Below are 56493 nucleotides of genomic sequence, written 5' to 3'. Positions count from 1 at the left end.
CAAACTGCCAACTGTCCGATTGCGACTCATCCTGCTTTTGGTTCTGACAGGCTTGCCGTCGGCCTGGAGCTGGGCGGAGTCAGCGACGGTTGCTGCGGCCTCCTCCCTGCGCCCGACTCTCGACCGGATTGCTGAAGCCTATATGGAGGCCAATCCAGAAGATTCGATCACTATCATATATGGCGCCTCCGGGAGACTGACCGCGCAGATTTTGAATGGCGCCCCTTTTGATGCGTTTCTGTCAGCAGACACTGCATATCCAGCGGCACTTTTTGAACAGGCGCCCGGCACCTCCGAGCCGGTAATTTATGCGCTGGGCCGTCTGGTGCTGTGGAGTGCCAATCATGACGTTACGGGCCTGGCGCTGACTGATCTGACTCAGGACAGATTCCGGCGCATTGCCATTGCCCAGCCGGCCATTGCGCCCTATGGCCAGCGCGCCAGAGAGGCTCTGGAGGCACAAGGGGTATGGTCAAAGATTGAAAGCCGGATTGTGTACGGGGAGAATATCTCGCAAGTTGCGCAGATGTCTGCGACAGGAGCAGCAGACCTCGCAATCACTGCGCTGTCGCTGGCCATGCAGGATGGTCTGGCGGAACGACCCTATGCCTTGATCGATGATTTGCTGCATGAGCCACTTGCCCAGTCGGTGGTGGTAACTGCGCGTGGACAGGATAACAATGCGGCGCGCCGCTTCGTTGAGTTTATGCGTCATGCGGTGGCAGCAGACATTCTCGTGCGGGCGGGATTCCAGATGCCGGTCCCCGGCATGGCAGCAGGGAGCTGACGTCAGGTGTTGGGATTGAGCCCTGAAGACTGGCAGGCCATTGAGCTTACGTTGCGGCTGTGCCTGTATACCACCCTGATACTGCTGTTGCTGGCGACACCGTTAGCCTGGTGGCTGGCCAGCGGACGCTCATGGCTGCGCACGCTGGTACAGTCGGTGGTGGCTTTGCCACTGGTATTGCCACCAACTGTGCTTGGTTTCTATCTGTTGATCGTCCTGGGACCGCGAGGTCCGATTGGCGCAACGCTGGAACAGATGGGCCTCAACCATCTGGCCTTCAGTTTTGAGGGAATTCTGCTCGCCTCTGTCATCTACTCCATGCCGTTTGCAGTGCAGCCACTGCATGAGGCCTTCTCCACGCTGGGCCGCAGGCCAGCAGAAGTTGCATCATCACTGGGCGCAGGCCCGATCGACCGGTTTTTCAGCGTGATTCTGCCGCTCACCAGCGGGGGGTTTATTGTCGCAGCCACGCTGACCTTTGCTCACACCATCGGCGAGTTCGGTGTCATTCTTATGCTCGGTGGCAGCATACCGGGAGAGACGCGCGTGCTGTCCGTGTTAATCTATGATCACGCCGAATCCATGAACTACGCGGCAGCGCACAGATTGTCGGCCATGTTGCTGATATTTGCGTTTGTTGTGCTGTTTGTTGTTTATGCCTTCAATCGTCGATTCCGGACGGTCAGATTCTGATGAGTAACTTTTGGCTGCACTTGACGGATGGGTCAACCCTTGCCCTTACTCAAGGAGTATTGCCATGCAACTGAGTATCAAGGTCGATTGGCGGCGCGAACAGTTTCTCCTGAACGTTGCGGAGCAGTTTGAAATGACGGGAGTGACTGCGTTGTTTGGTCGCTCTGGCTGCGGCAAAACCAGCCTGCTGCGAGTTATCGCAGGGCTCGATCGCGTGCGGGGAGCGGAGGTCCTGCTGGGCGAGTCAGTATGGCAAAAGGGCAGCGCATTCAAACCCACCGAGCAGCGTCGCGTTGGTCTGGTGTTTCAGGAGCACAGTCTGCTGCCGCACCTGAATGTTACCGACAATCTGCTTTATGGCTACAAACGGACCAAACCAGAACATCGTCGCCAACACCCAGAGCAGGTTTTCAGTCGCCTGGAGCTGGAACCACTGCTGGGTCGGCGCATTGATCAGCTGTCCGGAGGGCAGCGACAACGGGTGTCACTGGGTCGCGCGCTGCTGACCAGCCCTGATCTTTTACTGCTGGATGAACCTCTGGCAGCGCTGGATACCCAGAGCAAGCGCGATATTCTGCCCTTTCTGCTGGATGTGACCCGCGACAGCGAAGTGCCAGTTATTCTCGTGACGCACTCACCCGATGAAGTGCAGCGCCTGGCGGACCGTGTAGTATTCATGGATCAGGGACGTGTTACCAGGACCCTGGCAATTGAACAGGCAATGGCAGACCCGGCGTCTCCACTGTTCGCTGATGAGGGCCCGGCGAGTATCCTGCGGGGAACTCTTGATGAAGCGGATGCATCCGGCCTGCGGACCTTCACGACCGATAATATCTCCCTTTTGGTCCGAGCAGGATCCGCTCGCTCCGGAGAGGCGAGGGTTCGGGTGCTGGCACGAGATGTCAGCGTGGCGCTGGACGACCCTGGCCGCATCAGTATTCGTAACCAGCTGAGAGCCACTATCGTGGCAAGCACGCCGATCGCCGATCAGCAGCAATTGCTGACGGCCCAACTGGCAGACGGTCAGGCTCTCCAGATAGAAGTCACCGCCTGGTCTGCAGAGCGACTGGGGCTCAATGTCGGTACCGAAATATGGGCACTCGTAAAGTCGGTGGCATTAATGGAATAAAAGACTGAACCGATTCGTCTTACTTACCGTAATCACTGACAAAGCCTTGCTGGCAGTTCGCAATAGTTTGGTATGAGACAGTCTTGGCTTTCAGCACGTAAAGGAAGGTGTAAAGGTACAGTTCTCTCCCTTGGCCCGGCAGACCCGCTCTGCCGGGCCTTTTATTTGTCACGCAATTGTCACTGCTTGTTTACGGTTCTGTTATGTCCGGTTGTTAAGCTGTGCTTCCATCAAGATGGCAACAGGAGTTGTTCTGATGGAAAAGCGCAAACATTACCGCACAGTTTTCCTGTCTGATATCCACCTCGGTGATCAGGACTGCAAGGCAGAATTTCTGCTGGATTTTCTTAAGCACACTCGTATTGATCGCCTGTATCTGATCGGCGATATCATCGACATGTGGGCCATGCAGCGCCAGTTCATGTGGCCTGACAGCCACAATCGTCTGCTTCATAAACTCATCAGCCTCTCCTCAGAGGGAACCCAGGTCATTTACCTGCCTGGCAATCACGATGAACCGGCGCAAAAATATGACGGCATGGCACTCGGTGATGTCGAGATCCACCGGGAGTACATTCACACGCTGGCAGATGGTCGCAAATTGCTGGTGCTGCATGGTGATCAGTTTGATCAGGAAGTCTGTTTCGGGCCCTGGCATGCCTGGCTGGGCGACAAAGCCTACCGTATGCTGATGTTCATCAACCGCTGGTACAACCGTTACCGCGTCTGGCGTGGCCGCGACTACTGGTCGCTGGCAGGCTACATAAAACAGCGCATCAGTGGCGCCGGCGAAGCCATTGTGCGCTATCGCCAGACAGGATGCGCGCATGTCCGCAGGCGCGGGCTTGATGGCATTGTCTGCGGCCATATTCATCACCCTGAAATTACTGAGCTGGATGGTGTTCTTTACTGCAACGATGGTGACTGGGTGGAAAACTGCTCGGCGCTGACCGAGGACATGCAGGGCAATCTCAGCCTGGTGTTCTGGGCACGTGAGAGCGCGGTGTCAGCGCTGCGCCCAAGAGCAGATATTGCCGTAAGCGGCAGCAAACAGAAGGCCGCCTGAGCAGTCCTCAACACTGGCGGCGGCGATTGACCGCTGCAGGCCCAGGCGTCATGATAACCACTGTTTCAACATGAACAGCGGGGATCATGTCATGACTACCAGGACACACTTCGATATCGTGATTGTGGGTGCCGGCGCCGGCGGAATTTCTGTGGCTGCCAGTCTGCTAAAGCGCAAATCCGGTCTGAGCATCGCGCTGGTTGATAAATCCGAGAAGCATTACTACCAACCCGGCTGGACCATGGTCGGTGGCGGTATTTTTGACGCAGCCCAGACTGAACGTACAACTCCCTCACTGATTCCCGATGGCGCCAACTGGATAAAAGCTGCGGTTACCGAGTTTGAGCCTGACAATAATACTGTGAGGCTTGATGACAACAGCCAGTTGACCTATGAGCGGCTGATTGTTGCCCCGGGTCTGAAGCTGAACTGGGAAGGAGTCGAAGGCCTGACCGATACACTTGGTCTGAATGGGGTAACCTCCAACTACAGGTATGACCTGGCGCCTTATACCTGGAAGCTGGTGCAGGGTCTGAAATCCGGCCGCGCCTTGTTTACCCAGCCACCCATGCCCATCAAGTGCGCCGGCGCTCCGCAGAAAGCCATGTATCTGTCTGCAGATTACTGGCTGCGCCAGGGTCTCCTTAAGAACATCGATATTGAGTTTTACAATGCCGGAGGTGCGCTTTTTGGCGTTTCCGACTACGTGCCTGCCCTGATGGAGTACGTCAAACGCTATGAGGCAGAATTAAAGTTCAGTCACAACCTGGTGAAGATAGACGGCGAAGCCCGTAAAGCCTGGTTCGTGAAAAGCGATAGTGACGGAAACAAGGAAACTGTCGAGACAGAATTTGATATGATTCACGTCTGCCCACCACAGCAGGCGCCGGATTTCATTCGCAGCAGCCCGCTGGCAGACAGTGCCGGATGGGTTGATGTGGATCAGCAAACCCTGCGTCACAAGCGCTACGATAATATCTGGTCGCTGGGTGATGTCATCAACGCGCCCAATGCCAAAACGGCAGCGGCCGCCCGCAAGCAGGCACCAATTGTGGCCTGCAATGTTCTGTCTGACATGGGCGTGCTGAAGGGTCATGCGCATTACAATGGGTATGGTTCATGTCCGCTCACGGTTGAACGGGGCAAAATCGTACTTGCAGAGTTTGGTTACGGTGGAAAGCTGTTGCCCAGTATGCCGACATGGCTGCTGGAGGGCAGGCAGCCGACACGCCTGGCGTGGATGCTGAAAAAGGACTTCCTGCCCTGGCTCTACTGGAACGGCATGCTGAAAGGCAGGGAGTGGCTTGTTAAGCCCGATGTGGTGTGACTGCCCAAGGGCGTAAATTTATGAAGAACATGGAGTAAAGTATATGAAGGCAAAACAGGTGACTGACGAATTCGCGGTCGCGGAGCAATTGACAGCAGATGATGTCGACATGATGGCCGCTGCCGGCTTCAAGACCATCATCTGCAATCGCCCCGACGGTGAAGCGGCCGGTCAGCCGTTGCGCGCCGAGATTCAGGCCGTTGCTGAGGATCATGGCATGCAGTTTCGCTATATCCCGGTTGTGTCCGGGGAGCTTAGCCTGGAAGATGTGGCGGCTTTTTCCGAAGCACTGGACAACGCACCACGTCCGGTACTGGCTTACTGTCGCAGTGGTACACGATCCATCCAACTGTGGGGATTGGCATCAGGCCTGAAAGGCATGGCTCCGGAAGCTGTTGTCACTCATGGTGCGGAAGCTGGCTATGACCTGAGAGGGGTCGCGGGCTGGCTGGCGCAACAAAGCCAGGGTTGAACCGTTACCTGCCCATTCTGAACTGGGGCCGGCAATACCGCGCGGCCCAGTTCACTGACGATTTGCTGGCGGCCGTCATCGTCACGGTCATGCTGGTTCCCCAATCACTTGCCTACGCACTGCTGGCTGGCTTGCCACCGGAGATGGGCCTGTACGCCAGTATTTTGCCGTTGATGGTATACGCGGTTTTCGGCACCAGCCGCTCACTGTCTGTGGGACCCGTCGCGGTGGTGTCACTGATGACAGCCGCTGCGGTAGCCAGACTGGAACTGGCTGATGCTGCCCAGGTGATAGCTGCGTCAACGTTGCTGGCGATGATGGCGGGCCTGTTTCTGGTATTGCTGGGTTTATTGAGGCTGGGTTTTCTGGCCAATTTTTTATCGCATCCAGTCATCGCGGGCTTCATAACGGCGTCAGGTGTCATTATTGCGTTGGGGCAATTGCCGGGTATTCTTGGCATACAGGCAGGTGGCCAGACACTGCTACTGCTGGTGCCATCGCTTGTGGCAGGGCTTCAGTCTGCGGCTGGCAGTCTAAACTGGCCAACGATTACAGTTGGTGTAGGGACGCTGGCGTATCTGCTGTGGGCAAAACGTTACCTGGCGGCACTACTGGTTCGGTTTGGTCTCAATCAGCGTCTTGCCGTCATACTGTCGAGACTCAGCCCGATTGTCGCAGTGATTGCAACAGCAGTTGCGGCGTGGTCGCTGGATCTTGGCAGCAGGGGGCTGGCACTGGTCGGTGATGTACCGGCGGGGTTGCCGGCACTGTCCTTGCCAGTAATGGATTCTGAGCTGTGGCTGGCGCTGGCGGGTTCTGCAGCCCTGATTGCCATTCTTGGGTTTGTGGAGTCAGTTTCCGTGGCTCAGGGACTGGCCGCCAGGCGTCGCGAAAGGATTGATCCGGATCAGGAACTCATAGGTCTGGGGGCGTCAAACATGGCGGCCTCGTTCGCCGGCGGGTTTCCGGTGGCGGGCGGTTTCGCACGCTCGGTAGTAAATTTTGATGCGGGCGCAGCGACCCCGGCTGCCGGTCTTCTCGCCGCTTTACTGATGGGACTGGCAACCTTTTTCCTGATGCCTTTGCTAGCGTGGTTGCCAAAAGCCACACTGTCGGCAACCATTATTTCCGCTGTGCTGTCTCTGGTTGATTTCAGTATTGTAAAAAAGGCATGGCAGTATTCACGCGCCGATTTTCTCGCTGTCTGCAGTACCATTCTGCTGACCTGGCTGGAAGGTGTTGAGGCCGGCGTGGCTGCCGGTATCATCGTCTCAATACTTGTTCACATGTACAAAAGTTCGCGCCCGCATGTTGCCATCGTGGGACAGGTGCCCGGTACAGAGCACTATCGCAATGTTGAACGACACGAGGTCATCACCTATGACACGATACTGTCGCTGCGCGTCGATGAGAGTCTTTATTTCGCCAACTCGCGTTACCTGGAAGACCTGATATACCGTGAAGTGGCGGAGCGACCCGCACTGCAGCATGTCGTCCTGATGTGCAGTGCGGTTAATGAGATTGACCTGAGCGCGCTGGAGTCGCTTGAGGCCATCAACAGCCGCCTGGCTGACAATGGCATCAGGCTTCATCTATCCGAGGTCAAGGGGCCGGTGATGGATGCACTTGAGACCACGCATTTTCTGCAGGCCTTGAGCGGTCAGGTCTATCTAAGTCAACACCAGGCCATTAGCGATCTTCAGCGTTCCACGGCGATAGCGACGCCCTGACCACCACCGATACACAGTGTCGCCAGCCCGCGCTGTACATCCCGACGCATCATCTCGTGTATCAGAGTGACCAGCACGCGACATCCCGACGCACCAATCGGATGGCCAAGCGCGATGGCGCCTCCATTCACGTTGACCTTCTCCATATCCCACTGCAGTTCTTTGCCAACGGCGAGTGACTGTGCGGCAAAGGCTTCATTGGCCTCGATCAGGTCCAGCTGGTCCAGTGACCAGCCGGCCTTTTCCAGGCAGCGACGTGTGGCAGAGACGGGTCCGATCCCCATGATGGCCGGATCGACACCTGCATTCGCCCAGGCCTTGATACGCACCAGGGGCTCGAGCCCGTGTTTTTCTGCGGTTTCGCGGCTGCAGACAATCACCGCGGCTGCGCCGTCATTTAATCCTGAGGCATTGCCGGCAGTCACGGTGCCATCCTTTTTGAAGGCAGGTGACAGCCGCGCCAGGCGTTCGATGGTGGTGTCGGCTCTGGGGCCCTGATCCTGATTCACGATGATGGGGCTGGCTTTACGCTGTGGTACTTCGATGGGCAGGATTTCCCGGTCAAAATAGCCATGCTGCATGGCAGCGGCGGCTTTCTGCTGTGAGGCCAGCGCAAACGCGTCCTGCTCCTCTCGGCTGATCTGATACTTGTCGACCAGGTTCTCGGCAGTGATGCCCATGTGGTAGTGGTTAAACGCGTCCCACAGGCCGTCGTGCAGCATGGTGTCGATGGCCTGCCAATGACCCATTTTCTGGCCTTGCCGTGAGCCAGGCATCACATGGGGCGACTGGCTCATGTTTTCCATGCCACCCGCCACAACCATACCGGCGTCTCCAAGTGCAATGGCCTGGGCCGCCAGGTGGACGGCTTTCAGGCCGGAGCCGCAGACTTTATTCACTGTCATGGCGGGGGTTTTCACGCCCAGTCCGGCATTGATGCTGGCCTGGCGGGCGGTGTTCTGACCACAGCCGGCGGTCAATACGTGGCCCATGATCACTTCATCTATCAGCTCTGGCTTAATGTTTGACTTGACCATCAGCTGCTTGATGACTTCGCTGCCAAGCTGGGCGGCGGGAATGTCCGCCAGGCTGCCCTGAAAATTCCCGATGGCGGTGCGTCCCGCCGCTACAATAACGATGTCCTGCATATGCTTACCTGTTGACTCGGTTTTCGATCAGATTGTCGACCACGGAGGGGTCGGCAAGTGTTGTGGTATCGCCCAGCTGTGAGGTCTCGTTGGCAGCGATCTTGCGCAAAATTCGGCGCATGATTTTGCCTGAGCGGGTTTTTGGCAGGCCCGGGGCGAACTGTATGATTTCCGGTTTTGCAAACGCACCAATTTCATCAGCGACAAACTGGATGAGCTCGCGTCGCAGTGCGTCGGATTCTTCGATACCTGACATCAGTGTGACATAGGCATACACTGCATTGCCCTTGATATCATGCGGATAACCGACCACGGCTGCCTCGGCCACTTTGGGATGCAATACCAGTGCGCTTTCCAGTTCTGCCGTACCGAGACGATGACCAGAAACATTGATGACGTCGTCCACCCGCCCGATGATCCAGTAATACCCATCCTCGTCGCGGCGCGCACTGTCACCGGTAAAGTAATAACCCGGATAGGCAGTGAAATAGGTATCCACGCAGCGCTGGTGATCACCGTAAACCGTCCTTATCTGTGCTGGCCAACTCTGGGTTATGACCAGGTTGCCTTTGCCGGCACCCGTCACTTCTTTGCCATCAGCGTCCAGCAATGCGGGCTTGACCCCAAAAAACGGCAGGGTTGCCGATCCGGGCTTCAGGTCTGTGACACCCGCGATTGGACTGATCATGGATGAGCCGGTTTCCGTTTGCCACCAGGTGTCGACGATTGGGCAACGCTGTTCACCGACTACCTCGTAATACCACTCCCAGGCTTCGGGGTTGATCGGCTCACCAACCGAACCGAGCAGGCGCAGCGAATCTCGAGAGCTGCGTTTTACCAGTTCGTCACCCTGACCCATCAGCGCGCGCAGGGCCGTCGGCGCGGTATAAAAAATATTAACCTGATGTTTGTCTATGACCTGCCAGAAGCGGCTGGCATCTGGGTAGGTGGGGACACCCTCAAAAATAAGTGTCGTGGCGCCATTGCAAAGAGGGCCGTAGACAATATAGCTGTGTCCGGTCACCCAGCCAACGTCAGCGCTACACCAGTAGACTTCGCCTTCCCGGTAATCAAAGATGTAGCGGTGTGTCATGGCTGCCTGCAGCAGATAGCCGGCTGTGGTGTGCAGCACGCCCTTGGGTTTGCCGGTGGAGCCTGAGGTGTAGAGGATAAACAGTGGATCTTCTGCATCCATGGGTTCTGCAGGGCAGTCAGTGTCCGCTTCGGCAGCCACTTCGTGGTACCAGACGTCGCGCCCGACAGTCCAGTCGCACTGCGCATCGGTATGTTTAACAACAATCACGCTGTGCACATCGGGGCAATGGGCGAGTGCTTTGTCTACGTTCTGTTTCAGGGGAATCTTCTTGCCACCACGAACGCCCTGATTGGCAGTAATGACAGTGCGGCAGTCGCTGTCCTGAATACGATCGCGAATAGAGTCGGGCGAGAATCCGCCAAAGACCACAGAGTGGATTGCACCAATACGTGCACAGGCCAGCATGGCATAGGCTGCCTCCGGGATCATCGGCATGTAGATACAGACACGATCGCCTTTTTTGACACCACGCGCCTTCAGTACGTTGGCAAGTCTGCAGACGGCCTCATGCATTTCTGCATACGTGATTCGTGTGCTTGTATCCGGTTCGTCACCTTCCCAGATAATGGCGATCTGGTCGGCACGTTCTGGCAGATGTCGGTCGATACAGTTCCAGCAGACATTCAATTTTGCATCTGCAAACCAGCGGACATCCGCTTTTGCGAATTCGCCCTGGTACACGGCTGACCAGGGTTCAAAGAAAGACAGGAACTGTTCTGCCTGCTCGGCCCAGAAGGTCTCCGGTTGGCTGATCGATTGCTGATAGAGCTTTTTATACTGCTCAAAGTCGATCAGACTGTGCCGGTCTCTGGCGGGATCCACCGGATAGAGTTTGTCTTCAGCCATGCGATTCTCCTCACGTGTCGACGTATTGGGTCTCACTGATTATTGTTAGTGTCGACTTCAATGTTATCAATCAGCCGAGTCGACCCGGCGAAGGCAGCTGCCAGGATGACCAGCGGACGGTCGTTGTGCTGCCCGGGAGCAGCTGGTTGCAGGTCATCCTGAGTGCATATGACAAAATAGTCAGACTTCAGGCCCGACTTCTGAAGGAGCTGCAATGCACCTGACTCCAGCGCACGATAGTCGCGCTGACCTGACTGAATTTCTGCGGCCGTCTGACGCAGCACCTGACCAAGTGCCAGTGCCTGTGTCTTTTCGGCATCACTCAGGTAGGAGTTGCGTGAGCTCAAGGCCAGGCCGCTCTGCTCACGCTCGGTGCTGACGCCAGTCAGTGTGATATCAAAACACAGGTCTTCGACCATTTTACGAATCACCTGAAACTGCTGATAGTCTTTGAGTCCAAATACAGCATGGTCGGGCTGCACGATGTTGAACAGTTTGCTTACCACTGTTGCGACCCCGTCAAAGTGACCCGGGCGACTCGCACCACAGTGACGCTCAGCGATGTCCGGCGTATGGACAACCGTGTGATTACTCAGGCCTCTGGGATAAATCTCGGAGACCGGTGGTGTGAACAGGTAGTCACAGCCGGCTGAGGTCAGTTTTTCGATATCAGCATCTGGAGTACGCGGGTACTTGTCCAGATCTTCGCTTTGACCAAACTGCATGGGATTCACGAAAATGGTGGCAACAACGATGTCTGCCTTGGCGCGAGCCGTGGTCACCAGTTTGATATGGCCTGCGTGCAGGTTGCCCATGGTAGGCACCACCGCAATGGTCTTGCCCTGCTGACGAAATGGTTTGAGCGTGTCGCGCAACTCGCGAATGAGGTAACAGATCTGCATAGTGTCCGTGGTCCGCTTTATTTGGCAGTATTCCTTTTCAGTTGATGCTCAGGGTCGGTGAATAGAAGCGAAGCGCAGCATCAATCGAAACAGTGTTCCGGTGCAGGAAACTGGCCGCTTTTTACAGCTTCGGCGTATGCCTTGAGTGCCGCTGGAATACTGCTGTCGGATTCAGCCAGAAAGTTCTTCACGAACTTGGGTTTGATGGGTGAGATACCCAGCAGGTCATGCAACACCAGCACCTGTCCGGTTGTGTGTGGTCCGGCGCCTATGCCGATCACGGGGATGTCCAGCGCGTCGGTAATGCGTTTGGCCAGAGCTGTCGGCACGCACTCCAGCAGAAGGATGCTGGCGCCGGCCTGCTGCAACTGCAGAGCCTCTTCTACCATCTTGTCGGCCTGTGCCGGGTCCCGCCCCTGGACCAGATAACCGCCAAACAGATTGATTGACTGCGGTGTCAGCCCCATGTGGACGCAGACAGGAATGCCACGCTCGGCCAATAGCCGGGTGGAGCTGGTCAGCCAGGCGCCGCCCTCAAGTTTGACCATTTCTGCACCAGCCCTCATCAGGGCAGCTGCATTTTCCAGTGTCTCGATTTCGGAGGAGTAGCTCATGAATGGCATGTCGGCCATCAGGAAGGCGCGGCTGTTGCCACGTTTGACACATTCGACATGGTAGATCATGTCGCTCATCGTGACGGGTAAGGTGCTGTCATGTCCCTGAAGAACCATGCCAAGAGAGTCGCCCACCAGGATCACCTCTACCCCGGCCTCATTGACCAGAGAGGCGAACAGCGCGTCGTAGGCGGTCAGGCAGGCGAATTTGTCGCCAGCCTGGTGGATCTTGTTCAGAGTGGCCAGCGTCACGTGCTGGCGACCGGACTGTGTACTCATGTTTCCCCCTTGTTGATGATGAGCTTAGCCTGACGCTGTAGTCACAGCAAGGTGGGCTTAGGATTGAAATAGTGTACACCACGCAGCCCTGATTTGATCTGGTTGACCAGTTGTTCGTAGTCGTCATCGCGACCGACCAGGTCCAGGTCACTGCAATTAACGATCAGCAGGGGAGAGCGGTCGTAGTAGTGAAAAAAGGTGGTATAGGCGTTGTTGAGTCGCTCCAGATAATCCGCCTCAATCGCCTGCTCGGCAGCAATACCGCGTTTCTGAATGCGGGCCAGCAATACGGGTGTAGGGGCCTGCAGATAAATCACCAGATCGGGTACTGGCGCATCAATCGTCAGGTGTTGATAGACGGTTTGATAGAGTTGAAATTCATCCGGGTCGAGGTTCTGCTGTGCAAACAGCATGTCTTTCTCGATCAGAAAGTCGGCCACCCTGACCGGCTCAAACAGGTCATTCTGTTTCAGTCCCTGTAACTGCTGCGAGCGCTGGAACAGGAAGAACAGCTGGGTGGCCAGCGCATGCTGTTTGGGGTTGCGATAAAAACGTTCCAGGAAAGGATTGTCTTCGGGTTTCTCCAGCACTATATCGTAGTTGAACGATTCGGCCAGTCGTTTGGCGAGGCTGGTTTTGCCGACGCCAATCGGGCCTTCCACTGCGATATAGCGAGGCAGATAGTACATCAGTTGCTGGGCTCCGCGGGTTTACGGGGTTTGCGGCGTCGCCGTTTTGGCGACCGCGCCGGCTGCAGATCGCCAATCATGCTCTCCTGCAGGGCATGATCGCCATCCTGGAACCGTGTCCACCAGTCACCAATACCACCAAGATTTTCACCGGAAGCTTCTCGCAGCAGCAGGAAGTCGTAGGCAGCCCTGAATCGAGGGTGAGCAATCACACTCTCCACATTGCGCCGGCTTCGCGGCTGCAGACGCCACTGCAGCTCCCAGATTTCTCGCATCATGGCAGTGAAACGCTTGGGAATTGACGTGTACGTCAGCTGTCGACTGATAACTTCCGAAGCTTCGCGCTGAATAACCGGCATGGCCGGTGGTCTATTGCCATCCGTGTCCGTCAGCGCATCCTTGAGAGCGGGCCACAGCAGCGCCGAATACAGGAACGCGGGAGTGACTGATTTACCGTCTGCCAGTCTCTGGTCTGTGTTTCGCAGCGCCAGAGAGATCAGTTTGCTGTCGATGGAGTCCGCATCCTTGAGATAGGGCATGACCGGTTTGAAAAGGTAGTCGGCGACTCCATAGTGACGCAGCAGCGCAAATGTTGCCTCCGCCTTGCCAGTCGTAAACAGTTTGACCGTCTCATCGAACAGACGGGCTGGGGATATCAGTTTCAACAAACCTGCCAGTTCTTTAAGAGGTGCCTCGGTGGCAGCTTCGATCTGGAAGTCCAGCTTGGCGGCCAGGCGTATCGCACGCAGAATACGCACAGGATCTTCGCGATAGCGGGTTTCCGGATCGCCGATCATACGAATCAGGCGCGCATCAATGTCTGCCAGACCTTTGACAAAGTCCAGCAGCAAAAAACCCTTGGTTGTGTAATACAGCGCGTTGACGGTGAAGTCGCGTCGCATGGCGTCTTCGTTGATAGAGCCATAAACGTTATCGCGCAGAATCATGCCGCCGGTGGTGTGGGCCGAATCCAGGTCGCGGATATGTTTGCGCGGCTGGTCATCTTCCACTTCAATTTCAATCTCGTGGTGTGCGCGGAAGGTAGTGACCTCAATAATCTCCCGTCCAAAACGAACGTGAGCAATCTTGAAGCGTCGGCCAACCACGCGGGAATTACGGAACAGATCTTTGACCTGTTCGGGTGTCGCATTGGTCGAGATGTCGAAATCTTTAGGGTGGCCGCCCAGCAACAGGTCGCGTACGCCACCACCCACCAGAAAGGCCGGATAGCCGGCATCGTTGAGACGATAAAGCACCTTGAGTGCGTTGGCTGATATGTCCTTGCGTGAAATATGGTGGTCTTCGCGGGCGATGATGTCGACGTCGTGCAGGTCCATACCCAGCAACTTGGCAGGTGAAGTCTCTGCTACTGTTTTTGCGCTGGGTTTGCCGTGACGGGAAGTGGCCTTCTGTCGGCCCGGTTTCTCTGATGAAGGATGCTCCAGACGCCTGGTTTTGCGACTCTGGTCGTGTTGGCCAGCGGCACTGTCGGCACTGTTGGCACCATCCGTGATTCCCGTGTCTCGCCACGGGCGACCTGTCAAAAGGCGGGTTAGCTTTTTAAACATCTAGGCATCTGTGTCCGTTCACTGTATGACCCCGATCAGCCCTTATGGACTGTAAAGCACGCATGATGCACTAATACAGGATCTGTAACAAAGGCCAATAATACACTGAAGTGAACGAGGAGTGCAGGGTGAAATGCTCTGGGGGGTGACTCGACCCCCCCGCAAGGAAGGTATTTGATTATTTTTATTGTTATTTCTTTTTGTTCTTGTTTACAGGCAACTTTTGGATGCCTTTTGTTGTTGGTGACAGTTCTTTTCTGTCCAGTCACAGTGTCGGTAGTGATCAGCAAGACCTGACTCATTACCTTCCTGTCAGATTATTTTTATTATTTTGCACCATAAGCGATGCGAATTTTTATTGTTTTTAGCGATTTATTTTTATTGTGTCTTTTTATTGTTATTGCGCGTACTAGTGCACGTAGTGTGCCAACAATTAAATTTCTTTGTTTATCAGTTGCTTGTGAATTTTGTGACTGTTTGGTGACTGTGTAGATCAGGGAATCTGTTACCCCAATTCACACTTGACTGGGTAGTTGAGTATCGGTAACACAATCTCAGGCTTGTTTTTTCTTGCGCGGCAGGCCGAACCGCTGGCGGCGCTCCCAGAGACATTTGCGGCTGATACCCAGCTTCTTGGCGAGCTGTGTTTCATTCATCTGGTCCTGATGCTCAAGGACGAATTTCTGGAAGTAGTCCTCCAGAGAGAGTTCTTCGGCAGAATCATCTTCTTCGCTTGCCGTATGCTGAGTGCGCTCGGTCATCGGCCGAATGGCTTTTTTGCTGTTAAGGTCGATTGCCAGCAGTTCGGCACCTATTTCGTCGGTTTCAGCCAGCACAACAGCACGTTCGATGGCGTTTTCCAGCTCGCGGACGTTGCCTGGCCAGGAGTAGTCGGCAATCGCCTGGGTTGCATCCCGGGTAAACGTCAGCAGCGGCGACTTAAGGCGTCTGCAGGTGCGGCCGAGGATGGCGTCAGCGAGTTCCAGGATGTCGTTACCGCGCTCCCTGAGCGGTGGCAGAATCAGCGTCATGACGTTGATTCGGTAATACAGATCCTCGCGGAAATCGCCGTCGATAACCAGCTGCTTGAGGTCTCGGTGGGTGGCTGCCACCAGGCGAACATCGACCTTGCGCGACTGTACAGAACCCACTTTGCGAATCTCGCTTTCCTGCAGTACCCGCAGCAGGCGGGCCTGTGCGTCAAGCGGTAGTTCACCTATCTCGTCCAGGAACAATGTGCTGCCATTGGCAGCCTCGACCAGGCCGGTGCGGTTGGCTGTCGCGCCAGTGAACGCACCTTTCTCATGACCAAACAGCTCTGACTCGATCAGGTTTTCCGGAATGGCGGCGCAGTTGACCGATATCATTTCGGAATCCTTGCGGTCGCTGAGTTTGTGTATTGCCTGGGCTACGAGCTCTTTGCCAGTGCCGCTTTCGCCATTGATCAGCACAGTTGAGCTGGTCATGGCGACTTTGCGAATACGTCTGAACAGCTCCATCATCTGCGGGCAGCTGCCGATCATTCCTGGCACGGGTGGTTCTGAGATCTCCTGAACCGGTGCTCTGACGGGTGTCTCGGGGACTCTGGTGCCGTGATCTTTAATGATGCGGGCGACAGCCTGAAGCATTTCTTCATGCTCGAAGGGCTTTGGTATGTAGTCCACCGCACCCAGCTTCATTGAATCGATGGCAGAACGCAGGCTGGAGTAGCTGGTCATGATCAGGACTGGCGTGCTGGTGGCCTTGATCAGATCTGTGCCAGGTGCGCCGGGCAGACGCAGGTCACTGACAACAATATCAAATGTCTGCGCTGCCAGAAGTTCAAGAGCGTCTTTGACTGAGCCAGCCTCACTGACCTGATAATCATGACGTTCCAGCAGCCGGCGCAATGCCGTACGAATCACCTGTTCGTCTTCTACTACCAGAACCTTGTGCTTTGCTGTCATCGTCATACTCGGTTGGCGGCGCTCTTTAGTACTCAGGAGTTGGGAGCGTGTTGCGCATCATAACAGGGAAAACTCAGAATTACCTTAGCACCGGGGTTATCGGTGCGCGCCGAAGCATTCATTATATCAATATGTCCGCCAAGGTTTTCAACCAGGCTGTAAACCAGTGACAGGCCCAGTCCGGTTCCTTCTCCTGGCTCCTTGGTCGTAAAGAAGGGCTCAAAAATGCGGTCTTTGATGGAGTCCGGGATGCCTGTGCCTTCATCACTGACGCTGATCTGTACCGAGGCGGCTATACGCTCACAGTTAACGCTTATCGTACTTTGCTCCGGGCTGGCATCGCGGGCGTTATTGATCAGGTTTACAAGTACCTGCAGCAGCTGCTGTGAGTCCCCCAGAATAAAGGCCGGCTCATCGCAACGCACATCGAAGTTCATGTACTTGCCCTTCTTGTTAAGCGACACCAGCGTAATGGCCTCATCGATGCACTCAGATATTGATACCCGTTCTTTGCGCTGGTCAGATTTGTTGTGACTGCCGCTGTGAGCGAAGTTAACCAGCGACTGTACGATGCGCGAGGTGCGATCTGTCTGTTCGATGATCTGGCGGGCCATGTTTCGTATTTCATCATTCTGCGTTTCATCACGGACATTCTGTGCCAGGCAGGCAATGCCGGTAATAGGGTTGCCGATTTCATGCGCTACGCCTGCAGCCAGGCGACCAATGGAAGCCAGACGTTCACTGTGCGCGAGTTCTTCTTCTAGCAACTCGGTTTCCGTCAGGTCTTCCAGCAGAATGATCACGCCGTCCTGACGTATCCTGGGGCTGGCTGACTTTTCGATGACAGCCTTGTGCAGACTGACATAGCGTTTGCTGCCGTGGATGTTGACGGTGGCTTTATGCTGATGCGTGTTGTCGCCCGTTCTGAATTGATTGAGCAGCGAGAACCAGGGTTCACCGATTTCTCCCAGCTGCAGACCGGCGGCCTCGTCAGGAGTGATGCCGGTCAGGCTCTCCATGGCATGGTTCCACATAATGATCTGGTCTTCCGGTCCCAGTGAGCAGACGCCCAGCGGCAGATCCATTAGAATCTGGCGATGATAGCGGCGCAGGTTGTCCAGGTCGGCCGCCATGCCCGACAGATTGCTGCGATAGGCCTCAATTCGATTCTCGATCGCAGCGACGTCGGATGCGCCGGGTTCACTGTTGGCTGTGTAGGGCAGGAATCGATCAATCAGGTCATGTGCAATGGCGGGGCCGAGCAGACCCGACAGGTTGGCCTCCAGGCGGCCGCGCAGTAAACGCAGCGACTTGGGGCGTTTGTCTTTTTTATCCATATTGAGGTCGCGAAGAGCCTGCATGACCTCTCGTGTTGCGGTCCGCTCGCCCAGCGGTTTGGTGAGCTGGGATATGAACTCATCGGCCGAACCGGCGCTGACCCTGGCGCGTCGCTGGCGCCGCAGGTTGTCGACTGAGCAGATATCCGCAGACACTTTTTCTTCAGTCGAACTGCGTGTCATCAGTGACACGGTGATGAACAGGATGATGTTGCAGATCAGCGACAGGGCTATGATGACGCGTGTGTTCATGCCATCCAGCACCACCAGATTGAATCCGGTCGCCACCGGCAATACCAGCAAGGTCACCCAGATTACCGTGCCTGCCGCCACACCGGCCATGAAACCTTTTTTGTTGCCACGCGGCCAGTAAAGTAGCGCAATAACTGCCGGCAGAAACTGCAGGCTGCCCACCAGGCCAATGTTGCTGACGGCACGAATGCTCTGGCTGTCTGAGGGGATGTAGTAAAACAGGAAGCCACCCCATATCAGTGCAGCAATCAAGGCTCGACGTTTCCACAGCAGCCACCGGTAAATGTCCTGGTTTGCCCTAGGTTGCCAGATGGGCAGGATCAAGTGGTTCAGACACATCGTCGACAGGGCGAGGGTGATAACAATAATCAGACCACTGGCTGCTGACAGTCCGCCCAGAAAGCCGATCAGCGTCATCAGGGGTGTGTCGTAGTCAATACCCAGAGTGACTGGGTAGTACTCCATGGGTGTCAGGCTGCCCGAATTCAGACCTGCCCAGAGAATGGGCAGCACCGGCAGGCTCAACAACAGGAAATACAGGGGCAGACCCCAGCTGGCAACATTCAGTGCTCTGGGATGATTGTTCTCGTGAAAGGTAATGTAAAACATGTGTGGCGTTGCCACAGCAGCCGTAAAGAATATCAACATCTGGACCTGAAACGTGCCGGGAGGCGCTGGCTCTTTCAAGCGTCGCAGCAGTTCCGGCTGGTCCTGCAGCCACTCCTCCATGGCGGCGAAGCCTCCAAATCCCTCATGAACGGCAAACCAGCCGACCAGCAATACGGCCAGCAATTTAACCAGGGACTCGAACGCAATGGTCATGACCAGACCGTCATGACGTTCGCGGCCGGAGCCCTTGCCGGTGCCAAAAAATATCGCAAACAGCGTGATCAGCAGGCAGAAGGTCAGTGCCAGAGTGGTCTGAGTCGCGTCTGGTGATAAAAGGCCTACTGTATTGGCTACTGCCTGAATCTGCAGGGCGAGCAGTGGCATGACACCGATCAACATGATCAGTGTCGTCAGCGTGCCGGCCCAGGGGCTGCGATAGCGAAACGCCAGCAGGTCTGCGAGTGAGCTGAGCTGATAGGTCTTTGTCAGATTCAGAATGGGGCGCAGTATGAGCGGCGACAGCAGGAAGGCCAGGGAGATACCAATGAACGGAGCCAGATAGCCAAAACCGTCCCTGAAGGCATTGCCTGTAGACGCGTAATAGGACCAGACACTGGCAAACACACCGAGCGAGAGAACATACACGATGGGATGGCGCACCACGCGCTCGGGTATCCAGCCCTTTTCTGTAATGAAAGCGATGCCAAACAGAATGGCCAGATAACCAATACCCAGCGCGAATAATGTACTGAGTTCAAAGCTCATCGGAGTTCTGTTCCCGATATGCCCATGCGCCCGCGGCTATTACCAGAAAGCACAACACAAAGGGGCGATACCATGCGCCGTCCATCTGCATGGCCCATTCCACGCTGACCAGAAACACCAGGTAGGTGAACAGTATGACAATCAGTGTTGCAGGTGGCAGATACATGACGTTTCCGATTCTGGTTCGGCATTCAGCTCAACATGGGTGAAACCGGGATATTAGCCAACTTGGGCACGTGATGTATATCCCAATGCTCGACGGCCCAGTCAATCTGAATTGATGCAGCCTCGCTGGCGAGCTCAGTTGGAGGCTGTTGACCTAGAAATTCCAGCGCTTTATGAGTGGCCTGTCGAGACTCACTGGCCAGTAACGGTCGCGCAAAATGCTGCTTGCTGAGCTTTTGCCCGAGGTCGTTGGCGGCGACGGGAATATGAGCATACTCGGGCGTAGGGTAACCCAGCAAACGCTGCAGAAACACCTGGCGCGGTGTCGATTCAAGCAGGTCGTAGCCGCGCACAATATCAGTTACCTGTTGCCATGCATCGTCAACAACCACGGCCAGTTGATAGGCGATCAGCCCGTCGCGACGCTGCAGGATGAAGTCGCCACAGTGGTGAAGCAGGTTCTGTACGAAGTCGCCCTGAATCTGGTCGGGGATACAAATAAGTTCGTCACTCACTTTCACGCGTGTGGCAAAGTCATACCGTGGAGGGCTTTGACGCTGTCGACATTTGCCATCGTATACGCCCCCCGTGGCTTTAATGCGCTTGCGGGAGCAGGTGCAGGGGAAGGTAAGGCTCTGGCGCTGTAGTTGCTCGAGTGCCTCAAAATAGGCTGCCTGTCGCTGGCTTTGGTAGATTACCTGACCATCCCAGAACAGCCCGAATGCTTCAAGTGTCCGGAGGATCTGATCAGCAGCTCCGGGTGGCTCGCGGGCGGGGTCAAGGTCTTCCATGCGCACCAGCCATTGGCCGCGGTGCGCACGCGCATCAAGATAGCTGGCGAGGGCTGCCAGCAAGGAGCCGAAGTGGAGAGCGCCACTTGGTGAGGGAGCGAAACGGCCTATGTAGCCGTGTTCAGGCTCCCCACTGCTTTTCGCGGATCTCATCGAGTGTTTTGCAGTCGATGCATTTGTCGGCCGTCGGTCGGGCTTCGAGTCTGCGAATGCCGATCTCTATGCCACAGGACTCACAGTATCCGTAGTCATCCTGGGCGATCTTTTCGATAGTAGAGTCGATTTTCTTGATCAGCTTGCGCTCGCGATCACGGGTGCGCAGCTCGAGACTGAACTCTTCTTCCTGAGTGGCCCGATCTGCTGGATCCGGATAGTTCGCCGCATCGTCCTGCAGGTGATGCACTGTGCGATCCACTTCTTCCATGAGCTGATTGCGCCAGCTGCGAAGTATGGCCTTGAAATGTTCCTTCTGAGCCTCGTTCATGTACTCCTCGCCCTTCTTGATCTTGTAGGGCGTGAACGTTTTCAGAACCGAAGCACTGTCAGTTGCGATGCTCGTTTGTGTCTTGGACATGGTTAACCAGGCCTCGTACCCTTGCGGGTTTTCCATAATTTCGGTGCCGTCGCCGGTGACCGAAATCTGACTCTTAACAGTAGCGCGATCCTGCACGCTTGCCAACAGAATTACTGCCTGATCCCCGCGCATCCTGCTCTTATTGACTGGCAGAGCGTCCCTGACGGCGGTGTCGGATTCAGCAAGCGCAGTAAGCTACCAGATTATTATCGTCCAGGCTACAAAAAATGTTATGTTGCGATGCTGAATTTTGACCACTGCAAAGCAGGAAAAAAAGCATGACAAAACTGCCGTTTCAGGCGACCGATCGGGCCAAAAAAGTGAATCCATTCAGGGTCATGGATGTGCTCGAGCGAGCCATGCAGCTTGAAGTGCAGGGCCGTGACATCATTCATCTTGAGGTCGGTGAGCCTGACTTTACGACCTGCGACCCCATTGTTGCTGCGGGCGTTCAGGCATTACAGTCTGGCCGGACCAGTTACACGGCAGCATCAGGCCTGTCTGCTCTGCGCGAACGCATTGCCCGGTTTTACGCTGAGCATCACGAAGTAGATGTTGAACCATCTCGCATCATCATTACGCCAGGTGCCAGTGGCGCCCTGGTGCTGTTGTCCAATCTGCTAATCAACCCTGGCGATCATGTACTGATGCCGGATCCTGCCTACCCATGCAATCGGAATTACGTGCAGTTGGCTGGCGGTCGATCGGTGCTGCTTGCACCGGAAACACCTGGCCAGGCGGCGCCATCAATCAGTCAGCTGGATGCCATCTACACCGATAGTGTCAAAGGTCTGTGGCTGGCTTCGCCCGCCAATCCAACAGGCGCGGTCATTGAATCTGCTGCCTTGCAGGAGCTTAGCGACTGGGCGCAGCGGCGCGGTGTCCACCTGCTGGTTGATGAGATTTACCATGGACTGGACTTCACCCGCGCGCGGGAACAGAGCCGGCCCATGGGTGACCTGCCGACAGCTGTTGCCTTCGGTGAACAGAATTTTGTCATCAACAGTTTTTCGAAATATTTTGGTATGACCGGGTGGCGTGTTGGTTGGCTGGTCGTGCCGCAGAGCTTTGCTGCCACCGCCAATGTACTGGCTCAGAACCTGTTCATTGCTGCCTGCACAGCTTCGCAGCACGCAGCCCTGGCCGCATTTGATCCAGCATCGATAGAGATACATGAGGCCCGGCGCGAGGCATTCAGGCAGCGGCGCGACTTCCTGGCCAGTGCCCTGCCTCAACTTGGATTCAGCCTGCCGTGGCAACCACAAGGTGCGTTCTACTGCTATGCCGGAATTGATCAGTTTTCGGACGACTGCGAGGCGTTTTGCCAAAACCTGCTGGAGAACCATGGCGTGGCACTGACGCCAGGTACGGATTTTGGTGAGCATAATGCCAGACGTTATGTCCGATTCGCCTACACACGGTCACTGACCGATATGGAGCGAGCGGTTGAGCGTCTGGCCAAAGCCCTGCTGTCTGGCTGAAAAGCGCCTGCGGACCTCAGAGGCGACCAAGCAGGGCGACCTGCGATTCTTCAACCATCATGAAGCCATTGCCCAGCTCAAAGGGGATTGGTTTTAGCGACTTGCCTTTGCAGGGGCCCTGAATACACTGACCGTTCTCGATCTGGAACAGGGCGCCATGGGTGGCGCATTGAATAAAGACACCATCCGGATCGAGAAACTGATCCTCCAGCCATTCCAGTGGGGTGCCAAGATGCGGGCAGTAGTTGTAATACAGAAAAAGCTGCTCGTCTTTTTTAACCGCGAACAGCTGTTTGCCATTCACATCAAATCCCTTGGCGCGGCCTTCCTCGATGTCGGACTGGTGGCAAAGTGTAATCATATAGCCAACGCCTCTTCAAAATCGTGAATGAGGTCATCAATGTCTTCGATTCCCACAGACAGTCGGATCAGGTTGTCACTGATACCCATTGACGCGCGGCGCTCGGCACCCATTTCATAAAAAATTGTATGAGCAACCGGAATCGCAAGTGTGCGGACGTCGCCGAGATTGCTTGAAGCAACCACACAGGTCAGTTTGTTGAGAAAGTCGAAGCAGTCAATGCTGTCATCCAGTTCAATACTCATTAGAGCGCCGGGTTTGCGAAACAGCTCGCGTGTGCGCTCATGCTGCGGATGCGATGGCAGTCCGGGATAGAACACTTTATTGATACGAGAGTGCTGTTCACAGAACTGCGCCAGTTTCAGAGCGTTGTCGGCCGCCCGTTCAATGCGCAGGGGCAGGGTTTCTGAGCCTACCGCCAGGTGATGGGCAGCCTCCGGTCCGAGCGTGGCACCAAAATCCCGCAGGCCTTTTTTGCGAATCTGGGTTGTTCCCCATAGCGCCGGGTCACCTTTTTTGTAGGTGTCATCAATGCCCGGGTATTCCTGCCAATCATACAGACCTGTGTCGGTCAGCATGCCTCCAAGTGCATTACCGTGACCGCCTATAAACTTGGTGAGCGAGTTAATAATCAAACTGGCCCCAACATTGACCGGCTTAAAGAACCACGGCGAGGTCATCGTGTTGTCGACGATATAAATGATGCCGTGTTTGCTGCACAATTCGCCAATACCTTTAAGGTCGGCGACCTGGGTGACAGGGTTGGCGATCGTTTCCGTAAAGACAAGCCTGGTGTTGGGTTGAATCGCCGCCGCAACAGCCTCGGCTGAGGTTGTATCGACAAAGCTGACTTCAACCCCAAATTTTTTGAACGAGTTAAACAGGCTGTTGGTGTTTCCGAACAGGAATGCGCTGGAGATAATATGGTCGCCATGTTTCAGCAGGGCGAACATGGCCGAACCAATAGCCGCCATTCCTGTCGCAAATGCGGTGCTGGCAATGCCGCCTTCCATTTGGGTGACGCGGTCCTGCAGAGCATTGACCGTGGGGTTCTGTTGACGGCCGTAATTGAAGCCTGATTTTTTGCCCTGAAAGACTGCCGCCAGATCGCGTGCATCGTCGTAGCTGAATGCAACTGAAGTGTGCACAGGCTTGTGCAGCACACCGTGTTCAGGTTTGGCATTACGGTCGGCGTGCAGGTTTGCCGTGATGAATCCCTGCTTGTCTGATGTTGTCATGCTGAATGATCAGTCCGTGTAAACCGGCAAAGCCGCTATTAACTCATTGATATCGGAAAGCCTGCTATTGTAAACGTCGCTGCTCCGATCTACAAAGCGTTGCGCGAATTCCTCCTCGGTCATTCCGTCTGCATCGGTCCTTGGGGTGGGCATATAGTCGGTCTCGGCCTGCGCTGCAGCCATCCGGCGTTGCAGTTGCTGTGCACTTTCGGGCTGTGTGGCCGCCTCTCCCAGCGCCATGCCTGACAGATTGGCTGTCAGGTCGCTGAAACTGAAACCGCTGCGCTGTCGAGAATCATAGACTTCCTTGGCGGTTCCCAGAATGTCCGCCAGATCAACGCCGGCCGAGGCGGCTATCGCCGCCGCGGTGGTAAAGTGCAGACTGAGATCGTGACGGTAGAACATCATTGTGCGCAGATCAGTGACCCGGGTATCGGCCTCGCCGGGCTGAATGTCGGGTTGGGACCCCAGCAGGTCACTTACAGGCAGTTCATTGGTAAACATGGACAGGGTCAGCAGCAAAGCACGGTTCTCCGCGATAGCGTCGTCTGCCGAGTCGCTGCGCTCGACAGCCAGCGTGAACAGTGATGGCAGGAAGCGGTGCAGAGATACAAAGCGATTGTCGACGGCCTGCTGTTCCGATATGCGGACGATTTCCTGATAATAGGCACGCACTCGTTCACGATCTTCAGCGGAAATCGCCCACTGCCGCGCCTGGCTGCGCAAACGTTCCAGAGTCTGTTCGTTCCATTGCAGCCTGAGTTGCAGCTCGTCATTGGCCAGCGCAGTGTTGTCCAGATTGCGTCTTAACACCAGCAACTCTTCTCTTGGGGTGCCAGCCGCCTGCAGACGGCTGGCAAGCCAGGCTTGTGCGGCATTGGTGAAGTAGCGCGGTATTGGCAGTCTGCCGGCTCGCAGTGACGTCAGTTGAACGCTGTCACCCTGCTGGGCAAAACTTGCGCTCAGATTGAGATAAACGGTGCCGAAGGGGCCGAGAGTTTGCGGGATGCTGATCTCGCCATCAGCCGTTGCACCGCTGATTGCCACTTTCATTGCGGCTGGTTGCAGGCCGGGAACGCTGTTCAGCAGGACGTTGCCGAGCATGGTCAGCTCGTGGGCATTCAACGTCAGTTGTTGCTCGCCGCTGCCCCTCAGGCGGTTGGGGCTGTAATCGGCAATCAGCTGCTCGACTTCGCGGCGTTCTGCTTCATTGAGAGACCCATTTCCAGTCACATTCGGCGATGTGCTCAAGATAAGCGTGCCCAGGCCCAACAGACATGCCACTAGCAGACCGAGTATGAAAATGAAATGTCGTAGAAACGTTCTGGGCATGATGCACGGTATCGGTGAGTTGGCTCGTGGCCTCTGTGGCGCACTCGATTATAGAGTAAGTTGGTGGTCAACAGCCAATCTGGACTGAGCGCTGCTCAATAGTCTGATGGGTGTGGTAAAGTATGGAAATCGTTCTATTTGATGCGGCAAGCCCGCTTGCCTGTCCCTGATCAAGATTGAAGACAAGGGTATGAAGATGAATAGCTCAAACAAAGCATCGCTGCGCCTGTTGGTCGGAGCAGTGAGTTTATTGGCGCTGGCGGGCTGCGCGTCGCAGGCCGGGCATCAGGAAATGATGGAACAGCAGGCGGCGGTTCAGGCTGAGGCCAGAGAACTGGCGGTTCAATTTCAACAGGCTGAGCGCGCGCGACTTGAGGCTGAACGCAGCGAACGTGAATTGCGCGAGCAGCTGGCAATTATTCAGCGGGAACGTGAGGCAGCTGAGGCGGCCCGAGAAGAAGCAGAACAAAGAGCTGAGGAGCGGGCTCGCCAGGCAGCAGTGCTGCAGCAACAGCAAATGGCAGCCGAGCGGGCGCGCATGGCTCAGGCCGAGGAAGAGCGTATTGCTGCGATGGAACGGCAACTGGCCGAGTACGAGGCCCGCATCAGTCGGCGCGAACAGGCCAATGCACGATTGCGTGAGGCGATTACGGCCGCCGAGGAACTGCTACAGATGCTGGCAACCGAGCAGAGCAAGTACGACAATGTGGATGCCAATGGGCAGACCGCCGAGCCCCTCCAGAAGGCTCTTATCTCCGAGCTGGAATCGCGCAAGGACCGTCTGGTCAGAGAGGCGCAGTCGCTAAGCAACTAAGCAGAGCAGGTAATCTGCAGGTACATCAGTCGATGGGTAGCCGTTCAAAGTGGTACATCAACCATTGCGGGCCTTCTCCGCTGATATCCTGGTCGATGTTGTGCCAGTGTGCGCGAACGCTGCGTACGCACTGATAAATTCGAAATGAGCGGGTGTTTTCAATAATCAGACCACGCACCGACGGATTAAGCGTGTAGTTGGAAATTTCCACCAGCTTCCAGTCATCCTCCATGGTGCGTTCCACGCAGTCATTTCCGGCCAGAAGCTCCTGATAGGCAACCTGGGTCTCGGCCCAGCCGTGGGCGGGTACCGTCAGGTTCAACAGCAGCTCCGAGGGCGGCTCCTCCCCCGACTCATCTGTGAACACAACCTTTTTCAATTCGATGGCTTCGTCGCTCTGGTTCTGTGCAACGATGCGCAGGCCGGCATTGGTGCTGAGGTGCCATGCTGGGGAGTAGATTGCATACTTGACCGGGTGCTCGAAGGATTGCTGGGCATTGGCCAGTGGGTCGTTTCCCATGCTGGAGGGTTGTTCCTCAGCTGCGACTGCGATGCTGCCCAGCAGCGCGGAGGTCATGACAAATGCCACCGTGTGTCGTAAACAGTGTCTCAAGCCATAGCTGCTGCGGGCAGCCTGGCTGTTCTCGACTCTTGCAGTGTGTTTAACAGACGTTGTCATGATCCAACCAGATTTACCGGATTCTATTAATGTACGATGTCAAATAGAACATGGTTTTGCTGCCAATATCAAGACTGCAAGTGTGTCTAAGCGCAACAGCCTGCTAAACTCACGCCTCTTACAGTTACAGCAATTAAGCCAGGCAGTGTCTGTCTGAGCGGGAGGGTCGCATGGAGTCGCTGGCAACCATTAAACACATTATCTGTATTGCGTCCGGCAAGGGTGGAGTAGGCAAGTCAACGACTGCGGTGAACCTGGCGGTGGCGCTACATCAACAGGGTTATAAAACAGGTTTGCTGGATGCGGATATTTACGGGCCCAGCCTGCCGCTGATGCTGGGAGTTCCAGACGGAACACGTCCGCAGGTCAAACCTGGAAAAATCATGTTGCCACTGGTGGCCCACGGCATCGAGACCAATTCAATAGGTTTTCTGGTCGATGCGAAAACTGCCATGGTCTGGCGCGCGCCAATGATCGTTGGTGCCTTCAATCAGCTGCTGCTCAATACCCAGTGGTCGGCACTGGATTATTTGATCATTGATCTTCCGCCCGGGACCGGTGACATACAGTTGAGCCTGACGCAGACTGCGCGTGTCAGTGGTGCTGTGATTGTCACCACGCCTCAGGATGTGGCGCTGTCTGACGCTCGCAAAGGCATGGAGATGTTTCGCAAGGTGAGGGTTCCATTGCTGGGCGTGGTAGAGAACATGAGCCAGCATGTCTGTTCCAATTGTGGGCATATTGAGACGATTTTTGGCGAGGGCGGCGGCGATCGCCTGGCGCAGGACTTTGATACCCCGCTGATAGGATCCCTGCCGCTGGACAGGCTGATCCGATCACAGGGGGATGCTGGCACACCGGTGACAATAGCCCAGCCGGATGGTCCGATCGCCAGGGCCTATCATTCTCTGGCCGACGCATTGCGCGATCGCCTGGCGCGGCAGGTCGAAGCCAGACCCGCCGCGCCCACAATCGATGTTACGGATGATTGACTGCTGCGGGCACCGCGCCTGGTAATCGAATTTCCTCAACCATGTTCTGGATGTCACGCGGTGGCGCTGGATACAGGCGGCTGACAGTCAGTGCCACCACGGTATTGATCAGTGTGCCCAGGGTGCCAATGCCCTCTGGTGATATTCCGAACCACCAGTGTTCAGGTGTGCTGAGTTCGGGTACCACAAATTTGAAGGCGACAATGTAACCGGCAGTGAACAGGAAGCCTGCCAGCATGCCGGCGATCGCTCCTTCACGGTTCATGCGGCGGTAGAATATGCCCAGTACAATCGCCGGGAAGAATGATGCGGCAGCCAGTCCAAACGCGAAGGCGACTACCTCGGCGACAAACCCGGGTGGATTGATGCCGAAATAACCTGCGATCAGAATAGCGACAAAGATGGCGAGCCGGGCAAACAGGAGTTCCTGCTTCTCACTGATCCCCGGCATCAGGCTGCGTTTAAGCAGGTCATGCGAAACAGCCGTTGAAATGACCAGCAGCAGGCCGGCGGCCGTTGATAGCGCCGCCGCCAGCGCGCCTGCCGCTACCAGCGCAATCACCCAGTTGGGCAGCTGGGCAATCTCGGGGTTGGCGAGCACCATGATGTCGCGATTGACCTGCAGTTCGTTGGTTTCCGCATCGCCCGAGTACTGCACCCGGCCATCCCCGTTGCGGTCGTCAAAAGAGATCAGCTGGGTTGTTTCCCAGGTGCTGAACCAGGACGGCAGCTCTTCGTATACGGCGTTGTCAACGGTATTTAATAAGTTGGTGCGTGCGAATGCTGCAACTGCTGGTGCAGTCGTGTATAAAATGGCAATAAAGATGAGCGCATAGGCCGCTGACTTGCGCGCGTCCCTGACGCTTGGCACGGTGAAAAACCGGATGATCACGTGTGGCAGTCCGGCTGTGCCGAACATCAGCGCGGCAGTGATGAAAAAGACGTCCTGCGTCGCACGTTGACCTTCGGTATAGGTTGCGAAGCCCAGGTCCTGGCTCAAGCTGTCCAGGCGGTCAAGCAGATAGCCACCACCATACTCTGCAGTCAGTTCGGAACCAAAACCAATTTGAGGAATGGGGTTGCCTGTCATCATCAGCGAGATAAAGATGGCTGGCACCATGTAAGCGAAAATCAGTACGCAGTACTGAGCAACCTGCGTATATGTGATGCCTTTCATGCCACCCAGAACGGCATAGAAGAACACAATAGCCATGCCTATTATCACACCGGTAGTGATATCAACTTCCAGGAACCTGGAAAAAACGATACCTGCCCCCTGCATCTGGCCGCAGACGTAAACAAAAGACACCGAAATGGCGCAGAAAATTGCCACCAGGCGCGCGCTGCGAGAGTAATAGCGATCACCGATGAAGTCCGGCACGGTGTACTTGCCAAACTTGCGCAGGTAGGGAGCCAGCAGCAGCGCCAAAAGTACATAACCGCCAGTCCAGCCCATCAGGTAAAACGCACCGTCGCGTCCAAGAAAAGAGATAAGGCCTGCCATGGAGATGAATGACGCTGCCGACATCCAGTCGGCGGCAGTTGCCATGCCATTGGCGAGAGGGTGAACACCACCGCCAGCTACGTAAAAATCATTGGTTGAGGCGGCGCGCGACCAGACGGCAATGCCTATGTATAAACCGAAAGAGAGCGCAACAAAAATATAGGTCCACAGCTGAACCGTCATGACTGATCCTCCCTGGATACACCTTGCTCGCTATCGCTTCGGTAGCGCGCATCCAATCGGTCCATCAGCACAACATAAACAATGATCAGCACCACAAAAACGTAGATGGATCCCTGCTGTGCGATCCAGAAACCGAGCTTGAAACCGCCGAACCGGATTGCATCCAGCGTGTCGGCCAGCAGGATGCCACAGACGTAGGAAATGAAGAACCAGACAGACAACAGGCCCGCCAGTATTCTGACGTTGGCCCGCCAATAGGCTCGTGCGTGTTTGTCGCGCATAACACACCCTCAGTTTTTATTATTGCTTCGATGGTAGCACTCGTCAGTCAACCGAGGCCAGCCCCATTTCCGCCAGTGGTGCCACCAGCTCTCCCATGCGCAGCGCTCGCTCATTAGAGGCATTGCCGTCGAGGCCACGTTTGTAGACGCCCTGCAGAATTGCTGCCAGTCTGAAGAAGCAGAATGCCATATAGAAGTTCCAGTGTCGCGGTGAGGCTAGCTGGCGCTGCTGGCAGTACAGGTCAATCAGCTCCGCTTCTTCTGGGATATTCAGATCCTTCAGATTCTTGCCCTGCAGGCCCCGAATCTCGCCTTCGCCGGGCAGCCGAAGCGCCATCAGGTAGTAAGCAAGATCAGCCATTGGGTGTCCCAGCGTCGCCAGCTCCCAGTCCAGTACTGCGCGGATCTGTGGTGATCCCTTATGGAACATGACGTTGTCCAGACGGTAGTCACCATGAATGATGCTGCTGGCACCGTCATCAGGCGGCATATTGCGCTGCAGCCATGCAATCAGAGAATCCATGGCAGGCAGTTCGGTGGTTTGCGAGGCCTGATACTGTTTGTGCCAGCGTGTCAGCTGGCGCTCAAAATAGTTCCCTGGCCGGCCAAAGTCCTGCAGCCCGACACTCTCATAGGCGACATCGTGCAAGGTTGCTAGCGCGCCTATCAGCGAGTGATAGTACGCCGGCCGTAAAGCTGTCTCAGCATCAGGCAACGCCGGGTCCCACAATATGTCGCCCGGCTCGTAGCTCATCACATAAAACATGCTGCCAATCACGCCGTCGTCGGTACACAGTGCCAGGGCCTGGGGCACCGGCACGTCAGTGTGCCGAAGTGCACTGATAAGGCGATACTCGCGATCTACTGCATGAGCCGAAGCCAAAAGTTCGCCAGGCGGTTTACGCCTGAGGACAAACTGCTGACCTCCGCACTGCAGCAGAAAACTGGGATTGGATTGTCCAGCTGCAAACTTTTCAAGTTGATACTGGCCGTCACAGCCATCTATATGAGTGTTAAGCCAATTTGCCAAAGCATTATTGTTGTTCATGGTGCCAGTTCCGGTCGGGCTTTGCCGTCAAGTCTCATTTCGCTGTCAGAAGTCCTGCATTCAGGTGTAGGTAAGCGCGTGCAAGCGGTCGCGTCTCTGCAGGTGCGGCAGCGCGTTGAAAGTGGTCAGCTGAAAGCCGCGCTGACTGAAATGAAAATGGTGTATGCCGGTGTTGCGTGTCTGCATGTTGAGGTCGATCAGCGTATCGACTCCGCACCCCAGAATCTGTGACACGGCCATGGCCATTGCGCCGCCAGAACTGACAACCAGCACAGTTTCGCCCGATTCCAGGGCGGTCAGGGAATGCAGGCTGTTGTGCACCCGATCATGGAACTGTTGCCAGCGTTCCAGTGAGTGTGAGGAGTTGTCATTGTGGCTCGCATGCAGCTCATCACGCGACCAGGTATGCATGGCCTTGCGCAGCATCTGGAAAAACAGACGTCCACCATCGCTGACCGAGGGTACTTCCATACCGGCACTGTGGCAATAAACTGCGGCCAGGGTATGGAAGTCAAACTCATTAAAGCCGGCATCGATGGCAACGCTCAGAGGCTGGTCGGCGCCGAGCAGGATGCCCTGTGCTGTCTGCTGCTGACGCTTCATGGAGCCTGCGATGGCGCGGGTAAACGTCACACCCAGTTCGCGAAAATAATCACCAAGCCAGACGGCCTGCTGCTCACCCAGCTCCGATAATTGATCATAATTGTCGGCACCGAACGACGCCTGTCCATGGCGGACCAGATACAACTGACTCATTTAAATTTATCCATACTATTGATTTGTATTATTGCGGAATTTGAGTATCATTCACGAGAATAATACATAAAGCAGGGCAAGTCACACATAGGTCTCAAGCCTGGAAACAGCACAAGGACTGGCGACTGCGACAATAAAAGGGGGCCGTGCTCTGAAAAAGCTGGATCTTAATCTGTTTCTGGTATTTGACACGATCTATACCGAGCGTAATCTGACTCAGGCCGCGAAGGCTCTGTCGATCACCCAGCCGGCGGTCAGTAATGCACTGTCGCGGCTGCGACGAGTGTTCAACGACGAGCTTTTTGTTCGCACCTCGAAAGGCATGTTGCCGACGCCTGTAGCAGACAGTATTGCCCAGAACATCTCTGCTGCATTGGGGATGTTGAATGCGAGTGTTCTTGAGCGCGAGGACTTTTCACCGGATTCTGCAGAACGTACCTATCATTTCAGCATGACGGATCTGGCCGAGGCGGTCATCCTGCCCAGGCTGTTTCCGCATTTCGAGCAGCATGCGCCACACCTGTCACTGCAGAGCTACTATACCAAGCGTCACGAGATGGTACGTCAGTTGTCACGAGGTGAGCTGGACTTTGCTGTCGATGTACCCCTGATAGAAGATACCCAGGTGTCACACCAGTCCTTGATCAAGGATGACTATGTGTGTGCCATGCGCCCCGACCATCCCATGTCACAGCAGCCACTGACACTGGACGCTTACCTCGCCCTGAGTCATATCCATGTGTCGAGCCGTCGAAGGGGACTGGGGCAGGTCGATATGGCCCTGCTGCGCCATCAGGCTGAACGTCGCATCCAACTGCGAGTTCAGCACTACCGGGTCGCTGCCGAAGTGGTGCGTGGCACCGATCTGGTACTGACCGTCCCACGTTACCTGGCGTCCCAATACCAGCTGACATTGCGCAAACTTCCCTTCGAAACCATGCCCCTGGACTTGCACCTTTACTGGCACCGCCAGTCGGACAGCGACCCGTCACATCGCTGGTTGCGTGAGACCCTGCTGGCGCTGTTCAAGCACTGAAGGTGACACAGCATGGGGTGCGGGCATCATCAACCAGAGCATGTTCTGCTGAGAGTGCCGGGAAAGTACCGTCATAACGGCGCTGGCGCGATCGTGCTGCGGATCATGGCGCTTGCTATGGTGCTGCTGTCTGAATCCATCAGCGCACAGCCGACAGCCGACCCCTTTCGGTGGCTTGAGACAGATAACGGGCAAAGCCGGGCCTGGCGCCAGGCTCAGCAGGCACGCACCGTTGAAATGCTGTCCAGACTGCCCAGCCGTGAGCAATGGCAGCGATTGATGGCTCAAAGCTGGGACTATGCCCGCATTCAGGCAGTTGCTGTCGCCGGGCAACGTTATTTCTATTATTTCAATCCAGGCATGCAGGACCATTACGAACTCTACTGGTCTGAGCTGCCGGCACCCGGCGATGCATCCCGCAACTCATTTGATGTGGCTGCTGCTGGACAGACTTTGCCGCCAGTCGCTGGTGTGACATCTGACAGCTGGCGCTCGGTATCGGTGAATGCGAATGGGTCGGCAGTCCTGTTGCAACTGGCTGACGCCTGGCATGTTGGTTTTGTCGATTCGGGTGACAGTCTGGCATTGAGTGCAAACGGTCAGAACCCTGTTCTTGCCGCCTGGGCTGGCAGTCAGGACGGGGTCTGGAGCAGCGATGCTCAATCGCTTTATTATCATCAGCTGCGATCTACACCATCAGAGTCAGCAAACAGCGCGACGGTATATCAGCCTGAGGAAGGCTGGGTTATTGAGGCTTTGCTGCCGGTACCGCAGTCCGAGCGGGTCATTGTTGCTGAATCGCATCAAGGTCGCCATCGCCTGACACTGCTGGACGATCGCTCCGGCACTCAACTGGCGCGCTGGATCACCGGTATGCCCGTTCGAAGCGACGGGTTCTGGCAGGGCGACGATGTCGGCTTATGGTTTGCCGGCGCGATTGGCGATGAGTTTATTTTTTATCGTCGTGAAGGGCGTCGACCGGCTGGTGATCCTGTCATTTACGCGGCCTCTCTGGCGGATACTGCGCTGCGACCCCTGTCCTTGGATGCGCCACTCGAAAACGCCCAGCTGTCCTCCGTGCAGGTCGTGGGCGACGTTTTCCTTGTGGAATACCTTCGCCATGGACAATCGTTGCTCTACCAGCAACGCCTGGATGGCGTAATAGTGGGGCAGGTGGCACTGCCAGAACCGGTGCGACTTGATCGAATGCGCGCCATAGAGCCCCAGCAGTTATTGCTGGCCTATAGTGGTCTGACCGTGCCGCCGCAGGCGACCTTGCTGGACCTGAGCACGGGTAATACGAAGTTGCTGAGCCAGGATATGCCACCTGCCGCTGATCTGGATGTCAGGCTTGAATTGTCCAGCATGGGCCATTCAGCAGGCGAGAATGGCACTGTCCCGTACTTTGTGGTTTCCCCTGAGAAAGAAACGGATGCTGATTCGCAGATTCCGGACATCAATAATCATGTGCTGGTCGAAACCTATGGTGGTTTCGGTGCGCCAATCGAGTTGGGGTTCTCCATTGCTCGTTATGTGTGGCTGCTGGCTGGTGGACATTACGTCGTCGTGGGGCCTGCTGGTGATCTGCCTCAGGCTGTTGATGAGTTTGTCCATGTAGCGTCAGCTTTGCAGACGCAAGGGAACAAGGTATCCGCTATGGGGCGCAGCCATGGTGCGCTGCTGGTCACCATGGCCATGTTAAAGGCGCCTGATGTCTTTAGTTCGGTTGTTGCCGATTCAGGGTTGCATGACCTGCCGTCCTTTCTGCGACTGGGAGGGTCGCCGTCCTGGGTGGCGGAATACGGTGACCCCGGTGTTGAGCAGTCAAGAGAATGGCAGCTTGCCAATTCTTCCTACCACCAGGCACTGACTGGCGAGAGTTCACCGACTTCACTGCCGCCTGTTCTGACGGTCGCACGGCCTGGTGATGACATTGTTGCGCCTGCGCACAGTTACAAACTGATTGCCGCGTTGCAGCGTCGTCATGGTGACAAGGCTGCAGTCTGGTTATATGCCGCGGAGGGCGAGGGCCACTCGCCAGCGGGGGCTGTGAATGCCCTGATCCTGGAATACGCAGACAGATGGAGTTTTCTGGCATGGTCACCAGACGTCAGACAATGACCTGACCCAGGTAGTCGAAAAGGCGACGGCGGGCTTTTCTTGCGGCGACCACCGCATGAGAGGAGCTGTCTGCCTCCGGAGTGTTTTCCATCGCGGTCTTTGCGGAGCCAGTTTCCTCAGACGTTGACAAAGGTTTCACACCAGCATCGGTGCAATTTCTAAGTAATTGCCTGAGCGGCTGACGTTCGGCATGCTGCCATTCAGCCAGAAATGCCTCGACCGTCTCATCGTCGCCCTGCAGCAAACGCTCGCCCCAGGCTTCAATCTGTTGGGCCCGGCGCATTTCCTGACGATCAGGCGCACGCAGTTTGTCCAGTGCTTCACGGATAGCATCGTGGTCGGCGGCACGCATCAGTTTGCCAATGAACTGCATCTGTCGGCGTTTGGCTTCGTGGCGGTTAGGCAGGCGCTGGTATTCTCGCATAGCCGACAACAGATTCTCGGGCAGATCAATAAGATCCAGTTGGCGCTTGTTCAGAGTCATCAGTTCCGCACCCATTTTCTGCAGCTCGGTCATGCGCTGCTTGCGGCGGGTCTTGCTCTCTGTCTCGTTGTCGTCATCCCAGGGGGATTCGTTGTAATCAGTCACGCTATCGCTCACTCGCCTTCTTCAAATCGGTTGTTTACCAGCGCCACGATGTCTTCCAGTGCCGCTGATTCGTCATCGCCATCAACCACGATTCGCAATGTGGTGCCTTTGCCGGCAGCGAGCATCATCAATGACAGAATGCTGTGTGCATCAACAAGCTTTTCGTTGCCGATGTGCACCTTGCTCTGGTACTTGTTTACGACGCCAACCAGTTTGGAGGCGGCACGGGCATGCAGACCCGCCTTGTTACAGATAGTGATGGTCGATTCGATCATGTTGCGTTGGTGTTGTCCTGACGTCGTCGCAGCTCTCGATGGAGAACCTGCAGATTGTTGATCTTGTCGGCAAAAGCCAGTTTCAGCTGTTCACACAGGAATACAGATCGGTGCTGGCCGCCTGTGCAGCCGATTGCAACAGTCATATAGCTGCGATTGCTGGCTTCAAAGCGTGGCAGCCACCGATCCAGAAATGCCTCAATATCCTGCAGCAGTGCCTGCACATCCGGCTCATTGCTCAGGTAATCGGCGACAGGTGCATCCAGCCCACTGAGAGGGCGCAGCTGGCTGTCCCAATACGGATTGGGCAGGCACCTGGCGTCAAATACAAAGTCGGCATCAATCGGCACACCATTCTTGAAGCCAAATGATTCAAACATCACGGACAGCGATGAATCCTTTTTTTCGAGAATTCGTGAACGAACGACTTCACGCAGCTGATGTACCGACATTGTACTGGTGTCGATCGACAGCCCGGCCATAGCGGAAATGGGCTCCAGCAATTCGCGCTCCTGAATGATGGCCTCGCGCAATCCAACCGTGTTGCTGGTAAGCGGGTGACGCCGGCGGCTTTCGCTGAATCGCTTGATCAGCGTCGGGCTGTTGGCATCAAGGAAAATGATTTCAATATTGAGCGCCGACAGCTGCAGCTCGTGCAGGATCTGCGGGACGTTCTTCAGGTCTTCAGGAATATTGCGCGCGTCAATACTGACAGCAACGCGGGGCAGTTCGGGTGTGTCGCGGCAAATGCGCGACACAAATGCCTGTAGCAGGCTGGCAGGCAGGTTATCAATACAGTAATAACCATGATCCTCGAGCATATTGAGGGCGGTACTTTTTCCCGAGCCGGAGCGACCACTGATAATCAAGAGTTTCACGACGTCTCACAGCCTGCTTCAATGAATCGTTGAGTCAACTGTCAGGCTTAAGCCTGTTGTTCCTGATCAAATCGTACGGCGATGTCGTACAGTTCCTGATTGCTGCGAGCGCCCCGCAGAGCCTGACAGAATTCATCCTGATGGAACAGGCGTGCCAGTGCGCTAAGCACGCGCAGATGTTCATCGGTTTCCTCGGCCGGCACGATCAGTACAAAAAGCAGATCGACCTGTTGTGAATCGACGGCATCGAAATCGATGCCCTCATCCAGCTTTACCAGGGTACCGGTGATTGTTGTGCATTCGGAAACGCGACAGTGGGGAATGGCAATACCATTGCCAATACCGGTGCTGCCCAACTGCTCACGTGCCAGCAATGCGGTGTAGATAGCGTCAGCCGACAGGTTGGGCGTGGTTTCTGCGATGGTTTCACTGATCGTGGTCAGAAATCGTTTCTTACTGACACCCGGCAGGTTGCACAGGGCGCGTTCCGGGGTAAGTATGCTGCTTAATTGCATTGCTGTGTCCTGTTTTCCAGAGCCGCCATTCTAGTGCCTTGGGCAGGCGCTGGCAACGTGCGCCGAGCGGACTGGCAAGGTGTCAGACCAGCCGCTTGCGTTCATTGGAAGGGGGGATGGACAGGGATTCGCGATATTTGGCGATTGTCCGGCGGGCGACATTAATGCCCTGGTCTTCCAGCAACTGAGTGATTTTGCTGTCGCTGAGTGGTTTGCGCGGGTTTTCGCCAGCAACCAGCTTTTTGATCAGTGCGCGTATCGCGGTTGATGAGCATTCGCCTCCGCCAGCGGTACTGACGTGACTGGAGAAAAAGTACTTGAGCTCGAATATCCCGCGCGGCGTGTGCATGTATTTTTGAGTGGTTACCCGGGAGATGGTTGATTCATGCATCTCTACTGCTTCGGCAATGTCATGCAGGACCAGCGGTTTCATGGCCTCTTCGCCCTGCTCCAGGAAACCCTGCTGATGCTCGACAATGCGCGAGGCTACTTTCAGCAGTGTCTCGTTACGACTTTGCAGGCTCTTGAGGAACCAGCGTGCCTCCTGCAGGTTGTCGCGCAGATAGTTGTTGTCGGAGCTGTTATCGGAACGTTTGACCAGCGCTGCGTAATCGGCGTTGATACGCAGCTTGGGCGCTGTTTCCGGATTGAGCTCGACACGCCAGCGCCCGCTGCGGGTGTCTTTGCTGACAATCACATCAGGGATAACGTAGGTGGCGCTGGATGGTGCGATATCGGCGCCCGGACGTGGATTAAGTTTTTCGATGATGGCAATCGCATCGCGCAGCTCCGGCTCTTTCAAGCGTGTGAGCCGCATGATCTGGGCGTAGTCCCGATTGCCCAACAGGGCCAGGTAGTCCCGCACCAGTATCTTGGCGTGCCGCACGGGATCGGTCTCGAGTTCGGACGGGACCTGATTTAACTGGATCAAAAGGCATTCCGACAGGTCGCGGTAGGCGACCCCCACCGGGTCGAACTGCTGAATGCGATGCAATACGGCGAGTACCTCATCCTCTTCCAGCTCTTCGATATCATCCATCAGGCCTTCGTGAATGGCCTCAACGCTCAGCGACAGCTGGCCGTTGGCATCAATGGCATCAATGATTGCCATGCCAATCAGCCGGTCGGTATCCGACATGTTGGTAAGGTTCAATTGCCAGTTGAGGTGGTCCTGCAGAGTTTCTGAGGCGGAGTCACGTGATTCGAAATCATCCGTGTCTGCCATCGGGCTGCCCGTGGAGTAGGTGGTCTGGTAAATATCATCCCAGTTGGTATCCACAGAAAGCTGCTCGGGAATGTGTTCCTCCCAGCCGGCTTCGCCAGTATCGCTGTCGGTATTGGAAGGTGTGGCCGCAGTGACCTCGTCGAAGGCGTTCTGGCGCTCCTCGTAGGTGCGTGAGTCGGTTGCTTCATCAGCACCATTGGCCTTATCAGTGTTATCGCTGTTCTCGTAACGATCGCTGCTATCGCTGTCGGGAGACTCATCTACCTCCAGCATTGGATTTGATTCCAGTGCCTCGTGAATCTCGTTCTGAAGGTCAAGCGTCGACAGTTGCAGCAGGCGAATTGCCTGTTGCAGCTGGGGGGTCATGGTCAGCTGTTGACCGAGTTTGAGCTGGAGCGAAATCTTCATGACATCAGGCGCATCGCTAGAACGGGTTCGGTCTCGTGAATTACTGGGCCAGATGTGGGCCGGTTAATTAAAGCAAACATCATGCCGATATTGAGTGGGATTTTCAAGATTTTGTCACGACATTTGATGGTCAGATCTGGAAATTCTTGCCCAGGTACACATCGCGCACACGCTGGTTGGCAAGTATCTGTTGGGCGTCACCCTCGGCAATAATGCCACCATCGCTGACAATATAAGCTTTCTCACAGATGTCCAGCGTTTCACGAACGTTGTGGTCAGTCAACAGCACACCGATGCCACGATCCTTCAGGTGTTGAATAATGGACTTGATGTCACTGACCGATATGGGGTCAACACCGGCAAATGGCTCATCCAGCAGGATGAAGCGTGGGTCGGTAGCCAGCGCCCGGGCAATTTCAGTCCTGCGGCGCTCACCGCCGGACAGGCTCATGCCCTTATTGTCGCGAATGTGATTGATGTGGAATTCCTGAATCAGGCTTTCCAGCTTTTCTGCGCGCTGCTGGGCGCTCAGTTCCTTGCGTGTTTCCAGAATGGCCATGATGTTATCGGCCACCGTCAGGTTGCGAAAAATGGAGGAGTCCTGAGGGAGATAACCCAGCCCCAGGCGCGCTCTGGCAAAAATGGGCAGCCCGGTCAGGTCCTGATCATTGATGCTGATCCTTCCTTTATCGGCATTTACCAGGCCCACGATCATGTAAAAACATGTAGTCTTGCCTGCACCATTGGGGCCAAGCAGACCAACAATCTGACCGCTGTTTACAGTCAGGGATACATCCCGGACAACCTGGCGACCCTTGTAGGACTTGGCTAGATGGCTGGCGCTCAGCAGATCCATCAGTTGCCCGCCGAATCGTCGTCAGATGTTTCATCGGGTGCAAACACGCCGCTGCAGGGGCCGGGTGAGTCCGTTGCCGCTGTTTCAATGACATGTTTGATTTCCGAGCACTCCAGCGCCGTCCCGCCGCGGGTAAAGCTGGCGTCGCCCACAAATTCCACCACGGACAGCAGCGTCTCGACCGTGGCGCCTGGCTCGTTGTAATAGATGATGGTGTCACTGCTACCGGTGATCGTCTCCGACGCCAGTGGTGCTTCACGCGTGAAGCGCGCGGGTTCCCCGGCCACGGTGACGCGAATCAGCTCACCGGTTTGAGTGTTCTGTATCAGACTGGCTGTGTTGCCGAAGATCGTCACCATGCCCTGCTGGATGCGAACGTTCTCGCGCAGGGTGGTGGTTCTGACATTCCCTTCGGTTTCGATACTGCCACCGCCATCAGAGTGGTATCGGATGTCTTCACCACTGTCAGTGGGTGCCATGGCCGAAAATGCAGGCAGCATAAGTGTGAGGCACACGCCAAAGGACAGTGCTTTCACGCTGGAAAGCACAGCAGGCAGTCGCGACTGGCGTGCCTGTTTACGGTGATATGTCTGTAAAACGTCCTTCGACATCTGATAAAAATTCCAGTGAATCAAGTGAGAAATTGGCCCGCAGGCCCATAGAACGCTGTTCGATGCGATTGCCGTTGATCAGTACCTGCGCGTCGGTATACAGCCGCTCGGCCTGCGGTTCGACGATCAGCCAGGCAGTCTGCACCTGTATGGCATCATCGGCACCCATCTGGTGGCGCACCTGAACTGAGTCCCGAAGTTCCAGTTCCTGAATATCGCCGCCCGACGAGGCTCGAATTCTGCCTGATACCGCGGATATATTCCAGCGTTCCTGGCCCTGCTGAAACATGCGGATCATAGGGTAATCGAGCTCTGTCACCTCGTCTGTGTACAGGCGTTGGGCTTCTGCTCCGATCGTGTACTCCAGCTCGCCGCTGTCATTGTATACACGGCTGTGAATGTCACGGCCGAATCCCTCGTACTGTTCGCCCGAAGGCAGTTGCACCTGAGAGCTGCTCTGGTCGGGATTGGAAACATCCAGATCGCCAGTCATCAGCCATGCCAGCAGAACGGCTGGGGCCAGCGCCACCAGCCAGCCTTTCAGGCGCAATGAAATCAGTCGATTTATCAGGTATCGCAGCGCACGCATCAGGAATCCTGTCCGCTCTCGCAGGCAGCGATGATCGCGTCATACTTGCCTGCCGCCTGAAGCAGAAAGTCCGCTACCTCGCGAACTGCACCGGTGCCGCCGCCGCCGTCTGTGCAAAGGTGCGCGCGTTCGATAATGCTGGGATGTGCATTGGGGACAGTAATTGCCAGTCCGCAGCGCATCATGACCGGCAGGTCGGGCAGGTCGTCACCCATGAAAGCAATGTGTTCAAAGTCACAGGGGTGATCTGACAAGAGCTCGCGAGTGGCAGTCAGCTTGTCTTCGCGTCCGCTTTTGATCAGGGTGATGCCCAAAGCGCTGGCGCGTGTGGAAAGGGCCTGCGAGTGGCGGCCGGATACGATGCCGACACGAATACCATTGGCCTGCAACAGCTTTATGCCATGGCCGTCCAGCGTATTGAATGCTTTGAAAATCTCGCCCTGATCGCCAAAGTAAAGCTGGCCATTGGTCAGGATGCCGTCCACATCAAGCAACAGCAGCGATATGCTGGCTGCGCGGCGAGTGGCATCGGCAGAGTCGGTCAGAAACTTCATCGGTACTCCTAGACCACATTGGCCTGCAGCAGGTCGTGCATACGAATGATGCCGCTCAACTGTTGATTGTCATCCAGCACCACCAGTGTATAGATTCGGTTCTCTTCCATCAGTCTGGCAGCTTCAGTAGCCATGGCATCCACGGACACAGTTTTGCCGTTAACGGACATGACATCGGTGATAAGGGTGCGGGTAATGTCCTTGCCGGCATCCAGGGTCCGTCGCAGGTCGCCATCGGTAAAAACCCCCTGCAGCCTGCCACTGTCGTCAACAACCGTGGTCATACCCAGCCCTTTGCTGCTTATTTCAAACAGCGCGTCCTTCAGCAGGGTGCCAGCCTTGACCCTGGGGATACTGTCACCACTGTGCATGATATCCCTGACTTTGAGCAACAGGCGTCGACCCAGACGACCGCCCGGGTGTGAAAATGCAAAATCCTCTTCAGTAAACCCTTTGGCCTCCAGCAGTGCCATCGCCAGTGCGTCGCCAAGAACCAGTGCGACGGTCGTACTGGCGGTCGGGGCCTGTCCCAGCGGGCAGGCCTCCTTGGTCACGCTGGCATCAATATTGACGGTAGCGGTGGTTGCCATACTTGAGTGAGGATTTCCGGTCATACTGATAAAGGGAACACCCTTGCGTTTGATCAGCGGCAGGATGTTTACCAGCTCCTCGGTGGTGCCGGAATTCGACAGTGCCAGCAGCACGTCCTTGCCGGTAATCATGCCGAGATCGCCGTGGCTGGCCTCCGCCGGGTGCACAAACATGGCTGGAGTGCCCGTGCTGGACAGGGTGGCAGCTATTTTGCGGGCGATGTGGCCGGATTTGCCCATGCCGGTGACAACAATTCGGCCTTCGCAGTCGAGCATGATCTGGCAGGCGCGTGCGAAAGCCTCGTCGATGCGCGGCAGAAGTGCCGCGATCGCGTCATGTTCAATACGAATAGTGCGCAACGCACTGTCGATCAGTGATTGGGGGTCGGCCATGGAATTCTCGCCAGTCTAGTGAATCTGATAATACATTATGCCGAACCATGCCAGGTAAAGCATTATGAATGCCAGCCCGCTGAGGCGACCCAGCTGGCGCCGGGCGCGGATGGCCGGATAACACAGCGCGACCAGCAGGGCGGTCAGTACCATCATGGCAACGTAATCACGTGTCAGCAGGGAGCTGTCGAAATACCCGGCGGCCAGCAGGCCGGGGAATGGCAGTACAACCAGGATATTGAGGATGTTGGAGCCGATGATATTGCCAACTGCCAGTTCGTGGTGTCCACGCAGCGCACAGGTGACGGTCGCGGCCAGCTCGGGAAGACTGGTACCCAGTGCGACCAGCGTCAGGCCGATAATGCCGGAAGTGACACCGAGAATGGCGGCGATTTCAATGGAGGCGTCAACCAGATATTCGGCACTGACAATCAGCAGTGCCAGCCCCAGCAACAGGAACCCCAGCGCCTTGCCGGTACTGACATTGTCTGGAATCTCTTCCTCTTCAATCGCCTCTTCCTCGCCCTTGCGATGACCACGGAATAACTTCCAGATGAAAAACGTCACCACTGCAATCAACAGAAGTGCGTCGATGGGCCCGATATAACGATTGAACATCAGCAGGCCGCAAATAACACTGACCAGAATCAGCGCTGGCAGTTCTTTGCGGGCCAGCGATTTTGGTGGAGTAATTGGTTTGATGACAAGCGCTACGCCGAGCGCGATGCCTAGATTGAATATATTGGAACCGATAGCGTTGCCAATAGCCAGTTCCGGCTCGCCTGCCAGTGCAGATGCGGCGGAAGAAAAAATTTCGGGTGCTGAAGTGCCGAAAGCGACGATTGTCAGGCCGATGACCAGGGGTGGTATGCCCATATTGCGGGCGAATGCCGAAGCGCCGAAAACGAATTTGTCGGCACCCCATATCAGGCCGGCAAATCCAAGGCAGATTATCAAAATGTTTACGAGCATAGTTGAGCTTGCAGGATAGAAATTCCAGTTAAATGCATACTGTCCAGCTGCTGATGGCACCAAAAAACGATGAACGCAGGCTTTGTCTGGGCCGCCCATTAGACGGAGTAACACCCTGCATTGCAAGTAGTAATTTATAGTCTTTCTCATTTGAGGTACACTGCAACGCTGTGGAAAACGACCGTTACCACGCGTCTCGTCAGCCCGCACGGGCCAGGAAGGAGAACAGAGATGAAATCGAACATGCGTCAATATTTAATGTCACTGCTGACTGCGGTATCACTGGTAGCGCTGTCGCCAGCACTGGCCCAGAACGATCAGCTGTCTGCGGTTGAAGCTGCCGAGCAGTCGGTAAACGATCTTTTAGGGCGAGTCGAAGAACTAAGACCTTATTTTGAATCCGACCCGGCTCGTTACTACGCGGGAATTGAGGAGGAAGTCGGCAAGTTTGTGGACTTTCGTGAAGTTGCACGCGGCGTGATGGCTAGATTTTCGGAAGACGCCACTGACGCGCAGCTCACAGCGTTCGGAGAGAAACTGCGCAGCACCCTGACGCGTTTCTACGGTTCTGCCCTGGTTGAATACGGTGGTCAGGAACTCACTTATCTGCCACCTCAGGATCCACCGGAAGATCCCAATGCGCCGACCAACGTGCGCATGCAGATCAACTCCGAAGGAGCCCGGATAGAACTGCAGTACGCGCTGTTCAAAGACGATCAGGGCGAGTGGAAACTGCGCAACCTGTTTGTTGGCGGGATCAACCTGCGCAGACAGTACCATACCCAGTTTGCCGCGCTGATGGCGCGCAACAACAATGATATCGACGCAGTTATTGAGGCGTGGCAGTAAGGTCCCGACCCCGGTCACGCCGTTAGAGGTTTTCGAATGAGTTTAGATGCACAGTATATTTCAGAGCTGTTGAGTGCTGCCCTGCCGGATTGCCAGATCACAGTGGATGGCGGGGCAGGCAAGTTCCAGGTTATTGCGGTGGGAGACGTGTTCTCGGGTCTCGGCGCTGTAAAGCGTCAGCAACTGGTGTATCAGCATCTTAACCCGCACATTCAAAGCGGCGCGGTGCATGCGGTGACCATGCGACTGATGACACCGGCCGAAGCCGCTGCCGCCTGATCCAACCCTTTCCTCTTAACGGGACCTTTCATGGACAAGCTCTTGATTCAGGGCGGTGTCAGTCTTAGCGGTGAAATCCGTGCAGCGGGCGCCAAAAACTCTGCATTGCCAATTCTGGCGGCGACGCTGTTGACAGACGAGACAGTCAAAATCAGCAATCTGCCGCATTTGTACGATATCACCACAATGCTGGAGCTGCTGGGCAGCATGGGTATAGAACCCATGCTGGACGAGACGCTGACTGTAGAAGTCAATGCATCAACAGTGAGCAAACTCAGCGCGCCCTATGCGCTTGTCAAAACCATGCGGGCTTCAATTCTGGTCCTGGGGCCCATGCTGGCGCACTTCGGCCAGGCAGAGGTCGCTTTGCCAGGAGGCTGTGCCATCGGCAGCCGGCCGGTCAACCTGCATATTCAGGCCCTGCAGAAAATGGGTGCCAATATCGTCGTCGAAGACGGTTATATAAAGGCTTCGGTTGATGGCCGCCTTAAGGGGGCCAGAATTTTCTTCGATCTGGTCACCGTCACTGGTACAGAAAACGTATTGATGGCGGCTACCCTGGCCGACGGGCAGACGATCATTGAGAATGCCGCCAAGGAACCTGAAGTTGTTGATCTGGCCAATTGCCTGATTGCAATGGGTGCCGAGATCAAGGGGCACGGAACTGACACCATCGTGGTCAGCGGCAAACCCCGTCTGCATGGCTGCAGTTATTCCGTCATGCCCGACAGAATTGAAACTGGTACCTATCTGGTAGCCGCCGCCGCGACACGCGGCCGTGTGCGAGTCAAGGACACGGTGCCAGGCATACTCGAGGCGGTGTTGTTGAAGCTGGAGGAAGCGGGTGCCCAGATTCAGGTGGGCGAGGACTGGATTGAGCTCGACATGCATGGAAAACGTCCAAAAGCAGTGTCGCTGCGTACCGCTCCACATCCGGCCTTCCCAACCGACATGCAGGCCCAGTTTGCAGCGATGAACGCTGTCGCATCAGGTGTGGGGATCATTACCGAAACTGTTTTCGAAAACCGCTTCATGCACGTGCATGAAATGAACCGGATGGGAGCATCCATGCAGGTCCAGGGCAATACTGTCACCATCACTGGTGTTCCGACCTTGCGTGGCGCACCCGTCATGGCAACGGATCTGCGTGCCTCTGCCAGCCTGGTCATCGCTGGACTGGTTGCTGACAATGAAACGCTGGTAGACAGGATCTACCATATTGATCGCGGTTACGAATGTATTGAAGAAAAAATGCAATTACTGGGCGCGAGGATCCGTCGCCTGCCATAAGGAACGCATGATGAAAGACAACAAGGGCCAATCGCTGGTCATGGCCTTGACCAAAGGACGAATACTGCAGGAAACCCTGCCCTTGCTGGCAGCTGCGGGAATCGAGATGCTGGAGGATCACACCACCAGTCGCAAGCTGCTGTTCGAGACCAACCGCCCCGATTTGCACATCATGATCGTGCGCGGCTCTGATGTTCCTACCTATGTGGAGTTTGGTAGTGCAGACCTCGGTGTGGTTGGCAAGGACCTGCTGATGGAGCATGGTGAAGGCGCTTTCTACGAGCCGCTGGATCTGAAAATCTCGCGTTGTCGACTCATGACAGCTGCACCGGTTGGCGCGCCGGCGCCGACTGATCGAGTGCGTGTAGCCAGTAAGTTTGTGAACATTGCGCGCCGCTATTTTGCTGACCAGGGGCTACAGACAGATATCATCAAACTCAATGGCGCTCTGGAGCTGGCACCGTCCATGGGTCTGGCTGACTGGATCGTTGATATTGTGGATAGTGGCAATACGCTGAAAGCCAATGGCCTGGAGCCGCTGGAGCTGATCGCCAACATCAGCTCGCGGGTGATTGTGAACAAGGCTGCCATGAAAATGAAGCACGCAGCTGTCTCGGATCTGCTGGAAAGGCTTCGCGCGGCTGTGGAAGCAGGGGAAAAATCATGAGTGATGCAACTGAGCCAACATCGCTGAGTGTTCGCCGGCTTGATGCGGGTCAGGCTGATTTTCACGAGATCCTGACAGCGCTTCTTGACCGGCGCATGATTGAAGACAAAACTGTCAGTGATACGGTGGCCGAAATTCTATTGCAGGTCAGAACGCGTGGTGATGAGGCTGTGCTCGAATATACGCGTCGATTCGATCGCCGCGATGTTGGCAGCGTCTCAGATCTGGAAGTTAGCCGCGAGCAGATGCAGGCAGCTCTGGATGCTCTGGACACTGAACAGGCGGACGCGCTTCAGGTGGCTGCAGAGCGCATCCGTCGTTATCACGAGCGTCAGCGGCAACCATCCTGGCAGTACGAGGAAGAGGACGGTTCGGTCTATGGTCAACACGTCGTCGCCCTGGATAGAGCAGGTCTGTATGTGCCAGGTGGCAAGGCGAACTATCCCTCATCAGTGCTGATGAACGCCATCCCTGCCAAGGTGGCAGGCGTGGAAGAAGTGATTGCCGTTGTACCTACTGCCTACGGTGCAGATGCCGGTGGTGATGGCCGCCTGATATTTGCGGCTGCGGCAGTGGCCGGTGTTGATCGCCTGTTTACCATCGGCGGTGCGCAGGCAATTGCCGCGCTGGCATTCGGCACGCAGACCATACCGAGAGTCGACAAGATTACCGGGCCGGGTAATGTTTTTGTGACGGCTGCCAAAAAACAGGTTTTCGGTGAAGTGGGTATCGACATGATAGCCGGCCCATCCGAATTAACCGTGGTCTGTGATGGACAGACTGACCCCGACTGGATCGCGATGGACCTGTTCTCACAGGCCGAGCACGATGAACAGGCACAGTCCATTCTGATCAGTACAGACAAAGATTTTCTCGATGCAGTCAGCGCCAGTATCGCACGGCTACTGCCGACGATGGAGCGGCGCGACATCATTGCAACGTCCATGGGCAATCGAGGTGCATTGATCTACGCCCCGGACAAAGAAACGGCGCTGGCAATCTGCAACGAGATTGCACCTGAGCATCTGGAGTTGTCGGTCGAAGATCCGGATCAGTGGCTGCCGGGTGTACGGCATGCTGGTGCCATTTTCATGGGGCGTCACACGCCGGAAGCGCTGGGAGATTATTGTGCCGGACCCTGTCACGTCCTGCCGACCTCGGGTACCGCAAGATTCTTTTCACCACTGGGTGTTTACGACTTTCAGAAACGCAGTTCCATTCTGAAGTGTTCTCCACACGGTGCGGCAGCGCTGGCGCCGGTGGCAGAAACGCTGGCGCTCAATGAACGCCTGCAGGCGCATGCGCTGTCTGCCGCCTGGCGTATTCCTGGCCGCCATTCGTCCGATCAGTCTTAAGTCAGAGGCTGAGCGCCGGTGCCGGCGCACACCAGAAAGGCTGCCTTATTGTGAGTCCAGACGGGTCCGGTACTGGGCAGTGCCGGTTCCCAGCGTCACTGTTCTGTCGACAGACTCGCCGGCACGGTAAAGTGTCAGGACAACCTGTTCCCCTGGCGGCTTGCGGTTGATCTGCTCGATCGCGCCGATAACACTTTCAATGGCCTGACCATCGATATGTGTCATGACATCCCCGGCCTGAATACCAGCCTGTTCTGCGGGGCTGTTGGCGTCAACCTGCTCAATCAGCAAACCCTCAATATCTGGCGTACCGAAAAAGGTATTACTGGTTTCGTCATTGAGCAGCTCGCCGGTAATGACGCCAAGATAGCCAGGTGTAAATACGCCCTGCTGGCGTAGCTGCTCCACCACAATCATGGCTTTGTTGATTGGCACCGCGAAGCCAATACCGTCAGAGCCGCCAGATTGAGAATATATAAAGGAGTTGATGCCAATCAGCTCACCATTGGCATTTATCAGGGCGCCGCCGGAGTTGCCATAATTCATGGCCGCATCGGTCTGTATATATTCCACGATGGGAAGGCCGTCCCTGGGGATACCCAGGGCGCTGACAACGCCGGCGGATACCGATTTCTGATTCATCAGGTCGCGCCGCGGATATCCTATCGTCAGGACAGTGTCTCCCACATTGACGTCGTCCGAAGATCCAATCGGCACAGCAGGAGGCAGTTCTGCGCTATCCACCTGTAAAAGGGCAAGATCACTGTCAGCGTCGGCACCCAGCAGGCGAGCCCGGGCGGTGATGTTCCTGCCCTGGGAATTGTTGAAGTGGACCTCAATATCCTCGGCGCCTTCAATAACATGCAAAGCTGTGAGAATATGCCCCTGGTCGCTGATGGCAACGCCTGAGCCAAGGCTGTCCCAGAGACGTTCCGATGGCAGATTCTGCAGTAAATCACGTAGCGCCGCAGGCAATTCCTCGACAGGCGGAAGTTGAATCTGCTCGCGAATTGTTGAGTGAATGCTGACAACCGACGGTGATGCTTTGGCGACAGCACTGGCGTGAGATGTCGTCGACTGGGCGGGAGCAGGCTGAGAAATCTGTGCCTGGGACTGCAGTGCCAGTTCGTCGATTCGAACCGACAATTGGCGAATTTGCTGGTATTGCAGCAGCACAAGTGCCAGCAGTACACCAACGAATGTGGGCCAACTGATAAACTGCAAAAAACTTTTCATATAGTTGCGCATTATGCGAATAAAAACCCATTAAGTGAAGGTAAATCGTTATGCCGATAGATCGCCGCACCCTGCTCAAAGAACTGGACTCTCTGCTGAAGACGGACCAGTTCAATGATTATTGCCCAAACGGACTGCAGGTTGAGGGAAAAGACCAGATTCGGCATGTTGTATCGGGTGTGACAGCCAGTCAGGCAATGATCGAAGCGGCTGCCGCGGCCGGCGCAGATCTGCTGCTGGTGCACCACGGTTATTTCTGGCGTGGCGAGTCGTCTGTCATTACAGGTCTGAAACAGCGGCGGGTGCGCCTGCTGCTGGAACACGACATCAACCTGGTGGCTTACCATTTACCGCTGGACGCACATCCTGAGCTGGGCAACAACACAAAGCTGGCAGCCGTGCTGGGTTTGCCTGTCAGTGGCGAGCTCACCAAAATCAACAGACAACCGATGGGCCTGTACAGCGAGCTGGAGACCCCCATGACCGGCGAATCGCTGCGAGCGCGCATTCATGAAGCACTGCAGCGTGAGCCATTGCACATCGCGCCACAGTCTTTATTGAGCGGCGCCGGGCGGGATATGGCAGACCGTCCAATCCGACGCATCGCCTGGTGTACGGGCGCCGCGCAGTCGTATATCGAGAGGGCGGTTGAGATCGGTGCAGACGCCTTCATATCAGGCGAGATTTCCGAACCTACTGTTCATATGGCCCGTGAGCACGGTATCCACTATTTCGCTGCCGGACATCACGCCACCGAGCGCTATGGCGTCCAGGCGCTGGGCGAATGGATCGCCCAGCAGTTCGACGTTAGCCATCAGTTTATCGACATCGATAATCCGGTTTAGCGGCCGTTAAGAATACCTTTGTCGCGCATCATATCCAGCACCTGATCCAGGCATTCATCGACGCTGAGGCTGGCGGTATCCAGTTCCAGCTCGACCGTTTCAGGTGGCGAGTAAGGGAAGGAGATGCCAGGGATATCGGCTGATCCTGTTGCCTCTGCAGCTGCGTAGATACCGCTGGGGTCACGCTGCTGGCAGACCTCAATGGGCGGATTCAGATAGACGATGTAGCAGTTGTCCTTGCCAATGACACTGACCGCATGCTCACGTGAATCCGGGTTTGGCGCGACGAAAGCGGCACAGCAGATCAGTCCCGAGTCGTTTATGAAGCGGGCGATATGCGCACTGCGGCGCAGGTTCTCAGCGCGGCCCTCTGCGTCATGTGGCAGGTCTTTGCTGATACCCAGTCGCATGGCCTTACCGTCCAGCACCGTGCTGACCCTTCCCATGTCGAACAGACGACGTTCCAGGCCGTGAGCCAGTGTTGACTTGCCGGCACCGGAGACACCGATGAACATGACCGTTGCCGGTTTCTGACCGTAGCGTGCTGAACGCTCTTCACGGGTAACGTGAGTAATTCCACTGCGCTTGCGGCGTTTGGCGGCGGCCGCATCCAGATTGATCATGCCCGCGCCGACTGTGACATTGGTGAGGCGATCGATGACGATGAATGAGCCGGTATTGCGATTGCGATCATAACTGTCGATGCACACCGGCTGATCTACCGATACATCGCACACGCCGATTTCGTTCAGTTCCAGTGCCGGGGCCGGACTCTCTTCCAATGTGTTGACATCAATCTGGTGTTTGATGGTATTGACTCGGCCGCTGACCGTTTTTGTACCCAGTTTAAAGTCATACATCTTGCCTGGCAGTAATGCGTCTTCGGTCATCCATACTACCGTGGCATCAAACTCTTCGGCCACTGTAGGCATGTTGTCCCGATGCACGATCATGTCGCCGCGGCTGACGTCGATTTCGTCCTCCAGGGTCAGTGTGATCGCCATATCAGAGTGTGCCAGCTCCAGTTCTTCTTCAAAGGTCACAATCGATTTGATACGACTCTTCTTGCGTGATGGCAGCACTATAATCTCGTCGCCCTTACGAACGACACCTGACGCTACTGTGCCACAGAAGCCTCTGAAGTTAAGGTTGGGGCGATTGACATACTGAACCGGATAGCGGAAGTCTTCATAGTTCCGATTCTCGGTGATCTGAACATTCTCCAGCAGGTTCATCAATGTCGGGCCTTCGTACCAGGCCATGTTGGCGCTGGGGTTGACGACATTGTCGCCATCCAGTGCTGACATCGGTATAAAGTGAAACTCGGCCGGTTTCAGTTTTTCGGAAAACTTCAGATAGTCGGCGCGGATTTTTTCAAAAACGTCCTGGCTGTAGTCGACCAGGTCCATCTTGTTCACTGCCACAACGATGTGCTTGATCCCCAGCAGCGAGGTGATGAAGCTGTGGCGTCGGGTCTGAACCTGAACGCCATGGCGAGCGTCGATCAGGATGACCGCCAGGTCACAGGTTGACGCACCTGTGGCCATGTTGCGCGTGTACTGCTCGTGACCGGGCGTGTCGGCGATAATGAATTTTCGTTTTGAAGTCGAAAAATACCGATAGGCAACATCGATGGTGATGCCCTGTTCACGCTCTGCCTGCAGACCATCGACCAGCAGCGCCAGATCGAGTTTGCCGCCGGTCGTGCCGACTTTGAGGCTGTCTTTCTGAATGGCGGCCAGCTGATCCTCATAGATCATCTTGGAGTCGTGCAGCAGTCGACCAATCAGGGTGCTCTTGCCGTCATCAACGCTGCCGCAGGTCAACAGGCGCAGGAGTTCCTTGCGCTCGTGTTGCGCAAGGTATGCAGTGATATCAGTGCTAATCAATTCGGACTGGTGTGACATATCAGAAATACCCCTTGCGCTTTTTCTCTTCCATGGACCCTGCCTGATCCGAGTCGATCAAGCGGCCCTGGCGTTCGGAGCTGGTTGTTAACAGCATTTCCTGGATGATCTCGGGCAGAGTGGTGGCCTTGGATTCAACGGCACCTGTGAGCGGGTAGCAGCCCAGGGTCCGGAACCGCACCATTTTCTCCTGAATTTTCTGACCCTCGGGAATTGGCATACGGTCGTCATCGACCATGATATCCACCCCGTCGATGTTGACGATGGGCCGCTTCTTGGCGAAATACAAAGGCACGATGTCGATGTTGTTCAGGTAGATGTACTGCCAGATATCAAGCTCGGTCCAGTTTGACAGCGGAAAAACTCGAATGCTTTCACCCTTGTTGACCTTGCCATTGTACGTGTTCCAGAGCTCCGGACGCTGGTTCTTGGGGTCCCAGCGATGGTTCTTGTCGCGGAAGGAAAATACACGCTCTTTGGCGCGGGACTTTTCTTCATCGCGGCGGCCGCCACCAAAAGCGGCATCAAACTTGTGTTTGTCCAGTGCCTGGCGCAGGGCCTGTGTTTTCATGACATCGGTGTGTTTTTCGCTGCCGTGAGTAAACGGTCCGATGCCTGCCGCAACGCCTTCCTGGTTGGTGTGTACGATCAGGTCCAGACCCAGCTTCTTCATCTGGGTATCGCGAAACTCGATCATCTCCCGGAACTTCCAGGTTGTGTCTACATGCATCAACGGGAACGGCAGTCTGCCAGGATAGAACGCCTTAAGCGCCAGGTGCAGCATGACCGAGGAATCCTTGCCAATGGAGTAAAGCATAACCGGATTACTGAATTCCGCTGCGACTTCGCGAATGATATGGATGCTCTCGGCTTCCAGTTGCTTGAGGTGTGTCAGGTTGTAGTCAGCCATAAGTTCAGGTTCTAGGTTGCCGCAAGCCGCGGGCTCCCGGCCATGGCCAGGAGGCAGCATATTTGCTCATTGAATTTGGAGTGCTTTGCTTACGATGATGGGGAGGTCGCCGTGGCCTGATGGCCGCTGCGATTCACTCCTCTGCGCGAGACGTGTTTCTGTCCAGCCCGAACTCCTCAGACAGAGCGCCAGGGCCAGGCGACTTCTTGGGCGCGTAATCCTTCGGCGGCTCCAGTGTATCGTTCTGGTCAGCATCGCTGACAAACATCGTCTGCTCACCTGCCGGCAGCAATTTGCTGGCAACATCTTCGGTGCAAAGCTGTTGAGCGCCGGTGGCCAGATGCTGATACACATCGCGATAACTTTCTGTCATCTGTTGCACGAGTTCTGCCGTTGTATCGAAGTGACTGCTAACGTGCTCGCGATAATCGGCGTGGCTGCGCTGCAATTCCTGAATCTGTGCTTCTAGTTCAGCAATTCGCGTCGGGCTGCCGGTCTGTACTTTTTTACCAACAAGCAGTCCGGCTACCAGACCAACTGCCAGACACGCGATGCCTGTCAACCACAACATACGGATCCACCTTCGCTTAACGGCGATACAATAATGAAACTTTTAAAGCATGTATAGCTATATAAAAACATATACATATTGCTTTTTTGAATATAAGGATGTTCGTTCAGTCATGGCGATTCTATCACGATGCAATCGTTCTGTGTTGCCTGCCTCCGTGCTGCCTTTGTCTACAAACAGGCATTCGCTTAGAATGCCCGGCTTAACGTCAGGAGAGAACAGTCTATGAGCGGCGTACCAGTGTCGGGGATTTCTGCGCCAACAGCGTCGCCGCAGCAGCGCTATCAGAATGACCTAAAATCTGGCCTGCTGCAGCCGGACGTTGCGCAGGCCGCAGCCATCGAGGCGGTAGAGCGGCTATATAAACAATTGCTGGCGGGCGGGCAGTCCAATGGTCTGGGGCGCTGGGTGAACCCTATGCAGTGGTTCAGGGCTGCATCACAGGAGCCAGTCAAGGGCATCTACTTTTATGGCGGCGTAGGGCGCGGCAAAACCTACATCATGGATCTGTTTTATGAAAGCCTGCCGTTCGCTGACAAGCAGCGCACTCATTTCCACCGGTTCATGCAGCAGGTGCACACACGGCTTGCTGCGCTGAAGCATCAGAAGAATCCGCTCGAGCGGGTGGCTGAGGATCTGGCGGAAAGCACCCGGGTTCTCTGCTTCGATGAGTTTTTTGTCTCGGATATCGGTGATGCCATGATTCTGGGTCGGCTGCTGGAACATCTGTTTGAGCGCGGAGTTGTGCTGGTGGCTACTTCAAACATCCATCCTGATGGTCTGTATGCCAATGGATTGCAGCGCGACCGGTTTCTGCCTGCCATTGCACTGCTTCACAGGCATACGCAGATTATAGAGCTGGATGGCGGGGTTGATTATCGCCTGCGCGCCCTGAAACAGGCATGTCTGTATTTCTCGCCGTTGGGAGAAAAGGCTGATACAGCGCTGGATGACGGTTTCAATAGGCTCTGTACTGGTCATGAAGAGGTGTTGAGCGATGTTGATATTGATGTTCTGGGTCGACCGGTGCGTGCGCGCAGGGTAGCCGAAGATGTGATCTGGTTTGACTTCGACAGGCTTTGTGCCGGTGCTCGCAGCGCATTTGACTATATAGAGCTGGCCAAGATCTATCATGCAGTGGTGCTCGCGGATGTTCCGCAGATGGGGGTGGCCAGTGATGATGTGGCAAGAAGATTTGTCAGTCTGGTCGATGAGCTGTATGATCGCCATGTAAAATTGATCATCTCGGCAGAAGTGCCATTGCGTGATTTGTATGTTGGCCAGGAGCTGGCCTTTGTATTTGAGCGCACCCGCAGTCGCCTGTTAGAGATGCAGTCCGAGGAGTATCTGGCCCGCGAACATCGCCCCTGATCTGTTGGAAAGAAATACTCCATAAAATACTTGATGTTTAATAGGCTCTTCGGTAGTATTCGCGCTCCCTGAAGAATATGCCCTTTTCGGTGATGTTACATGAAGACTTTTAGTGCCAAACCACAAAATGTTGAACACAACTGGCTGCTGGTAGATGCAGAAGGCCAGACGCTAGGTCGTCTGGCGGCAGAGATCGCAACCCGTTTGCGCGGCAAGCACAAGCCTGAATACACGCCTCACGTGGATACCGGCGACTTTGTCGTGGTGGTTAACGCTGAGAAGGTCAGTGTGACAGGCAGGAAATCTGCCAACAAGATGTACCACCATCACACCGGCTACCCGGGTGGTCTGAAATCTTTCAGCTTCGAGAAGCTGATCGACCGTTCACCTGAGAAAGTGCTGAAGCTGGCCGTAAAAGGCATGCTGCCCCGCACTCCGCTGGGTCGAGCAATGTTTAAAAAGCTGAAAGTGTATGCCGGTAACGAGCATCCACATGCGGCGCAGCAGCCGCAGGCTCTGCAACTGTAAGAATTTTAAGAGGTTCACGGAATCCCCATGGCAACGACTCAATACTACGGCACCGGCAGACGCAAAACCGCAACCGCGCGCGTATTTATCAGCAAAGGAAGCGGTGAGATCACGGTCAACAACCGTTCACTGGACACATTCTTTGGCCGCGAAGTGGCACGAATGATTGTCAAGCAGCCCCTGCAACTGCTGGAGCTCGACAACCAGTTTGACATCAAAGTGACTGTCAATGGTGGTGGCAGCTTCGGCCAGGCAGGCGCTATTCGCCACGGCCTGACCCGTGCATTGATTGCCTATGACGAAGAGCTCCGTTCGCCGCTGCGTAAAGCAGGTTTCGTTACACGAGACGCGCGTGCCGTTGAACGTAAGAAAGTGGGTCTGCGCAAGGCGCGTAAGCGTCCTCAGTACTCCAAGCGTTAATCGTTATTTTTCTTCGCCGACTACGAGTTGGGAGGCGTTAGAATCAAAAAAGCGCTCTGTCTCGCGACAGGCGCTTTTTTTTCGCCTGGTGGAAAATAAATTTCTGTATTTTATTCAAGTGCTTAACTGTGTATTGGGTGATCGGGCGCTTGAAAAAAGTCGCCAAATTAACTACCATTCAGCCCGTTTGCCGGTTTGCGCCACTTCCGACTCATAAATACAGATTGCCTCACGATCTGATAACAAAGGCGAGCCCAGACAAGCGCAGCAGCATTTTGCAGATTTCGTCCGTGACATGGCTTATAACAGTCGTGCTGCGGTCTTGATTCTTTTTTGATAGACGACAAAGCTCAGGAGAATACACGGTGAGTGAAGACGGTACTGATTCTGGCCGCAGACGGTTTTTATTGGGGTCAACCTCGGTTGTGGGCGCAGCCGGTGTCGTAGGCGCGGTAGTGCCCTTCGTCGGTTCCTGGAATCCCAGCGCCAAAGCGCGCGCAGCGGGTGCCCCGGTTCGGGTTGATATCAGCCAGATAGAAGAGGGTGGTATCCTTGGTCCTATCCCGGCATGGCGCGGACGACCTATATTCGTGGTCCGTCGAACGCAGGCGGCGCTGGAAGCGCTTCCGACTATTGCTGATGATCTGCAGGATCCAGATTCTTCTCAGCCAGAACAGCCCGAGTATGCGCAGAATGCATACCGTTCGCGCGAACCAGAGATTCTGGTGCTGATCGGTCTGTGCCCGCACCTGTTCTGTTCTCCAACGCCTCGTCTGGAGATTCGTGCTCAGCCATTTGAAGAAAACTGGAAGGGTGGTTTTTACTGTCCCTGCCATGGCTCGAAGTTCGATCTGGCCGGACGTGTTTATGTCGGCTCTCCCGCATCCCGTAATATGGAAGTGCCGCCTTACTACTACGAATCAGATACTGTTCTTGTGATTGGTGAAGACGAGGTGGGTGCATAATGAGCGATACGAAGAAACAAGGCTGGATTGTGTCCTCACTCGTAGGCCTGCGCGACTGGACTAATGATCGTCTGCCGATCATGACCGCGTGGGAAAAGCACATGAGCAAGTACTACGCACCGAAGAACTTCAACTTCTGGTATTTCTTTGGTGTCCTGTCACTGGTCGTGCTGGTTATCCAGCTGGTGTCCGGTATATTCCTGACCATGCACTATACCAATAGTGCTGAAGGCG

56 protein-coding genes and 1 pseudogene (2 of these 57 only partly in view) are annotated in these 56493 nt (G+C 55.6%); 23 read left to right on the top strand and 34 right to left on the bottom strand.

From position 1 onward, the window contains the following. From modA to LVD14_RS14795, 7 genes are all read left to right on the top strand, one after another. Positions 1-787, top strand: partial view of a molybdate ABC transporter substrate-binding protein gene (gene modA, locus LVD14_RS14825; protein ID WP_237134893.1) — the 3' portion only. The gene continues 11 nt to the left of window position 1, outside the view; the window shows 787 of its 798 coding nt (coding positions 12-798); its start codon lies off the left edge, out of view; it ends in the stop codon at positions 785-787. 9 nt (positions 788-796) lie between these two features. Further along, positions 797-1480, top strand: coding sequence for a molybdate ABC transporter permease subunit (gene modB / locus LVD14_RS14820; protein WP_272907370.1), 684 nt, complete (start codon positions 797-799; stop codon positions 1478-1480). Positions 1481-1544: 64 nt separating this feature from the next. Then, entirely contained in the window at positions 1545-2609 is a 1065-nt protein-coding gene (gene modC, locus LVD14_RS14815) for a molybdenum ABC transporter ATP-binding protein (protein ID WP_237134891.1), read from the top strand. 256 nt (positions 2610-2865) lie between these two features. Beyond that, a complete protein-coding gene (locus LVD14_RS14810; protein ID WP_237134890.1) occupies positions 2866-3675 on the top strand; it encodes a UDP-2,3-diacylglucosamine diphosphatase in 810 nt (269 codons plus the stop codon). Between the two features lie 91 nt (positions 3676-3766). Beyond that, positions 3767-5002: an FAD/NAD(P)-binding oxidoreductase gene (locus LVD14_RS14805; RefSeq protein WP_317622189.1), complete on the top strand. Its 1236-nt coding sequence runs from the start codon at positions 3767-3769 to the stop codon at positions 5000-5002. A 43-nt stretch (positions 5003-5045) separates the two neighbouring features. Beyond that, the gene (locus tag LVD14_RS14800; protein WP_237134889.1) at positions 5046-5474 is read left to right on the top strand and encodes a TIGR01244 family sulfur transferase; all 429 of its coding nucleotides are present in this window, start codon (positions 5046-5048) and stop codon (positions 5472-5474) included. Further along, entirely contained in the window at positions 5471-7204 is a 1734-nt protein-coding gene (locus LVD14_RS14795; RefSeq protein ID WP_237134888.1) for a SulP family inorganic anion transporter, read from the top strand. The genes LVD14_RS14800 and LVD14_RS14795 overlap by 4 nt, the downstream gene beginning before the upstream one ends. Here LVD14_RS14795 and LVD14_RS14790 read toward each other — a convergent pair. The 11 genes from LVD14_RS14790 to dksA all read right to left on the bottom strand — a co-directional run bounded on the left by LVD14_RS14790 (position 7174) and on the right by dksA (position 20785). Beyond that, entirely contained in the window at positions 7174-8352 is a 1179-nt protein-coding gene (locus LVD14_RS14790; protein WP_237134887.1) for an acetyl-CoA C-acetyltransferase, read from the bottom strand. The genes LVD14_RS14795 and LVD14_RS14790 overlap by 31 nt on opposite strands. A 4-nt stretch (positions 8353-8356) precedes the next feature. Beyond that, positions 8357-10294, bottom strand: a complete 1938-nt coding sequence (gene acs / locus LVD14_RS14785; protein WP_237134886.1) for an acetate--CoA ligase — start codon at positions 10292-10294, stop codon at positions 8357-8359. A gap of 32 nt (positions 10295-10326) precedes the next feature. Next, complete coding sequence (panC, locus tag LVD14_RS14780) at positions 10327-11196, bottom strand: pantoate--beta-alanine ligase (protein WP_237134885.1); 870 nt, start codon at positions 11194-11196, stop codon at positions 10327-10329. A gap of 80 nt (positions 11197-11276) precedes the next feature. Next, entirely contained in the window at positions 11277-12089 is an 813-nt protein-coding gene (gene panB / locus LVD14_RS14775) for a 3-methyl-2-oxobutanoate hydroxymethyltransferase (RefSeq protein WP_237134884.1), read from the bottom strand. A 41-nt stretch (positions 12090-12130) separates the two neighbouring features. Then, the gene (locus tag LVD14_RS14770; RefSeq protein WP_237134883.1) at positions 12131-12778 is read right to left on the bottom strand and encodes a deoxynucleoside kinase; all 648 of its coding nucleotides are present in this window, start codon (positions 12776-12778) and stop codon (positions 12131-12133) included. Beyond that, positions 12778-14346 carry a polynucleotide adenylyltransferase PcnB gene (gene pcnB, locus LVD14_RS14765; RefSeq protein WP_237134882.1) on the bottom strand — a complete coding sequence of 523 codons (1569 nt, stop codon included), beginning with the start codon at positions 14344-14346 and terminating at the stop codon, positions 12778-12780. Before pcnB ends, LVD14_RS14770 begins: the two co-directional genes overlap by 1 nt. Before the next feature lie 554 nt (positions 14347-14900). Further along, positions 14901-16292, bottom strand: a complete 1392-nt coding sequence (locus LVD14_RS14760; protein ID WP_237134881.1) for a sigma-54-dependent transcriptional regulator — start codon at positions 16290-16292, stop codon at positions 14901-14903. Between the two features lie 32 nt (positions 16293-16324). Further along, a complete protein-coding gene (locus tag LVD14_RS14755; RefSeq protein ID WP_237134880.1) occupies positions 16325-19255 on the bottom strand; it encodes an ATP-binding protein in 2931 nt (976 codons plus the stop codon). Then, positions 19245-19421 carry a hypothetical protein gene (locus LVD14_RS14750; protein WP_237134879.1) on the bottom strand — a complete coding sequence of 59 codons (177 nt, stop codon included), beginning with the start codon at positions 19419-19421 and terminating at the stop codon, positions 19245-19247. Before LVD14_RS14750 ends, LVD14_RS14755 begins: the two co-directional genes overlap by 11 nt. Positions 19422-19446: 25 nt before the next feature. Further along, positions 19447-20364 (bottom strand): tRNA glutamyl-Q(34) synthetase GluQRS, encoded by a 918-nt coding sequence (gene gluQRS, locus LVD14_RS14745; RefSeq protein ID WP_237134878.1) that lies wholly within the window; start codon positions 20362-20364, stop codon positions 19447-19449. Next, on the bottom strand, positions 20333-20785 hold the full coding sequence (dksA, locus tag LVD14_RS14740) for an RNA polymerase-binding protein DksA (RefSeq protein WP_237135006.1): 453 nt from the start codon (positions 20783-20785) through the stop codon (positions 20333-20335). The genes gluQRS and dksA overlap by 32 nt, the downstream gene beginning before the upstream one ends. 278 nt (positions 20786-21063) lie before the next feature. On the opposite strand from dksA, the gene LVD14_RS14735 reads away from it, so the two are divergent. Beyond that, entirely contained in the window at positions 21064-22266 is a 1203-nt protein-coding gene (locus tag LVD14_RS14735; protein WP_237134877.1) for an aminotransferase class I/II-fold pyridoxal phosphate-dependent enzyme, read from the top strand. 16 nt (positions 22267-22282) lie between these two features. On the opposite strand, the gene LVD14_RS14730 is transcribed toward LVD14_RS14735, so the two are convergent. From LVD14_RS14730 to LVD14_RS14720, 3 genes are read right to left on the bottom strand one after another with little or no spacing between them, the layout of a single operon-like run. Next, positions 22283-22627, bottom strand: a complete 345-nt coding sequence (locus LVD14_RS14730; protein WP_237134876.1) for a Rieske (2Fe-2S) protein — start codon at positions 22625-22627, stop codon at positions 22283-22285. Then, on the bottom strand, positions 22624-23865 hold the full coding sequence (locus tag LVD14_RS14725; protein ID WP_237134875.1) for a cystathionine gamma-synthase family protein: 1242 nt from the start codon (positions 23863-23865) through the stop codon (positions 22624-22626). The genes LVD14_RS14730 and LVD14_RS14725 overlap by 4 nt, the downstream gene beginning before the upstream one ends. A 9-nt stretch (positions 23866-23874) precedes the next feature. Beyond that, on the bottom strand, positions 23875-25116 hold the full coding sequence (locus tag LVD14_RS14720) for a hypothetical protein (RefSeq protein ID WP_237134874.1): 1242 nt from the start codon (positions 25114-25116) through the stop codon (positions 23875-23877). Between the two features lie 277 nt (positions 25117-25393). Here LVD14_RS14720 and LVD14_RS14715 point away from each other — a divergent pair, with 277 nt between their 5' ends. Continuing rightward, positions 25394-26011, top strand: a complete 618-nt coding sequence (locus LVD14_RS14715; protein WP_237134873.1) for a hypothetical protein — start codon at positions 25394-25396, stop codon at positions 26009-26011. A 25-nt stretch (positions 26012-26036) separates the two neighbouring features. Here LVD14_RS14715 and LVD14_RS14710 read toward each other — a convergent pair whose 3' ends face one another. After that, a complete protein-coding gene (locus tag LVD14_RS14710; protein ID WP_237134872.1) occupies positions 26037-26690 on the bottom strand; it encodes a hypothetical protein in 654 nt (217 codons plus the stop codon). A gap of 170 nt (positions 26691-26860) precedes the next feature. On the opposite strand from LVD14_RS14710, the gene apbC reads away from it, so the two are divergent. Continuing rightward, positions 26861-27682 carry an iron-sulfur cluster carrier protein ApbC gene (gene apbC, locus LVD14_RS14705; RefSeq protein WP_237134871.1) on the top strand — a complete coding sequence of 274 codons (822 nt, stop codon included), beginning with the start codon at positions 26861-26863 and terminating at the stop codon, positions 27680-27682. On the opposite strand, the gene LVD14_RS14700 is transcribed toward apbC, so the two are convergent. Genes LVD14_RS14700 through LVD14_RS14685 form a run of 4 tightly spaced genes read right to left on the bottom strand, consistent with a single transcriptional unit; the run spans position 27669 to position 31454 of the window. Continuing rightward, entirely contained in the window at positions 27669-29369 is a 1701-nt protein-coding gene (locus tag LVD14_RS14700) for a sodium:solute symporter family protein (protein WP_237134870.1), read from the bottom strand. The genes apbC and LVD14_RS14700 overlap by 14 nt on opposite strands. After that, entirely contained in the window at positions 29366-29650 is a 285-nt protein-coding gene (locus LVD14_RS14695) for a DUF4212 domain-containing protein (RefSeq protein ID WP_237134869.1), read from the bottom strand. The genes LVD14_RS14700 and LVD14_RS14695 overlap by 4 nt, the downstream gene beginning before the upstream one ends. 43 nt (positions 29651-29693) lie before the next feature. Continuing rightward, positions 29694-30698, bottom strand: a complete 1005-nt coding sequence (locus LVD14_RS14690) for a phosphotransferase family protein (protein WP_237134868.1) — start codon at positions 30696-30698, stop codon at positions 29694-29696. A gap of 60 nt (positions 30699-30758) precedes the next feature. Next, positions 30759-31454 (bottom strand): histidine phosphatase family protein, encoded by a 696-nt coding sequence (locus LVD14_RS14685; RefSeq protein WP_237134867.1) that lies wholly within the window; start codon positions 31452-31454, stop codon positions 30759-30761. A 151-nt stretch (positions 31455-31605) separates the two neighbouring features. On the opposite strand from LVD14_RS14685, the gene LVD14_RS14680 reads away from it, so the two are divergent. Beyond that, a complete protein-coding gene (locus tag LVD14_RS14680; RefSeq protein ID WP_237135005.1) occupies positions 31606-32490 on the top strand; it encodes a LysR family transcriptional regulator in 885 nt (294 codons plus the stop codon). Between the two features lie 12 nt (positions 32491-32502). Continuing rightward, the gene (locus LVD14_RS14675; protein WP_237134866.1) at positions 32503-34611 is read left to right on the top strand and encodes a prolyl oligopeptidase family serine peptidase; all 2109 of its coding nucleotides are present in this window, start codon (positions 32503-32505) and stop codon (positions 34609-34611) included. Here LVD14_RS14675 and yjgA read toward each other — a convergent pair. From yjgA to LVD14_RS14620, 11 genes are all read right to left on the bottom strand, one after another. After that, the gene (gene yjgA / locus LVD14_RS14670; protein ID WP_237134865.1) at positions 34601-35200 is read right to left on the bottom strand and encodes a ribosome biogenesis factor YjgA; all 600 of its coding nucleotides are present in this window, start codon (positions 35198-35200) and stop codon (positions 34601-34603) included. The two genes, LVD14_RS14675 and yjgA, sit on opposite strands and share 11 nt — an antisense overlap. A gap of 8 nt (positions 35201-35208) precedes the next feature. After that, complete coding sequence (locus tag LVD14_RS14665; RefSeq protein ID WP_237134864.1) at positions 35209-35475, bottom strand: HPr family phosphocarrier protein; 267 nt, start codon at positions 35473-35475, stop codon at positions 35209-35211. Then, positions 35472-36353, bottom strand: coding sequence for an RNase adapter RapZ (rapZ, locus tag LVD14_RS14660; RefSeq protein WP_237134863.1), 882 nt, complete (start codon positions 36351-36353; stop codon positions 35472-35474). Before rapZ ends, LVD14_RS14665 begins: the two co-directional genes overlap by 4 nt. A 47-nt stretch (positions 36354-36400) precedes the next feature. Continuing rightward, positions 36401-36868, bottom strand: coding sequence for a PTS IIA-like nitrogen regulatory protein PtsN (gene ptsN / locus LVD14_RS14655; protein WP_237134862.1), 468 nt, complete (start codon positions 36866-36868; stop codon positions 36401-36403). A gap of 82 nt (positions 36869-36950) precedes the next feature. After that, positions 36951-38501, bottom strand: a complete 1551-nt coding sequence (locus tag LVD14_RS14650; RefSeq protein WP_237134861.1) for an RNA polymerase factor sigma-54 — start codon at positions 38499-38501, stop codon at positions 36951-36953. A 130-nt stretch (positions 38502-38631) separates the two neighbouring features. Beyond that, positions 38632-39357, bottom strand: a complete 726-nt coding sequence (gene lptB, locus LVD14_RS14645) for an LPS export ABC transporter ATP-binding protein (protein WP_237134860.1) — start codon at positions 39355-39357, stop codon at positions 38632-38634. Then, positions 39357-39968 (bottom strand): LptA/OstA family protein, encoded by a 612-nt coding sequence (locus LVD14_RS14640; RefSeq protein WP_237134859.1) that lies wholly within the window; start codon positions 39966-39968, stop codon positions 39357-39359. Before LVD14_RS14640 ends, lptB begins: the two co-directional genes overlap by 1 nt. After that, positions 39934-40557: an LPS export ABC transporter periplasmic protein LptC gene (lptC, locus tag LVD14_RS14635; RefSeq protein ID WP_237134858.1), complete on the bottom strand. Its 624-nt coding sequence runs from the start codon at positions 40555-40557 to the stop codon at positions 39934-39936. Before lptC ends, LVD14_RS14640 begins: the two co-directional genes overlap by 35 nt. Beyond that, positions 40557-41111, bottom strand: coding sequence for a KdsC family phosphatase (locus tag LVD14_RS14630; protein ID WP_237134857.1), 555 nt, complete (start codon positions 41109-41111; stop codon positions 40557-40559). The genes lptC and LVD14_RS14630 overlap by 1 nt, the downstream gene beginning before the upstream one ends. Before the next feature lie 8 nt (positions 41112-41119). Further along, on the bottom strand, positions 41120-42094 hold the full coding sequence (locus LVD14_RS14625) for an SIS domain-containing protein (protein ID WP_237134856.1): 975 nt from the start codon (positions 42092-42094) through the stop codon (positions 41120-41122). 15 nt (positions 42095-42109) lie between these two features. Beyond that, positions 42110-43066: a calcium/sodium antiporter gene (locus LVD14_RS14620; protein WP_237134855.1), complete on the bottom strand. Its 957-nt coding sequence runs from the start codon at positions 43064-43066 to the stop codon at positions 42110-42112. Positions 43067-43297: 231 nt separating this feature from the next. On the opposite strand from LVD14_RS14620, the gene LVD14_RS14615 reads away from it, so the two are divergent. The 5 genes from LVD14_RS14615 to hisD are packed head-to-tail and all read left to right on the top strand — an operon-like array spanning position 43298 to position 47506. Then, positions 43298-43915 carry a phospholipid-binding protein MlaC gene (locus LVD14_RS14615; protein WP_237134854.1) on the top strand — a complete coding sequence of 206 codons (618 nt, stop codon included), beginning with the start codon at positions 43298-43300 and terminating at the stop codon, positions 43913-43915. Positions 43916-43951: 36 nt separating this feature from the next. Next, positions 43952-44194 (top strand): BolA family protein, encoded by a 243-nt coding sequence (locus LVD14_RS14610; protein WP_237134853.1) that lies wholly within the window; start codon positions 43952-43954, stop codon positions 44192-44194. A 30-nt stretch (positions 44195-44224) separates the two neighbouring features. Then, positions 44225-45484, top strand: a complete 1260-nt coding sequence (gene murA / locus LVD14_RS14605) for a UDP-N-acetylglucosamine 1-carboxyvinyltransferase (RefSeq protein WP_237134852.1) — start codon at positions 44225-44227, stop codon at positions 45482-45484. Between the two features lie 10 nt (positions 45485-45494). Next, positions 45495-46151, top strand: a complete 657-nt coding sequence (hisG, locus tag LVD14_RS14600; protein ID WP_237135004.1) for an ATP phosphoribosyltransferase — start codon at positions 45495-45497, stop codon at positions 46149-46151. Further along, positions 46148-47506, top strand: a complete 1359-nt coding sequence (hisD, locus tag LVD14_RS14595; protein ID WP_237134851.1) for a histidinol dehydrogenase — start codon at positions 46148-46150, stop codon at positions 47504-47506. Before hisG ends, hisD begins: the two co-directional genes overlap by 4 nt. Before the next feature lie 45 nt (positions 47507-47551). Here hisD and LVD14_RS14590 read toward each other — a convergent pair whose 3' ends face one another. Continuing rightward, complete coding sequence (locus tag LVD14_RS14590) at positions 47552-48742, bottom strand: S1C family serine protease (protein WP_237134850.1); 1191 nt, start codon at positions 48740-48742, stop codon at positions 47552-47554. A gap of 50 nt (positions 48743-48792) precedes the next feature. On the opposite strand from LVD14_RS14590, the gene LVD14_RS14585 reads away from it, so the two are divergent. Continuing rightward, the gene (locus LVD14_RS14585; RefSeq protein WP_237134849.1) at positions 48793-49587 is read left to right on the top strand and encodes a Nif3-like dinuclear metal center hexameric protein; all 795 of its coding nucleotides are present in this window, start codon (positions 48793-48795) and stop codon (positions 49585-49587) included. Here LVD14_RS14585 and cysN read toward each other — a convergent pair. From cysN to LVD14_RS14570, 3 genes are all read right to left on the bottom strand, one after another. Next, positions 49584-51494 carry a sulfate adenylyltransferase subunit CysN gene (gene cysN / locus LVD14_RS14580; protein ID WP_237134848.1) on the bottom strand — a complete coding sequence of 637 codons (1911 nt, stop codon included), beginning with the start codon at positions 51492-51494 and terminating at the stop codon, positions 49584-49586. The two genes, LVD14_RS14585 and cysN, sit on opposite strands and share 4 nt — an antisense overlap. 1 nt (position 51495) lies before the next feature. Continuing rightward, positions 51496-52404, bottom strand: a complete 909-nt coding sequence (gene cysD / locus LVD14_RS14575; protein ID WP_237134847.1) for a sulfate adenylyltransferase subunit CysD — start codon at positions 52402-52404, stop codon at positions 51496-51498. Between the two features lie 133 nt (positions 52405-52537). Then, positions 52538-52975 (bottom strand): YhcB family protein, encoded by a 438-nt coding sequence (locus LVD14_RS14570; RefSeq protein WP_237134846.1) that lies wholly within the window; start codon positions 52973-52975, stop codon positions 52538-52540. 225 nt (positions 52976-53200) lie between these two features. On the opposite strand from LVD14_RS14570, the gene zapE reads away from it, so the two are divergent. From zapE to LVD14_RS15590, 5 genes and pseudogenes are all read left to right on the top strand, one after another. After that, a complete protein-coding gene (gene zapE, locus LVD14_RS14565) occupies positions 53201-54346 on the top strand; it encodes a cell division protein ZapE (RefSeq protein WP_237134845.1) in 1146 nt (381 codons plus the stop codon). 99 nt (positions 54347-54445) lie between these two features. Beyond that, a complete protein-coding gene (gene rplM, locus LVD14_RS14560; RefSeq protein WP_237134844.1) occupies positions 54446-54874 on the top strand; it encodes a 50S ribosomal protein L13 in 429 nt (142 codons plus the stop codon). Positions 54875-54901: 27 nt separating this feature from the next. Continuing rightward, positions 54902-55294: a 30S ribosomal protein S9 gene (rpsI, locus tag LVD14_RS14555; RefSeq protein ID WP_237134843.1), complete on the top strand. Its 393-nt coding sequence runs from the start codon at positions 54902-54904 to the stop codon at positions 55292-55294. A 365-nt stretch (positions 55295-55659) separates the two neighbouring features. Next, complete coding sequence (gene petA / locus LVD14_RS14550; RefSeq protein WP_237134842.1) at positions 55660-56259, top strand: ubiquinol-cytochrome c reductase iron-sulfur subunit; 600 nt, start codon at positions 55660-55662, stop codon at positions 56257-56259. 80 nt (positions 56260-56339) lie between these two features. Beyond that, a pseudogene (locus LVD14_RS15590) lies at positions 56340-56493 on the top strand (cytochrome b); its annotated part runs 1034 nt beyond the window's last position; the annotation flags it as partial.

It is taken from the genome of Pseudohongiella sp. O18 (assembly GCF_021729085.1).
Lineage (GTDB): Bacteria > Pseudomonadota > Gammaproteobacteria > Pseudomonadales > Pseudohongiellaceae > Pseudohongiella.
This window is presented reverse-complemented; position numbering and strand designations above follow the sequence as displayed.

What these genes read in the sequence shown, in the direction of transcription:
- LVD14_RS14650 (WP_237134861.1), bottom strand. Translation starts at nt 38,501, where the DNA reads ATGAAGATTTCGCTCCAGCTCAAACTCGGTCAACAGCTGACCATGACC.
- dksA (WP_237135006.1), bottom strand. Translation starts at nt 20,785, where the DNA reads ATGTCCAAGACACAAACGAGCATCGCAACTGACAGTGCTTCGGTTCTG.
- LVD14_RS14690 (WP_237134868.1), bottom strand. Translation starts at nt 30,698, where the DNA reads ATGAACAACAATAATGCTTTGGCAAATTGGCTTAACACTCATATAGAT.
- rpsI (WP_237134843.1), top strand. Translation starts at nt 54,902, where the DNA reads ATGGCAACGACTCAATACTACGGCACCGGCAGACGCAAAACCGCAACC.
- LVD14_RS14640 (WP_237134859.1), bottom strand. Translation starts at nt 39,968, where the DNA reads ATGTCGAAGGACGTTTTACAGACATATCACCGTAAACAGGCACGCCAG.
- LVD14_RS14710 (WP_237134872.1), bottom strand. Translation starts at nt 26,690, where the DNA reads ATGACAACGTCTGTTAAACACACTGCAAGAGTCGAGAACAGCCAGGCT.
- LVD14_RS14735 (WP_237134877.1), top strand. Translation starts at nt 21,064, where the DNA reads ATGACAAAACTGCCGTTTCAGGCGACCGATCGGGCCAAAAAAGTGAAT.
- murA (WP_237134852.1), top strand. Translation starts at nt 44,225, where the DNA reads ATGGACAAGCTCTTGATTCAGGGCGGTGTCAGTCTTAGCGGTGAAATC.
- LVD14_RS14725 (WP_237134875.1), bottom strand. Translation starts at nt 23,865, where the DNA reads ATGACAACATCAGACAAGCAGGGATTCATCACGGCAAACCTGCACGCC.
- zapE (WP_237134845.1), top strand. Translation starts at nt 53,201, where the DNA reads ATGAGCGGCGTACCAGTGTCGGGGATTTCTGCGCCAACAGCGTCGCCG.
- LVD14_RS14715 (WP_237134873.1), top strand. Translation starts at nt 25,394, where the DNA reads ATGAATAGCTCAAACAAAGCATCGCTGCGCCTGTTGGTCGGAGCAGTG.
- LVD14_RS14790 (WP_237134887.1), bottom strand. Translation starts at nt 8,352, where the DNA reads ATGCAGGACATCGTTATTGTAGCGGCGGGACGCACCGCCATCGGGAAT.
- LVD14_RS14685 (WP_237134867.1), bottom strand. Translation starts at nt 31,454, where the DNA reads ATGAGTCAGTTGTATCTGGTCCGCCATGGACAGGCGTCGTTCGGTGCC.
- LVD14_RS14755 (WP_237134880.1), bottom strand. Translation starts at nt 19,255, where the DNA reads ATGAGCTTTGAACTCAGTACATTATTCGCGCTGGGTATTGGTTATCTG.
- LVD14_RS14730 (WP_237134876.1), bottom strand. Translation starts at nt 22,627, where the DNA reads ATGATTACACTTTGCCACCAGTCCGACATCGAGGAAGGCCGCGCCAAG.
- apbC (WP_237134871.1), top strand. Translation starts at nt 26,861, where the DNA reads ATGGAGTCGCTGGCAACCATTAAACACATTATCTGTATTGCGTCCGGC.
- lptB (WP_237134860.1), bottom strand. Translation starts at nt 39,357, where the DNA reads ATGGATCTGCTGAGCGCCAGCCATCTAGCCAAGTCCTACAAGGGTCGC.
- ptsN (WP_237134862.1), bottom strand. Translation starts at nt 36,868, where the DNA reads ATGCAATTAAGCAGCATACTTACCCCGGAACGCGCCCTGTGCAACCTG.
- LVD14_RS14800 (WP_237134889.1), top strand. Translation starts at nt 5,046, where the DNA reads ATGAAGGCAAAACAGGTGACTGACGAATTCGCGGTCGCGGAGCAATTG.
- LVD14_RS14585 (WP_237134849.1), top strand. Translation starts at nt 48,793, where the DNA reads ATGCCGATAGATCGCCGCACCCTGCTCAAAGAACTGGACTCTCTGCTG.
- cysN (WP_237134848.1), bottom strand. Translation starts at nt 51,494, where the DNA reads ATGTCACACCAGTCCGAATTGATTAGCACTGATATCACTGCATACCTT.
- rplM (WP_237134844.1), top strand. Translation starts at nt 54,446, where the DNA reads ATGAAGACTTTTAGTGCCAAACCACAAAATGTTGAACACAACTGGCTG.
- LVD14_RS14570 (WP_237134846.1), bottom strand. Translation starts at nt 52,975, where the DNA reads ATGTTGTGGTTGACAGGCATCGCGTGTCTGGCAGTTGGTCTGGTAGCC.
- pcnB (WP_237134882.1), bottom strand. Translation starts at nt 14,346, where the DNA reads ATGTTTAAAAAGCTAACCCGCCTTTTGACAGGTCGCCCGTGGCGAGAC.
- acs (WP_237134886.1), bottom strand. Translation starts at nt 10,294, where the DNA reads ATGGCTGAAGACAAACTCTATCCGGTGGATCCCGCCAGAGACCGGCAC.
- LVD14_RS14770 (WP_237134883.1), bottom strand. Translation starts at nt 12,778, where the DNA reads ATGTACTATCTGCCTCGCTATATCGCAGTGGAAGGCCCGATTGGCGTC.
- LVD14_RS14665 (WP_237134864.1), bottom strand. Translation starts at nt 35,475, where the DNA reads ATGATCGAATCGACCATCACTATCTGTAACAAGGCGGGTCTGCATGCC.
- LVD14_RS14750 (WP_237134879.1), bottom strand. Translation starts at nt 19,421, where the DNA reads ATGTATCTGCCACCTGCAACACTGATTGTCATACTGTTCACCTACCTG.
- panC (WP_237134885.1), bottom strand. Translation starts at nt 11,196, where the DNA reads ATGCAGATCTGTTACCTCATTCGCGAGTTGCGCGACACGCTCAAACCA.
- hisD (WP_237134851.1), top strand. Translation starts at nt 46,148, where the DNA reads ATGAGTGATGCAACTGAGCCAACATCGCTGAGTGTTCGCCGGCTTGAT.
- LVD14_RS14615 (WP_237134854.1), top strand. Translation starts at nt 43,298, where the DNA reads ATGAAATCGAACATGCGTCAATATTTAATGTCACTGCTGACTGCGGTA.
- LVD14_RS14620 (WP_237134855.1), bottom strand. Translation starts at nt 43,066, where the DNA reads ATGCTCGTAAACATTTTGATAATCTGCCTTGGATTTGCCGGCCTGATA.
- LVD14_RS14630 (WP_237134857.1), bottom strand. Translation starts at nt 41,111, where the DNA reads ATGAAGTTTCTGACCGACTCTGCCGATGCCACTCGCCGCGCAGCCAGC.
- lptC (WP_237134858.1), bottom strand. Translation starts at nt 40,557, where the DNA reads ATGCGTGCGCTGCGATACCTGATAAATCGACTGATTTCATTGCGCCTG.
- LVD14_RS14760 (WP_237134881.1), bottom strand. Translation starts at nt 16,292, where the DNA reads ATGACAGCAAAGCACAAGGTTCTGGTAGTAGAAGACGAACAGGTGATT.
- LVD14_RS14810 (WP_237134890.1), top strand. Translation starts at nt 2,866, where the DNA reads ATGGAAAAGCGCAAACATTACCGCACAGTTTTCCTGTCTGATATCCAC.
- LVD14_RS14805 (WP_317622189.1), top strand. Translation starts at nt 3,767, where the DNA reads ATGACTACCAGGACACACTTCGATATCGTGATTGTGGGTGCCGGCGCC.
- hisG (WP_237135004.1), top strand. Translation starts at nt 45,495, where the DNA reads ATGAAAGACAACAAGGGCCAATCGCTGGTCATGGCCTTGACCAAAGGA.
- panB (WP_237134884.1), bottom strand. Translation starts at nt 12,089, where the DNA reads ATGAGTACACAGTCCGGTCGCCAGCACGTGACGCTGGCCACTCTGAAC.
- LVD14_RS14590 (WP_237134850.1), bottom strand. Translation starts at nt 48,742, where the DNA reads ATGAAAAGTTTTTTGCAGTTTATCAGTTGGCCCACATTCGTTGGTGTA.
- cysD (WP_237134847.1), bottom strand. Translation starts at nt 52,404, where the DNA reads ATGGCTGACTACAACCTGACACACCTCAAGCAACTGGAAGCCGAGAGC.
- LVD14_RS14625 (WP_237134856.1), bottom strand. Translation starts at nt 42,094, where the DNA reads ATGGCCGACCCCCAATCACTGATCGACAGTGCGTTGCGCACTATTCGT.
- modC (WP_237134891.1), top strand. Translation starts at nt 1,545, where the DNA reads ATGCAACTGAGTATCAAGGTCGATTGGCGGCGCGAACAGTTTCTCCTG.
- LVD14_RS14695 (WP_237134869.1), bottom strand. Translation starts at nt 29,650, where the DNA reads ATGCGCGACAAACACGCACGAGCCTATTGGCGGGCCAACGTCAGAATA.
- gluQRS (WP_237134878.1), bottom strand. Translation starts at nt 20,364, where the DNA reads ATGAGATCCGCGAAAAGCAGTGGGGAGCCTGAACACGGCTACATAGGC.
- LVD14_RS14675 (WP_237134866.1), top strand. Translation starts at nt 32,503, where the DNA reads ATGGGGTGCGGGCATCATCAACCAGAGCATGTTCTGCTGAGAGTGCCG.
- LVD14_RS14700 (WP_237134870.1), bottom strand. Translation starts at nt 29,369, where the DNA reads ATGACGGTTCAGCTGTGGACCTATATTTTTGTTGCGCTCTCTTTCGGT.
- LVD14_RS14610 (WP_237134853.1), top strand. Translation starts at nt 43,952, where the DNA reads ATGAGTTTAGATGCACAGTATATTTCAGAGCTGTTGAGTGCTGCCCTG.